Raw genomic sequence first — 56,489 nt, 5'->3', positions numbered from 1 at the left:
AAACGCAGGATCATACGCCGACCTCTCCGAGGTTTGGCCGGGTAGGTTCGTCCCAGTCGCGCCATTGTAGGCATGCCCGATTTCATGCACTAAACCAACGACTGGAGGTATAAACAGCAGGCCTCTCTCATCGCCTAAAACAGTCGGATCGTAATACACCACCCCCGCGTCGGCACGTGAGCCGGGCCGGTTGTGGGCGATCACGCCGTATCTTGGGTCCTCAGCACTTATGTTGCGCTCACCGGCGCGCTGAACTCGGCCCAGTTCGCGGCTGCGAAACAAGTAGTGGCTTCCATCGCTCGACGCCTGGATCTCAACCTTGCCCCCGGCTTTCAGCGCTTCCTTGTCCATGTCCCTGAGTATCTTTTGCCCATTGGGCGAGCTGCGCAGGAATTCGAAGTCGTCATCAACGTGCTGTTGGAATTCAGCGCGACCACTGACTTTGAAACCATCATTACCCGCGAAGCTTGATTTTACCTCGACAAATTTCGAACCCTGAGACCGGTCGTAGGCGTCTCCAGCTTTCGCATAAATAAGATCGCCAGGTCGGTTATTCCAGATCCGATCCCGGCCTTTACCCGTGTAAAAAGTCGTACGATCTGACCCCATTAGCTCATCGTTACCCTTGCCGCCGTGAAGCACAGTATGCCCGCTGCCGGCGTACAGGTGGTCGTCGCCGTTGCCGCCATCAACATAGCTTTGCTTGCCAGCCGGCCCTATACCGGCATAGAGGCGATCCTTGCCGTTGCCACCGTAAATGACCGTATTGCCGGTGCCGCCGACGATCAGGTCGTCACCGTCATTGCCTTCGGCGTAGCCTGTTCCCGAACCCAGCCAAAGCTTGTCGTCACCTGCACCGCCCAACGCCCTGGTCCTGCCTGCCCCGGCGATAAAGGTGTCATTCCCATCACCGCCTTCAAACGTGACGGGGTTATCGACTGTTGGGCTGATGGTCAGATCGTCACGACCGCCATTGGTTTTGATATGCAATTCAATGGGCTCACCGTTTTTACCCTTGGCGTCGAAACGGTACGACTTACCATTGATCTGCACCTGCAGCCCGCCGGCGGGGTTATTGCCGATATGGAGCGTGTCGGCGGCATTACCGGTTTCGAGTGTCAGGGTGACGCGCTCGATTTTAGGGGGTTGGGTATAGATGTCCCATTTAGCCTGTTGGGTGATTTTTACGTAGCCATCATCGATTAATGTCTCGGATTTGGTCCGAGTTCGGCCAGTACCAGGGGCGTAAAAATCCGGAGTGTTATAAATCGACTCTCCTGGCGCAGGGCCTGTTGTGTGGTGTGTGTTAGCGCGATTGCCAGGCTGCGGGGCGTAAGCGAGCGAGGTAGAAGTCATAGTGCCAATGCCTGTGAGTCATGGACTCGTTGTGTGGAATCAACCCGCAACACAGCTCCATCTCTTACAGCCGAAGGTAAGCACCCCGACATCCCTGTTTGCTAATTCCGCCATTGACCTTTGCGATAAGCCCCAGGCTGCTGGCCGGTGGTCTTGTAGAACGCCCGAGTAAACGCTGCCACCGACTGATAACCCACTGCCAGTGACACATCGGCCACGGTCATGTCTTCTTTGAACAGGCGGCAGGCATGGCGCATGCGCATCATCAACAGCACCTGCCCCGGCGATTGCCCGCACAGCTCGCTGAAACGCTTGAAAAATGCCGAGCGCGACAAACCGGTGCAGGCTGCCATGCTTTCCAGGGTCCATGGGTCTGCCGGTCGGGCGATCAATTGCTCGAGCAACTCGGCGAACGCCGGTTGTCGGCCCAGTGCCGCCAGACCGCCCAGTTCGCTGTTATCGATGACTTGCTGACGCAGCACATATAGAAACAATAAATGGCACAAACGCTCGAGCAATGCCGAGGAGGGCGCCGGGACGCGCTCGCACTCTTGCAGGATCAATTCGAACAGATTACGCGCAGCAGTAAGCGATGGGTCGCCAGCGCGCAGGATGATCCAGGCGGGCAAACCGTCGACGATCATCGCCGACAAACCGGAATGGAAGTGAAAAAAACCGCAGACCAGGCCGACGCCATCGTCGGCGTTGCTGTCCAGCGCCAGCATCGGTCGGCGCGGGCATTCCTGTGCTGCCGCGGCCGTGGCCTCGCCAGACAGCCGATACTCGAGGTCACGCAGCAGAAACACCGCATCACCATTATTCAGGTGATGGGGAAGGGGTTCGCCGTCAATATGCAACCAGCATTGGCCCTGCACAATCAGGTGGAAACTCGCGCTGGCCAGCCCATGGGTGCTGGCATGCCACGCGCCGCAATAGCGGCCGACATGGAACAGGCTGGTGTTGAGTTCGAGGCTGTCTAATAACCAATCAACGAGCGCACTGGACGAATTCATCTAACGGAAAGACTCTAGAGCAAGTAATCGCTACTTTAGCCTATTGAGGCGTTTTTTTATAACCAACAGACTTAGGCGATGAACCCATCAGGAGACCACTCCATGTCCCGTGTACCGTTGCTCACCCCCGAAACCGCTCCGGAAGCGGCCAAGCCCTTCCTGGAAAATGCCCTCAAAGGCTCGGGTTTCATTCCCAACCTGCTCGCCGTGTTGGCCAATGCACCGGCGGCGCTGGAAACCTACATCACCGTGTCCGGACTCAACGCCAAGTCTGAGCTTAGCCTGGCCGACCGCGAAGTGGTGCAGCTGATTGCCGCCACCACCCACGGCTGCGATTTCTGCGTGGCCGGCCATACTGCCGTGGCACGCAATAAAGCCAAGCTGCCCGAAGACGTGATTGACGCCCTGCGCCAGCGCGGTGAATTGCCCAACGCCCGTTATGAGACACTCGCCGCCTTCACCCGCGAAGTGATCGCCACCCGTGGCGATGTCAGCGACGCGGGTTTTGAAGCGTTCCGCGCCGCCGGTTATACCGAGGGCCAGGCGCTGGAAGTTATTTTGGGCGTCAGCCTGGCAACCCTGTGCAACTTCGCTAACGTGTTTGCCCGTACCCCGCTGAACCCGGAGCTGGCGCAATACCGTTGGGAAAAACCGGCAAGCTGAATCGGCGATGGTCCACCTGCTGTAAAAAGGAGAAACGAATGCTTGACCCAATCTTGAGCCGTTGGCTCGATGTTCAAGCGCAGGCCCTGGATGTGGGCAGTTGCGATCCACAGGAAGTGCTGCCAAGGCTGGCAGAGTCGAATGTATTAAGCATTGGCGTGCCCAAGGCGCTGGGCGGCTTGGGCGGTGATGTGACGGGCGCGGTGGAAGCCATTGCCAACGTGGCCAGCCATTCCCTGGCGGCGGCGTTTGTGTGCTGGGGCCAGCGCTCTTTTATCGAATATTTGTTGCAGAGCCCGAATGAGCGGCTGCGCGAGCAACTGTTGCCGGACCTGCTCAGCGGCAAGCTGGCCGGGGCCACCGGGCTGTCGAACGCGATGAAATTTTTGTCCGGCATCGAGACCTTGCAAATCAGCGCGGAGCCGACCGAAGACGGTTGGACCCTTAATGGCCGCCTGCACTGGGTGACCAACCTGCGCAAGAACGGTTTTGTTGCGGCGGCGGCGATTGAGCATGCCGGCGGCGGCGCGCCGTTTATCCTGGCCATCCCGGATTCGGTCGCAGGGCTGCAGCGTTCGCGTGACCTGGAACTGATGGGCCTGCAATCGAGCAATACCGCGGCCCTGGGCCTGGAAGGCGTGGAGCTGAGCCGCGACTGGTTGCTGCATGAAGATGCACGCAAGTTTCTGCCGGCTGTGCGCCCGGCGTTCCTGGGGTTGCAGTGCGGCATGTCCATTGGCCTGGCGCGGCGCTCACTGGCGGAAGTGGCCAACCATTTGGGCTCCTCACGCACGGTGTTGCGTGACGAGTTGGAAGCCTTGCGAGCGACCCTCGATCACCTGGTCACAGAACTCAAAGGCGGCCTGTTGGCCGGTCGTTTTGCCGTCGAGCCGGTGCCCTTGTTCAAACTGCGCATCGCCCTGGCCGAAACCGCCGCCAGCGCGGTGCAGCTGGAACTCCAGGCCAGCGGCGGCAAGGCCTACCTTACCGCCCATGGCAGCGGCTTTGCACGGCGCTGGCGCGAGTCGGCCTTTGTGCCGATCGTGACGCCAAGCCTGGTGCAACTGCGCACCGAGCTGCACCGTCAGGCCAACCTATGAGTCAGGCGGTACTGAGCGCCGAGGGTATTTGCCTGGGCTATGCCAGTGGGCCGGTGTTGCAAGGGTTTGATTTGCAGCTGCAGCCGGGCGAAGTGGTGTCGATCCTCGGCCCCAGCGGCGTGGGTAAATCCAGCCTGTTGCGCGTGCTGGCCGGTTTGCAGGCGCCGCAGGGCGGTAGCGTGCAGGTGCTGGGCGAGCCGCTGGCCGGGCCGCATCCACGGGTGGCAGTGGCGTTTCAAGACCCTAGCCTGTTGCCCTGGCTGAACCTGGAAAAGAACGTCGCCTTTGGCCTGGATTTCGCCCGTCAGCCGCACTTGAGCCTTGAGCAGCGCCGCCAGCGCGTCGACCACGCCATTGCGGCGGTCGGCCTGGAACATGCGCGTCAGCAGTTTCCAGCGCAGTTGTCCGGCGGCATGGCCCAGCGCACCGCGTTGGCCCGTTGCCTGGCCCGCCAGCCGCAGGTGTTGCTGCTGGATGAGCCGTTCGGCGCGCTGGATGAAGTCACCCGCGCCGACATGCAGCACCTGCTGCTCAAGGTCAACCGCGAGCAGGGTTCGGCCGCGGTATTGATTACCCACGACATCGACGAAGCGCTGCTGTTGTCCGACCGTATCCTGCTACTGGGCAACCGCCCGGCGCGGACCTTGGGCGAATGGCGCATCGATTTGCCGCAACCGCGCGAAGAGCAGGTTGAAGCCATCGGCGCGTTGCGTATCGAGATCCTGAAAACCTTACGGCAGGCGAGCCGCCCTCAACCCAACCCCATTGACCAACAGGAGTTTTCACATGTGTCTGGATGACCTTACGCACTCGCGCCGTGACTTTCTCAAACTCTCGGCGGTGCTCAGTGCCGCCGGTGCCTTGCCGCTGCTCAGCAGCCTGCAAGCCCGCGCCGCCAGCGAGCCGGACGCGCCTGTACGCATCGGCTATTTGCCGATCACCGACGCCACGCCCTTGCTGGTGGCGCATAACAACGGTTTGTTCGAGGCCGAAGGCATCAAGGCCGAGCGCCCGGTGCTGTTGCGCAGTTGGGCGCAGGTGATCGAGGCGTTTATTTCCGGGCAGGTCAACGTGATTCACTTGCTGTCGCCGATGACGGTATGGGCGCGCTACGGCAGCAAGGTGCCGGCCAAAGTCGTGGCCTGGAACCATGTCGGCGGTTCGGGCCTGACGGTTTCGCCGGGCATTACCGAGGTGAAGCAATTGGGCGGCAAGTCGGTGGCGATTCCGTTCTGGTACTCGATCCACAACGTAGTGGTGCAGCAACTGTTCCGCGACAACGGCCTCACGCCAGTAGCGCGTGCCGCCGGCGCTGCGATTGCGGCCAATGAAGTCAACCTGATCGTGTTGCCGCCTTCGGATATGCCGCCTGCATTGGCGAGCAAGCGCATCGACGGCTATATCGTCGCCGAGCCGTTCAACGCCCTCGCGGAAAACCTCAAGGTCGGTCGCGTGCAGCGCTTTACTGGCGATGTGTGGCGCAACCACGCCTGCTGCGTGGTGTTCATGCACGAGCATGACCTGACCAACCGCCCGGAGTGGTCGCAGAAGGTGGTCAATGCCATCGTCAAGGCGCAGGTGTGGACTCGCGAGAACCGCGAAGAGGCGGTGAAGCTGCTGTCCAAGGACGGCCCGAACCGCTATACACCGCACGCCGAACCGGTGTTGAGCAAGGTGCTGGCCCCGGCCGCCGCCGACCGTGCCGCGTACCTGGCTGACGGCGCGATCCAGCATGCCAACTGGGACGAGCATCGCATCGACTTCCAGCCGTACCCATTTCCCAGCTACACCGAGGAATTGGTACGGCGCTTGAAGGACACTTTGATCGAAGGCGACAAGAAATTCCTCGCTGACCTGGACCCAACGTTCGTGGCCAAGGACCTGGTGGACGACCGCTTCGTGCGCAATGCCATCGAATCCGTGGGCGGTATGAAAACCTTCGGCTTGCCCGACGGTTACGAACGGCACGAGGAGATCGGCGTTTGAACAACGGCAGAATCCCTGGCTGGTGGCTGGGGCTGAGTGGTTTGGCCGGCTTGCTGTTGCTGTGGTGGCTGGGCGTGAAAGTGTTTGGCGATACCGATGGCTTGTCGGCGCGCTTTTCGCTGGCGGCAACGGCAAGCAGCTTGTGGGAATTGCTCGGGCGCAGCGAGCTGTACCTGCACATCGCGGTGAGCCTGAAGCGCATATTCGTTGGGCTGTTTCTGGCCTTGTTGGTCGGTGTGCCGTTGGGGCTGCTGGTGGGCAGTTCGCGCAACCTGGAGGCTGCCACCACACCGGCGTTCCAGTTTCTGCGGATGATCTCGCCACTGTCCTGGATGCCCATTGTGGTGATGTTGATGGGCGTGGGCGACCAACCGATCTACTTCCTGCTGGCGTTTGCCGCGGTGTGGCCGATCATGCTCAATACCGCCGCTGGCGTACGCCAGTTGGACCCGCGCTGGTTGCAACTGAGTAAAAGCCTCAGCGCCACGCGCTGGGAAACCCTGCGACGGGTGATCATTCCCGGCGTAGTCGGGCATGTGTTGACCGGCGTGCGCCTGGCCATTGGCATTTTGTGGATCGTGCTGGTGCCGTGCGAAATGCTTGGGGTGAGCGCGGGGCTGGGGTATTACATCCTCGACACGCGTGACCGCCTGGCGTATTCGGAGTTGATGGCGATGGTGGTGGTGATCGGCTTGCTGGGGTTTGCGCTGGATGCCTTTGCGCGCTGGCTATATCAACGGTGGGTGCACGCAGGCTGACTGCAGGCGTCTCGCTTTGCTCACTGCAAAGCGAGACGCGCGTGATGTCAGCGACGCTCGTAGCCACGGCCGCCATCGTAGCGATGGTCGTGGTCGTGCCAGCCGCCACCGCCGCCACGTGGGAAAAAGAAGCAGCCGCTCATGGTCAACATGATCAGCAATGGAATCAACAGTGTGATTCGACGGAGCATTTTCAAATCCTCTAAAGTACCGACAGGTTCAATCAGGCGCGGAACAAGCCAAAATTTCTCAGCGCCTGTAACATATGACCCTGCCGAACCGGTGCCATCCCCGTAACCGGGTATGTGCTTGGCATGCTCGGCGATACAAAGTGGATACATTCTTAAGCTTCAGGAACCCGTCATGACCCAAAAGCAACGTTTGAAATATTCGATTCTGATCGCCCTGACAGTACTGGCGTCGATGTTTGGCCTGTCTTATCTGCAAAACACCGGCGTGATCAGCGAAAAAACGTTCCAGTACCTGGCGATTGCGATTGCCGTCGTGGTAGTGGTGATCAACGGCATCATGCGTCGCAAGGTCAAGCCTCACTTCTGATGCCTGCTGGAGCGCCGGGCGAAAGCGTCAGGCGCGACCGTCGAGCACTTTGGCAGCCTCTGCATGGAGGCTGTAGCTCTTATCGGCATTGAGGGTGATCACGCCCTCGCTGCACAGGCGCTTCAGCACCTCGCGCACACTGAGAAACGACAACGGAATGCCCAGCTCCAGCAAATGACTGTGCACGCCGCGCACGCCCAATGTGCGCTGGTTGTCGGCAGCAGTGAGGAGGGCGTCAATGACCTTCAGCCGGATCAGGCTGGTGCGCAAACCGAAGCACTTGAGCAAATGGCGGATACGCTGATTGCCGTGCTCCGGCGCTTTGCCGAACGCTTGTGCGCCGCCGCCGTAATTGGCGTCGGCAGCCGGTGAATGTCCATCCATGGGCGGTTGCGGGTTGTACATGCAAAAAACTCCTTATCAGAGCCTGATCAGGAAAATGATGGCGCTCTTATTTGAATAAGACGAACGAGCGAGCGAAATCATGAAGTCCTGGATGTAGAAATTTTGTCGGTATCCGCTTTGTCACACGTCGACCGCCCTTAAAAAACACCCGCTGCGGCTAAATTATTCCCGGTTACCTGCGTTCTTACGGTGGGGTCGTTGCCCCCTGTAAGGGTGTCCAAATTGACTGTGGAGCTTGCGTGATTATTTCCAACCGGTTGTCCAAGGCGTGCGTGGCAGGGCTGTTGCTGGGGCTGAGCCTGAATGCTTCAGCGCGTGAACAGGTGACACAGGCTTCAGCCGAGATTCGCCGCACCACCTTCGGCGTGCCGCACATCCGCGCCAACGATGAGCGTGGCTTGGGTTACGGTATTGGTTACGCGTATGCGCAAGACAACCTGTGCCTGCTGGCCAATGAAGTGGTCACGGTGAACGGCGAGCGTGCGCGGTTTTTCGGCCCGGACCAGGCGACCCTCGAAGAGCGCAACAACCTGGCCAGTGATGTGTTTTTCAACTGGCTGAATACGCCCCAGGCGGTTGCCGCATTCTGGAAGGCGCAAACCCCACAGATGCAGCAGCGCATCGAAGGCTATGTCGCCGGCTACAACCGTTATCTGAAAGAGCAGGGCGCACCGACCCAGTGCCACGCCACGTGGGTGCGCCCGTTGGTCGTGGACGACCTGGTCAAGCTGACCCGCAGGCTGCTGGTGGAAGGCGGTGTCGGCCAATTCGCCGAAGCCCTGGTCGGCGCCACGCCGCCTAACGCCACTGCCGCTGTGCCGTCGAGCATGAAGGCCTTTGAACTGGCAGCAGCCAATCAACAACGCTTCAGCCTCGACCGTGGCAGCAACGCCGTGGCCGTGGGCCGTGATCGTTCATTTAATGGCCGTGGCATGCTGCTGGCCAACCCGCATTTTCCGTGGGTCGGTGGCATGCGTTTTTATGAGATGCACCTGACCATCCCGGGCCAACTGGACGTGATGGGCGCAGCACTGCCGGGTTTGCCGGTGATCAATATCGGCTTTAACCAGCACGTGGCCTGGACCCACACGGTGGACACATCCAAGCATTTCACTCTGTATCGGCTGACCCTCGATCCCAAGGATTCCACGCGTTATCTGCTGGATGGGAAATCCATCGCTATGGAGCATCGTGCGGTGAAGGTCCAAGTCAAACAACCCGATGGCAGCCTCAAAGAGGTCACTCATACGGTCTACAGTTCGCAATTCGGCCCCGTGGTGCAATGGCCCGGCAAGCTCGACTGGGACAGCCACTACGCCTTCAGCCTGCGCGACGCCAACCTGGGTAACGACCGCGTGCTGCAACAGTGGTACGCGATGAACCGCGCCACCAGCCTTAAAGAACTGCAAACCTCGGTGCACACCCTGCAAGGCATACCGTGGGTCAATACCGTGGCCGCCGACGACCAGGGCCAGAGCCTCTACATGAACCTGTCGGTGGTGCCCAACGTCAGCGCAGCCAAACTGGCGCAATGCAGCGACCCTCGCGCGGGCCTGCAAATGATCATGCTCGACGGCGCCCACAGCGCCTGCGCCTGGGACGTTGACCCGCGTGCAGCGCAACCTGGCATCTTCGCTGCCGACCAGTTGCCGCAACTGCAACGCACCGACTACGTGCAACACTCCAACGACTCGGCGTGGCTGGCCAACCCCAAGGCGCCACTCACCGGCTTCTCCCCGGTGATCAGCCAGGACCACATCGGCCTCGGCCCACGCGCACGCTTCGCCGTGCAGCGCCTGCAATCCCTGGAGAAGCAACCGATCAGCGTGGCCGACCTGCAAAACATGGTCATGGACAACGAGGTGTACCTCGCCAGCCAGGTCATGCCAGACCTGCTCGAATATTGCGCCAAACATCTGGGCACTGACGCCGCCGCACTGCAACCGCTGTGTTCCAGCCTGAAAGCCTGGGACCAGCATGCCAACCTCGACAGCGGCATCGGCCTGGTGCACTTCATTAACCTGGTCGAACACCTGCAACAAATCCCCGACGCCTGGCGCGTCGCCTTCGACCCGGCGCAGCCGTTGACCACACCGCGTGGCCTGGCCATCGACCGCATCGAGGTGGCCAAAGCCCTGCGCGAAGCCATGCTGGCCTCCAGTGAAGAGGTCAGTAAACTCAAGGCCACGCGCTGGGGCGACATCCAGGTCAGCGGCCAAACCCCCATGCACGGCGGCCCGCAACAGCTGGGCATCTACAACGCCATGCAAACCGTGCCCCGCGCCGACGGCAAACGCGAAGTCGTCAGCGGCACCAGCTACCTGCAAATCGTCACCTTCGACGACAAAGGCCCCCAGGCACTGGGCGTGCTGGCCTTCTCCGAATCCAGCAACCCCGCATCCAAACACGCCAAGGACCAGACCCAAGCCTTCTCCGAGAAAAAGCTGCGCGCGCTGCCCTTCACCGAAGCCCAGATCAAGGCCGACCCGCACTATCAGCAGCAGCGCATCCAGGAGTAGGGCAGGCCCGCAACCCCTTGATGGCAATACGAAATATTTTTGAAATCAAGGGGTTGCAGGCAAAAGCAAATGCGTACATAATGGCGCCCATCGAACGCAACGAAGCATTTAAAACTTCAATGCATTCAATGAGTTAGAGTAGAGGCAGGGTTTTACAGCCCACTCAAGTTTTTATGCGGTGAATGTCAGCAGTCAGGACGTTGATCGTTTGAGGCCGAGTAGCAAAATGGTTATGCAGCGGATTGCAAATCCGCCTACGCCGGTTCGATTCCGACCTCGGCCTCCACTCTTAAAGCCCCGTAGATCAATGGTCTACGGGGTTTTTTAATGCCTGCGATTTAGGAACCATTCCGCAATTTTTGGCATGCGTTCCGCAACTAGAACCTGATTCCTGCATAAAAACAGGAGCGCTCAACGAAACGGGATGTCCGTAACTGAGCGCGATGATAGCTCTGAATTCATTACTTGATTTGATCCCGTGATGGCTCGCATGATGGCAGCTGGAAAGGCCGCGAGGCATACGGTCGAAGGAGCTGCAACCACAAGGGGGTGAGGGCCTAATGAAACTAGTTGACGATGCGATAGAAATCCTAAGTGATGCAAAGCAGCCGTTGGCGAATGCTTTTTTAAGGCTCAATTTATTGCCCATAAGCTTCAGAATAAAGATTTTGCAAAGTGGGTTAAGAATGAAATACAGGGGTATGCAAACGAAGATAATATTCCTAATTGTCGCGCCTCATATTTAACTCCATTTGGTAACGTTGAGAACGGAGTTAAACGTTATACAAACTATAGATTGCCAATTGGCGGTATGTCTGAAGAGATGATCGAACAGTTTTTGGTTTATCGGTACACTCAAAGCATTGCGGTAATTGAAGATTTTTCCAAAAAGGCCGATGATCTCAACGTAAACATAGATCACCGTGTTTTCCCTTATCTGCGGCAAGGAATTGAAAAGTCATTCGGGATCTCAAGCGCTTGGGGAAAGCCTCCGGCAGGCTGTTTTGAGCAAATTCTAAATGAGGCAAGATCTAGATTGCTGGATTTTTTATTAAATCTTGAAAATGTATTGCCTGAGACTAACGCGGGCGCTGACCCCAAGGTCATGCCAAAGATTGAAGGGCTAAGTGAAATGTTCAAAGGCGCTGTTTTTGGTGATGGTGCGAATATAGGTTTGGCTATAGGTGAGGGGAATCAAGCATCACATAATAAGTCAACGGTTGGCGTAAAGGATTTGCCAGCTTTGATTCGTGAGCTAAGAAGAAACAAGGTTGCAGAAGTGGATGTGGCAGAGTTGCAGGTTGCCATTAACGACGATGACCTCAATGCGGAATCAGATAGCAAGAATTTTGGTCCTGGCGTACGCGCTTGGCTGGCGGGCATGATTTCTAAAGCGGGTACTCCGGCGTGGTAGATACCGGCTCAGGTCGGAGCCGGCGTGCTGACGTCTGCATTGACTAAGTTTTTTGGGATGTGAGTTGTCGAGCGGATTAAATCACTTCGTTGTTTTAACTATTTCCCCGACGCGTCGATAGACCTTTTTGGTCATCTCTTCCGTGGTGTGGCCAAGCAGGCGGCTGGCATGTGTCAGCTCAATCTCGCTGGCTGCTTTCGGGCGGATGTCCTTGAACTGGAACTGGCACATCAGCACTGCCAGGGCAGCATCGCCGTCGGCGCCTGCTTTGACGGCAGCTTTCTCGCGGGCTTCGTCCCAGCGATTGCGCAGCATCTGCTGGCTCATCCGAAGGCCGGATGTGTTGGTGATCAGCATAGATGTTTTTATGCCGCTGAGGGCTCGGCGTTCCTGCAGATCATTGATAAAGGCGCTCAGTCCGGACTGAACACCTTCGTCCGCCAGGCGTAGGCGAAGTTTCTTCGCGGTCTTGCCCTGTTTGACCAGCAAGAAAATGATGAGCTTCGCGAGGAAGCGAAGGTCACTTTGACGCGGCCGCGATTGAAGCTGAGTGCTACCGTTCGGGCGATTCAGGTGACCGACCAGACGATGACCATCGTAGCTGGAACACTTCTTCAAATTGCAAGGCAAGGTCTAGTTACGCGATATGGTCAAAAGATCGAAGACTGCCCTATCGAGGGGCGGATAACCTCTGGGGCGCATATTCGCGAAATCATATGGTTTGGTCGTAATCAAGCCATGCATTTTGACGATAGTAAGCCGGGGAGTTGCACGTCTCTCTTCAAGACTTCAGATCAGCACCATCCAGGGAAATTCACACCTGAACCTGTCTCGCGCTCGATGGCAATAATTGATCTGCTGGGGTGGATGAGCTTCGAACAGTGTGAGGCCGATATGGAAAATCTTGGTGTTTTTACACCACTAGAAAACGTTTAGGAAAAGAACCGATGCGATATGTGCTCAGCGTTGCCCGCCACTACCAGACCGGCAAGCTCACCACCGAGCACGCGGTTTATGCCCTGCGTAAGCGGCCAGTTGCCGTCGCAAGCAAGGGCGAAACGTGGGTCATTGACCCTGACTTCGAAGTCTGAGGAAAACGCTAATGGGTACCCCTACCGGCAACGTCATCAACAAACTGCGACCTTCGCAACCTGGCGGCGATCAACTTGGCCCTTGCGAGGTGTGCACAAAACCGATGGGCGAAGTATCCGTTGCCCAGCAACACCGCGAGTACAAGCGCGCTGATAACTCGCTGTACACAAGCCCAATCGGTGGCGGGGTTTACGGTCACGCGAGCAGCTTGCAGACCCTCGGCCCATTCGCGAACTGATACACATGCATGGCGCAGTAATTGCGTACCCCCCAAACCCCAACCCCAAAAAAAGGAGCACCCCCATGCAACTACGCGCCTTGCGATATTTCCACGAGGTCGCCCGCTGCGCCTCCCTGCGTAAGGCAGCCGAACGTCTATACGTCACCCCAACCGCCGTCAGCCGCCAGATCGAACACCTGGAACACTTCTTCGGCGCCGCCCTGATTGAACGCGGCCCCCGCGGCATCCGCCTCACCGCCGAGGGTGAATGCCTGGCCGAACAAGTCACCTCAACCCTGCGCGGCCTCGACCAGGTACGCGAAGTCATCGCCAGCCGCCAAAGCCAGGTAGCCGGTAACATCAGCATCCATGTGTCAGAAAGTATCGTTTCCACCGTACTCGCCCCAGTACTCGCCACCTTCTACCGCGCCCATCCCAAGGTCACCTTCAACATCGTAATCGCCAGTGCATCGGCCACCCTCGACGCCCTGTGCAGCGGCGAGGCAGACCTGGGCCTGGCGTTCTACCTGCAAGAACGCGCCGACGTCGAAGTCACTGCCCATTGCCAGCTGTGGCACCGGGTGCTGGTCAGCGCCGAACACCCCTTCGCCCAACGCGAAAGCATCGAATTGAGCGAACTGCAAGGCCAGCCCCTGGCGATTCCCGACTCGGCCTACGGCGTGCGCCAGGCCCTGGAAGTGGCCGCGAAAAAACGCGGAGTCACCCTCGAACCCGTGTTCACCACCAGCTCCCTGGAAGTGCAGAAGAGCCTGGCCCGGCAACGAGCAGCGGTGCTGATTCTGCCCCAGGTCGAGGCAGACGTACGCGACTTGGGCGACGGCCTGGTCGCCGTGCCGATAGCCGATGAAGACCTCGGCCGCATCCGCATCGACCTCTGCGTGTACCGCAACCGCCCCCGCTCGGTGGCGGTGCTCAAGTGCCAGGAAATGCTGGCGGGGGCGATGCAGCGTTGTTCGCTGAACTGAGCCTGAGCCTCAGAAGATGTTGATCGGCACGTTGGCGACCAGGCGGAACTCGTCGTAGCTGCCGTCAATCTGCCCCCCGCTGGCGCGATGGTTGTAGACGATGGTGCGCAGTACGGTGTTCTTGAGTGTTCCGGACTGAATCACATAGGCCAGCATCAAGCCGTTTTCGTTGTGCTTGGCGCCATCCAGGCTGCGCACGTTGTAGCCGGTGTTGTGGCCGTTGCGGTCGCCATCGTAATGGGTGCCGTCGATGTCCCAACCCTTGGCGTGCCACAGGCTGGCGGTGAGGCCGGGCGCGCCGTAGGCGGCGAAGTCCAGGTCGTAGCGCAGTTGCCAGGACTTTTCGTTGGGGCCGCTGTAGTCCGAGTACAGCGAGTTGGCCATGTAGTTGCCGGTGGACTCCCACACGTAGTCGAAGTATTCATTGCCGAACACCTGCTGCCAGGCCAGCGTCAGGCTGTGGGCCATGTGCGTGGCGGTGAAGGCCAGGCTGGCGGCGTTGTTGTCGATGTAGCCGAGGTTTTTGTCCCCCGAGTCACTGGTGTGATAGTAGTTGAAGGCGGTCTTCAGGACGATGTCGCTTTTGTCGCCGATGCGGTGGGTCAGGCCGACGTAGGTCTGGTCCCACATGTCTTCGAAACGCGAGGCGTAGACGCTGGCTTCCAGCCCGTAACCCGGTTTGACCGTGGCCCCCAGGTAGCTGATGCGCGCACCGCTGTAGGCGCGGTTGCCGAAGGTGGTGGTGAGCTTTTCGGCGCCGGTGCCGGTGCGCGGAATCGCCCGCTCGAAGCTGCCGCCCTGTACCGACAGCCAGTCGAATTCGTTGCTGAACAGGCCCACGCCCTGGAAGCTGGAGGGCAGGGCACGGTTGTCCTTGTAGCGCAGGATCGGGTTGTCGGTCATCAGCCGGCCCGCCTTGATCTCGGTGCTGGACAGGCGCAAACGCACGTCGCCCACACCCAGGCGGCTCCAGGTGGGAATCGCATCGCCATTGCCGTCTACCAGCACTCGGTCGCCACCATTGGCCACCTTGCCGTGGCCACGCTCCAGGTTGACCGCACTGAAGATTCCCGCATCCACGCCCACGCCAATCAGGCCCTGGGTGTAGCCGGAGCTGTACTTGAACATGCTGGTCTGCACCCAGGTTTCGCGCACGCGGGTGGGCTCGACGCCGCCGGCTTTCTTGATGCTCAGGTGGGTGGTGCGCTTGGTGTGCTGGTTGGAATAGTAGTGGCGCAGGTTCAGGTCCAGGGTGCTGCCTTCGAGGAAACCCGGTGCGCTGGCTTGAGCGTTCTCTTGGGCGAAAGCCTGGGTGCTGGAAGCCAGGGTGACGGCCAGCAAAAGACGTGGATACATGGTAAATCCCCATACAAATCAGACGTAAGGCGACCGTCCCGGCAGGCCCTCAGGCGCTGCCGGTCGGTGGCGAAAAGACGCGGGACAGTGGGAAAAGGTATTCAGCGAACCGAAGCTTCTGTGAGCCGGGTTTCGCGGGCCGGGCTGCCGGGCAGCGACGGGCGGGTTTCCTTGGCGAACCAGGCGGCGGTGAGGCACACCAGGTTGGCGATCAGCAGGTACCAGACCGGTGACATTGGATCGCCGGTGGTGCCGATCAGCCAGGTAATGATTATCTGCGCGGTGCCGCCAAACGCCGCCACACCGAAGGCGTAGACGATGGAGAAACCGGTGGAACGCACGGATTTCGGGAAGCTTTCCACCAATAGCACGATCAACGCCGCGCCGCTCATGCCGTGCAGGCCCGAGAGTACCGCGAGGGTCAGCAGGAAGGTCGCCGGGCTGGGGTGTTCGGTCATCAGTTGCAGGGCCGGGAATAGGATCAGCAGCAACACCACCCGCGGTGTCATCAGGATCACCCGGCGCCCGAAGCGGTCGCAGAGCATGCCGCCGGCCACCGCGCACACGGCCATGGCGGCGCCGGCCACCAGGGTCGAGAGCATGGAGATGCTGGTGGGCAGCTTCAGCTCGGTGAGGGCGAAGGTGGTCATGTAGTTGAGGAAGTACTGGGTGATGGTGCTGCCGGAAAGGATCAGCAACCCCAGTACCAATGCCCGTCGGTGCTTGCCGCAGACTTCCCGTACCAGGTCGCCGGTGCTGGTCTGCTCGCCGTGGCCGTGGAAGGTTTCGGCGAGGTTGCGGCGGATGTAGATGCCGATCGGCAATACCAACAGGCCGAACACAAAGGGTACGCGCCAGCCCCAGCTGTTGAGGTCTTCCGGGGACATGACTTTGGTCAGGGTGAACCCTACCAGCCCGGCCACCATGGCCGCGACGCCCTGGGCAACCACTTGCCAGCAGGCGTACGTCCCGCGTTTGTGAGGCGGCGCCGCTTCGAGGATATAGGTGGTGGCGGGGCCGGCTTCACCGCCCCAGGCCAGACCCTGGATCATGCGGGTGAGCACCAGCAGGATCGGCGCCGCGATGCCGATGGTCTCGTAGCCGGGCAATATCGCGATGCTGCCGGTGCCCACGGCCATCATCACCAGGGTCAACAGCATCGCTGGTTTGCGCCCGACGCGGTCGGCGTAGGCGCCGATCAGCACCGCGCCCAGCGGCCGGACGATAAAGCCGATACCGAACGCGGTGACCGACAGCATCAAGCTGACGAAGGCGCTGTCGGACGGGAAAAACGTGTGGCCGATCATCACCGCAAAGGTTGCGTACACACCAAAGTCGAAAAACTCCACGGCGTTACCCAGGACCACGGCAAAAATGCTCTTTTTGCCGGCGTCCGGGGACGGTGTTTCGGGTGCGTGATCAGGATCGGATCGTGTCAATTGCTCAGTGTGCATACCAGCCCCTCGATTTTAGTTATAGGTCGTCCAAGCTCCCGGCCGTGTAGGCCCGGAGCTGGCGTGTGGGTGGGCAGTTCTTACAGCGTCAAAGTCAGGAAGGATTCGGCCAGTGGTGGATTGCGCCACGCCAGCTCTCGTAGGTTTTAGCAATTTGCAGCAGCCATTGGTCGGCAAAGCGTGGGGCGATCATCTGCAAGCCGATGGGCATGCCATCAGCGGCGAAACCGCAGTTGATCGACAGCGCCGGTTGTTCGCCCATGTTCCAGGGCACCGTGAACACGATGTGTTCGAACGGCCGTTGCGGGTCGTTGCTGGGTGAAGGCCACTCAGCGGGGAAGGCGTTGACTTGGTTGGTGGGGGAGAGCACCAGGTCGAGTTCGGTGAACACCTGCGCGGCGCGGCGGCGCATTTCGAAGGTCTGGTTGAAGCCTTTAACGGCCTGTACGCCACTGATCTCGGCGCCTGGCGCGGCCCAGTCGCGGATATACGGCAAGACCTTGTCGAACTGCTCGCTGCTCAACGCGGACAAGTCGCCCCACTGCCGGGCGCGCCAGAAATGATCGAGGCCGTCGAGTTGTGCCCGGTCCATGATCGGCGGGATCAGCGTGACCTTGGCGCCATGGGCTTCGAACAGCCGTGCGGCGTGTTCCACCGCTTCACACACGAAGCCTTCAGGCTGCATACCCACGCCAGGCTCGAGCATCAGGCCGACCCGCAGGCCCTTGACCGACAACGGTTGGTTGCTCCACTGGGTGGCGAGTGGCGGCAGGCTGGTGGCGTCGCGGGCATCGGGGCGGGCCAGGTGTTGCATCAGCAGCACGCAGTCGTCGACGGTGCGGGTCATAGGCCCGGCGGCGCGGCCGGTGTAGTACGGGTCGATGGGGATGCGTCCCAGGGTCGGCTTGAACCCCACCAGGCCGCACCAGGCGGCGGGCAGGCGCACCGAACCACCGATGTCGGTGCCAACGTGCAGCGGGCCATAACCGGCGGCGGCCGCAGCGGCGGCACCGGAGCTGGAGCCGCCGGTGTTGTTGGCAGTATTCCACGGGTTGCGGGTGATGCCGTGGAAGCTCGACAGGCCGGAGGACAGCATGCCGAAATCCGGGTTGGTGGTCTTGGCCAGGATAATCGCGCCTGCTTCACGCATACGGGCTGCGGGCGGTGCGTCCCTGAGGGCCGGGGTTAGGCGGGTGGCCGCGCTGCCGAGGGGAATGGGCACGCCTTCGGTGGCAATCAATTCCTTGAGGGTCACCGGTACGCCATCAAGGGCGCCGTTGGGTTGGCCCTTGTTCCAGCGCTCGGTGGAGGCCTGGGCCTGCTGGCGCACCTGTTGCGGGTCGAAGGCATAGAGCGCGTTGATCTGCGGCTCCCAGCGGTCGATGTGGGCCAGGAGCTGGTCGTAGTAGTCGATGGGCGCGAGTTGCCGGCTGGCAAATTGCGCCAACAGTTCGGCGGCCGTAAGGGTATGCAGGTCAGTCATCGAACGCTTCCTTGTGATGGGCCGGCTGGCTCATGGCGGGTTGCAGTAGGAACGACTATATAAACCCCGATGTGGCGCGGCCATCACAATCGGTGCAGTTCAGTGTTGCGTTTTTGTGTGCACTGAAACGGGCGGGTGGCTGATACCACCGCTTCCTGGAGCAACATGATGGAAATGGCGTCTGACGCATCCGGGTATTCAGTATTGAGGACGATTTCCAGGGTGTCCTTGTCTCGATACCCGCTACAGGTCGGAATCACGACATGACCATCTCAGTCAAAATTCAGCGTTGTATATTCGCGGCAGTACGACCACGCCGGGAAAGAGGCTTTGGAAAAGGCGGTTTTGAGAGAACTGAATCAGCGTAGGAAAATGCGATGAACCGGATTTTTACAATAGCGTTGGCATTATCAGCTATTGCACACAGCGCGCTTGCGGCCGAAGTGGCACAGCCCGAACCCAAGCTGGTGACGAACCTTCACGATAATCAGGGCATTCATGAAGACCTGATTGCATCGCAGGAGCTGATCGCTTTGGGGTGCATGGGCAAATTGAACATTACCGCCACGGCATCTGGATATTATGACGCTGCCTCTCTGGCGAAAATCCAGCAATGCGCAGACAACGAGGGTACTGACCTTGCCGCAAAGCTACTGGCTCAATACAAGCGGGGTGAGATTGAGAAGGCAAGAATGCCAACCTACACGTTGCATTACTCGGCAATTTTTGCGAAAGAAAACAATATTGAAGCTGGGAAGACGGCAACGGCTGATTTGATCAAGGCTGCTAGAGAGCAGGGGAAAAAGCATTATCCATACACGGGGAAGTAAGAAGGAAAATCCATTCCGCAACCGAAATAAAGCCTCCCGATTCAAGAGGGCTCCAGCGATGTGTACATCTTGGCGATGCGGAATAGATTTTTGGGTAACTTATTGATAAATAATTGGAAATTTGTGGATTGCAAATCCGCCTGCGCCGGTTCGATTCCGACCTCGGCCTCCACTCTTAAAGCCCCGTAGATTAACGTCTACGGGGTTTTTTAATGCCTGCAATTTGAGAGCCGTTCCGCAACCCCGCGCATGGCTCGCGCATTGAGCCTCGGGCCAACTACATGAGCGATGCGTTGCAGGACTCCATTTCGGATGTTGGGGCGATTTTATCCAGGGCTTTTGCTGATGCACTTTGATAATTTTGCATGTCGATCGAATGCGCTTTTTAATTACAAATCAGTATAAGAAACTGCTAGTTTTCACAGGTTCACAAAAATCAATGACGATGGATGATTTCATCTCCATTAAATATTAATGTAAAGGAGATTGTTATGTCTATTGATCATATGGTTTATGCTTACACGCTATCGGAAGATAAAGACAACATTTTAGATAAGCAGCAGTCGCTTGAAGTTTTAGACTCTTTTAAGCCTACTGATGAAGAGTAATTCAAACTCTTAAAAGAACTGTTGAAGGGCAAGACCGACGAGGAAATTCGGCAGTTTTTAGCGCAGGCGAATAGTTGATTGCTGTTGTGCCACGGTCAAAACCTCGCTTCGGCGAGGTTTTTTTGACTAGAGGGGGTCAGGCCACAATTTCTGAATTTTAAAAAATGTTGGTCTTCCCCATGTTCAATTGCTAGGTGGTCAACGGTCAGCGGATGTTGGACTCAATTTATCCAGCGCATCATCCACGAGCAGTTGCGCGTTCTCAATCAGCTGCGCCAACCCAAATATTTGAAGCCGTCGAGATCCAGTTGATCCGAACGCTTGTTCATTCGCCATAACCGATGCCGAAGCCAAAATTTCACTTGCATTCACTAGCGCATCTTCCGTGCTTAATTCTGTCCTCACTTTAAACGCGTTAGTCGAATGGTCGTTGCCAGGTGTAGGTGTTTTCAAGAGTGATGCTCCAAAGGGCAATACTCAGATAATTCAGGTTGCGACGCCCGGTCACAGTAATTACTGCGACGGCAAATCCTAACCAAGTCACTTCCTATGGCTCAACCTCGTTAGTTTGTGGGAAACGTCCGAGACCAAGCAGAGCAGCGTTAGCGATGTTCAGAAAGTAAAATTATAAGGCGAGCTGGCGAGCTGCCATGTACCCTCATGCCTTTCCTGGGGGATAACAATGAAAATCTGGCTAATGGTTTTAGTCACTGCGATGCTCACGGCCTGCGCCGACAGCGGTCCTATAAAAGTGGGGCCTGACACCTACACCATCTCAACGCGAGTTCCCCTTGGTGGGCCGGCCTCGGCGAAAGGCCATGCGCTGAAAGAAGCGAATCAGTTTTGTGAGTCTCAAGGCCGGGAAATTCTTCTAGACCACATGCAGTCAAGCGAATGCGCCTTGCACGGCGGCTGCGGGGAGGCGGAGATATTCTTCTTTTGCCTGGCCAAAGGCGACCCGCAATTAAAACGCCAAAAGTACAGCCCCGATCCAACTCAAAAAATCGAAATCGACCAGCGCTGATGCTCTGCTGCCGAGAGAAGGGACGGACCTATGTTCAGTGACATGAATCCATCCCTTTCTTTTGTTAAGCCGCCACCGCCATAGCAACCGGAGAGTACAGTGCTTGGCGTTCCTGAAGGCTCAGCAACTGCCAATTTTTCCCGACGCGTTTATACAGATCGGCGTTGTGTGGGATCTTCACCGTATTGAGCAGCCGCTGTTGGTAGCAGCCATACAGGTGTTTCAGAAAACCAGGTGGCATCACGATGTTTGTACTTGGCACATGGAACGAAATTGCCATGGGCCATTCTTTTTGACGAACGGACCCCAGCAGAGCAGGGCTGACGTCTTCAGGTTTGCCAATGGATACCCAGGTGGCGGGGTGTTTGCCATCCATCCAATGGGCGAACCATTCTGGCAGGCGCCCGCGCTTTGCCGGGTAGGGCATCAATACGCCAGCCTGCATTTTCTTGATCAGGTTTTCCCGAGTCAGTCGGTGGGTGATGCGCACGGTGGGAAGGCGGTTTATTGCCTCCAGAAACGCTTTGTTATCAGCGAGTGCTGACTGACTGCTCTCGAGCACATTAATCCCAGCGAACTTCCAGTTCAGAAATCTCCCGTTCCAGCGGCTCCATGGATTCAAACCATGCATCGAAACCGTTGAGCTGTTCGTCGGCCAGGTAGAGGTAATAGCCTCCGGTTTCACCTGCGGTGTCATCCTGGATCGTTATCGTCCAGCCCGTGTGTTCCCCGGATAATATCGTTCCGCTGCGAGTCGTGGGCATGGGTGGCTTAGTCGCCCTCGCAAGCGCCACGGCCGCTGTAATGGCCGCCCGCGCCTGGGGGCTGTTTTTCCAGCAGGTCGACCCGACTGCTGCCGATGCTTGCGCCAGAATGTCACCCACGTCCGACTTTCCAAGCACTTCCAATGAGTCAATGCCCAACTGCTCCAGCCGTGTAATCACGGTGGGACCTACGCCCTTGAGAGCGAGCAAGGCGGTTCTTTCTTCCAATGAAAACGGCATGTATATATTCCTTTTTTTATTACTCGCTAGGCCTCAGCGCGGACAATACGCTGTGCCTTCACCTCTTCGGCGTACACGCCAAGCTTTTCCTGTTGCGCAGCCAGCAATGCGCACATTTTCATCAGGGCCACTGCTTCTTCGGGTGTTCTACCGTTCGCGGCCATCGCCGTCAGCTCCACCACCGACCAGCCGATAACTGCGCGTGCATCGTCAAGGTCGTAAAACAGTTCTTGTTGTGCGGTTCTGGGCCCGTCGAGCCCCTCTATCAGTTCGGCCATTTAGCGCTGCGCCTGCTGTTTCAATTGAAGTCCCATGACGACCATCCCGATGTCGGCAAGGTCCGTGCTGAAGGGGATTTCGCCCATGCGCCGAAACCCGAATGCCTCATAAAAGCCCTGTGCACTGACGTTGGTTTTGAGCACGTCCAGCCACAGTAAATGCTCACCACGTTGCGCCACTTCATCGCGAACACACTGCAACAGTTGTTTGCCGTAACCCCTGCCGGCGGCGGATTTGAGCAGGTAGATTTTCTGCAGCTCCGCGCCCACTTCAGCGGTTAACGGCGCAGGCACTGCCCAATTCACTTTGGCAAACCCGACGGCGTTGCCTTGTTCATCGCAAGCAATGAACCACGCATGCCTGCCTGGCAACTCGAGTGACTGGCGCAGTGCACTGGGTGAAAAATCCTGCTCAAGAAAACCGTGCATACCGGCAGGCGACCATAACGTCGAAAAATGCTCGCGATAGGTCTGGCAACCAACCTCGCGCAGCGTATCGATATCGGCCGTTGTCGCTTTACGAAGGGTGATCATGTTGTTCCTTGGTTTATGTGCGTAGAACCCTTTACAGCGTCCAGCCTAACCCAAGCGCCTTGTGCAGCGAGGCAAAATCCTTCAGCAGTTCAGCGTCGCCGGATATCCGGCTCTCTTGCGCCTGGTAGCGCGTGCGCTCGGCATCCAGCCAATCGAGGGTGCTGGCCGTGCCCGCGCGATAACGCTGGCGGGTCAGGTCGGCGGCGCGTACTGCCGAAGATTCCACGTTACGCAGCAGCACCACATTCTGGCGCTGATGCCCATAGCGTGCCAAGGCCACATCCGCATCGCGCAATGCACTCAATACCACGCTCTTGTAATGCGCCAGCGCTTCATCGCGCCCGGCCTCGGCGCCTTTGACGCTGGCGGCGACGCGGCCGAAGTCGAGGGCGTTCCAGGTGATGCGCGGCAGGACCAGCCAGGTGCCGCTGTCTTTACGCGCAAGGTGGCCGGGGTCGCTGGCGGAGAAGGACAGGTCGCCGGTGAGGCTGAGCTTGGGGAACCAGTCGGCGGTTTTTTCGCCGATCTGTGCGTTGCTGGAGGCCAGTTTACGCTCGGCCATGCGGATATCCGGGCGCGCCCTCAGCAGCGCCGCCGGGTCGGCCAACGGCACGGTGCCGGGTAAGGCGGGCAGGGCGCGGGCAGTGGCGAGTTGGCCATCCAGTTCGCCGGGTTCCAGGCCGCAAAGCAGGCCGAGTTGGTCGAGGGATTCGACGATGGCGGCTTGCAGTGGCAGGCGCTGGGCCTGGGTGTTTTCGGCTTGGGTGATGACTTGTTCAAGTTGCAGTTGCGAGGCCACGCCGCGCTCGCGGCGCTGCTGGGTGAGGTCCAGGGCCTGGTTTTCGATGTCGACGCTGGAGTCCACCAGTGCCAGGCGTGTTTGCTGGTCGCGCAGGTCGGTATAGGCCTGGACGATTTCGGCGGCCAGTTGCACCTGGGCATCGGCCAATTGCGCCTGGGACGCGTCGGCTTCGGCCTGCGCAGCCTCGACGGCGCGACGGGTGCCGCCGAACAGGTCGGCTTCCCAGCTGGCATCGAAGCCGGCGAGGTAGAGGTTCAGCGGGCCGCGGCCGCCGCCACTGTTGCCACCCAGCGCGGAGGTGTCGGGCGAGCGCAGTTTGAGCATCGCAGCATCACCGCTGACCTTGGGCATCGCGTTGGCCTGTGCGCCGCTAAGGCTGGCGCGCGATTGCTTCAACCGGGCCTGGGCGGTGGCGATGTCGGGGCTGTTGCGCAGGGCTTTGTCCACCAGTTCGTTGAGCTGCGCGTCGCCCAGCGTGCGCCACCACTGCGCGACAGCGGGTGCGCCAGCGGAGGTGTGATCGGCATGCGGCAGGCGCCCGGCCGCCAGGGTTTTTGGCGCAACGTTGGGGGCACCCTGGTAGTCGGGGCCGACCGTGCAGGCGGACAGCAGCGCAACGCTGAGCAGAAGAGGAAGCTTGCGAGGGATCATCGGGTTACCGTGCGCTTTTTCAGAATAAAGATCAGGGGCAGGCACGCCAGCATCGCCAGTCCCAGTAGATAAAACGAGTCGTTGTAGGCCATGACCGAGGCTTGCCGCGCGATGTCATTGGCCAGTTGCGCGAAGGCTTGCAGCTGTGAGGTGGAGGCATCACCGGTTTGTGCCAGGTAGCTGGCTGTGCTGCTGGCCATATGGTCCTGGGCCAGTTGGCTGTTGGATTGGATGCCTTCGCGCAACATGTCGTCGTGAAAGTGGCTGCGCCGGTCCATCAACACGCCGAGCAGGGCCAGGCCGATGGTGCCGCCCAGGTTGCGCGACATGTTGTACAGCCCGGCGGCGTCCCCGGCTTCGTGGGTCTGCACCGAGCGCATCGACAATTGGCTCAGAGGCATCATCACCAGGATCTGCCCGAACCCGCGCAGCAACTGCGACCAGATAAAGTCATGGCCAACGCTGTCAGTGGTGAGCGTGGTGTCGACGTAGCAGCTGGCCCAGTACAGCAACAGCCCGGCGCCGACCATCCAGCGCAGGTCGTAGCGGCCCAGCATTCTCGGCAGAATCGGCATCAACACAAACGCCGGAATCCCCGATAACAGCATGATCGCGCCCGACTGCTGCGCGTTGTAGCCCGACAAAATGCCCAGGAATTGCGGCACCAGGTACGCCGTGCCATAGATCCCGGCGCCGACCGCTGTGCCGATCAACAGCACGCTGCCAAAGCTTTTGTTGAGCACCAGTTGCAGGCGCAGGATCGGGGTTGTTGAGCGCAGTTGCCCCAGGGCAATCAGGAGGAACCCGGTGACGGTGGCGATGCTCAGCCAGACGATCAGCAGCGAATCAAACCAGTGTTCGCGCTGGCCTTCTTCGAGCACCACGGTCAGTGAACTCAGGCCCATGGCCAAGCCGAGAATGCCCAGCCAGTCAGCGTTGATAAAGCGTTGCAGGTTCATGCGCTCGGTCGGCAGGCCGGTGATCAGCAAGGTGATCAGCGCGATGCTGATGGGCAGGTTGAGAAAGAAACACCAGCGCCAGTTGATGTTTTCCGTGAGCCAGCCGCCGATCACCGGGCCCAGCAACGGGCCGAGAATCACGGTCATGCCGAACATCGTGGTGCCGATCGCCAACTGGTGCGGCGGCAGGCGCGTGCGCACGATGGTCTGCGCGGTGGGGATCATCGCGCCGCCGGCAAAGCCCTGGCCGATGCGCCCGGCGATCATCGCACCGAGGCTGGAGGACAAGCCGCAGAACATCGAAAACGCGGTGAACATCAGCGCGGTACCGATCAGAAAACGGCGCAGGCCGAATACCCGCGTCAGCCATGCGGCGAGCGGGATCATGACGATTTCCGACATCAGGTAGCCGGTGGCGATCCACGTGCCTTCGGTGCCGGTCGCGCCGATCTGGCCCTGGATCTGCGGCAGCGCCGAGTTGGTGATCGACACGTCCAGCGTCGCCAGCAATGCGCCCAATGCCCCGGCTGCGACGGCGATCCAGTCGGTCAACGAGGCGTTACGCGGTTTTTCGGCGACGGCCTCGGCCATCAGCGCCTCAGCCATGATTGGCATCCGCAGCGTGGGTGCGCGTGTCGACGTCGACGGTGGCCGACAGGCCAGGCATCAACGAGGCGCGAATATCATCGGGTACATCAAGCGCGATCCTCACCGGCACACGCTGGACGATTTTGGTGAAGTTGCCGGTGGCATTCGAGGGCGGCAGCAAGGCGAACTGCGCACCAGTGCCGGGCGACAGGCTGTCGATATGGCCCTGCAGATTACGGCCGGGCAGTGCATCCACGTGTACCGTTACGGCCTGGCCGGGGCGCATCTCGCCGATCTGGGTTTCCTTGTAATTGGCGGTCAGGTAGATCGCGCTGATTGGCACCACCGTCAGTAAGCGCGTGCCGGGCTGCACGTACTGGCCGACGCGCACACCACGGTCGGCGACCCGACCATCGAGCGGGCTGCGGATCACCGCATCATCCACATCCAACTGGCTCTGGGCTTCGCTGGCCTTGGCCACGCCGAGTTGCGCCTGGGCTTGTTTGAGTTGGGCTTGCAGGGTGCCGTAGCGGGTTTCGCTGGAGCGCAGCGCAGCCTGTTTGGCGGCCACGGTGCTGCGCGCCTGCGCCAGTTGGTTGTTGAGTTGCGCCAGGCGTTCCTCTGGCTCGGCGCCGGAGCGGGCCAGCGGCGCATAGCGAGCCACTTCGGTTTGCGCGTGTTGTGCGTCGGCCTGTGCTCCTTGCAGTTGGGCGCGAGCTTCGGCGATGGTCGAATCCTGCTGCACCAGGTCGGCTTGGGCTTTTGCGTAGTCGGCATTGCGCGCAGCAATCGTCGCCGAGGCTTCGTCGCTCACCGCCTGGTATTTGCGTGCGTCCAGGCGCACCAGCACGTCGCCGCGCTTGACGTTCTGGTTGTCGCTGACCAGCACCTCGGCCACATAGCCGTTGATCTTGGGCGCCACGCTGATGCTGTCGGCCTGCAGGTAGGCATCGTCGGTGGTCTCGACAAAGCGCCCGTTCAGCCACCACCACGCGGCCCAGCCAAGGCCGCCCAGCAGCGCGAGGCTGGCGATACCCAGCAGAATGCGGCGCGCTTTGCTGCGCTGGCCATTAACGGTGTCTTCAGGAATGACCTGAGGGGAGGGTGTTGCAGCGGACATCGGGTCATTCCTGTTTGTGAGGGCCGGTTTTATATCGGTTGGAATAAATTCTATTTTTCGCGAATTTTTGTCAACTGGTATATTTTGGTCCGGTATTCGAGAGGAGCTGCACATGGCACGACATAAACCTGCTGCCGAAGGTGGTTACCAGCGCGGTGAAGAAACCCGCGCACGTATCGTCGAAGCGGCGGTCGAGGTGTTTGGCGAACGCGGCTATGACCGCGCGTCCACCCGTGACATCGCCACGGCTGCCGGGGTTAATGCGCCCGCGATCCAGTACTACTTCGATGGCAAGGAAGGCGTGTACCTGGAGTGTGTCGAGCATTTGGTCACGCTGCTGTGGCGCAAGATGTCGCCGTGCGTGGAAGCGGCCGAGGCCGCGTTGGCGGATGCCAAGGCGAGCGATAAAACCTTGATCGACGTCTCGCTGGGCATTCTGGGTACGGTGGTCTCCACCATCCAGGACAGCCCCCAGACCACGATCTGGCGCGCATTTATGGATCGTCATCAGGCCGGCCTGTGCCCGCAAAGCGCAACCACCGCCTTTGAAGACCGCTTCAAGGCACGCATTGGCCGCGTCATACGCCAACTGATCGCGCGCCTTTCCGGCTTTGCCGTGGAAGACGAGCGCACGGTGATTCACTCCATGGCGCTGTTCACCCAGGGCTTGGCGTTTCGGGTGCAGAAGCCCAAGTTGCTGGAAGCGCTGAAGTGGGCCGAGGTGAATCAGAAGGAGATGGAGGCGGTGCGCGATGTGGTGCTGATGCAGGCACGGTTTACGCTGGAAGGGTTGGCCAGGCAGCGGGATGTGCGCCCGGCTTGAACCCGTGTTTAACCCAGAACTTTTAACCTGAACAAGGACGTACTATGTCGGTTTACGCCATCACTGCTGATTATGTACCGCAAATGTTTGCGTATCTGCGTAAGGGCTAGAGCCAGCATTGCTGCTTCTCTGTGGGAGCTGGCTTGTCGAATCGTCGTACCGCTGCGATGTAGACTCCTCGGTAGATCAGCTACACCCGGTTGATACCATCGCAGGCAAGCCAGCTCCCACCTTTGACCGAGTATGGCTCTGCTGTTGCTCCGGCTCTAACATCCTTCATCAACGGTTCCCGGCGGAACCTTAGTAGGCCTGTAAGCCGTTGTGATGTGTTCAGCGCAGACTCAAGCAAGGCGCGCAACTCTACCGATCAGCTCGATAACGCCAAAGTGTATGCCTCGATCCGCCCCTAGCTGTACGGGGCGGCAAGGGCTGTAACCCACTACTGTCGCAGGCATACCACTACCGCCTGGATGCCGCGCCATGTTCATGTCCACCAGCCTCTTGTCCGCCTTTGTCCTGTTTGCCTTCGTGTCCTCGATCACGCCCGGCCCGAACAACACCATGTTGCTCGCCTCGGGGGTGAATTTTGGCTTTCGCCGCTCGATGCCCCACGCGCTGGGGATCAGCATCGGCTTCATGCTGTTGGTGATGTCGGTAGGCCTGGGCCTGGGCGAAGTGTTCAAGGTATTCCCGTGGGCCTACACGGTGTTGCGCTATGTGGGAGCAGCCTATTTGCTCTACCTGGCGTGGAAGATTGCCACCGCTGGCGGCATGTCCGAGAACCCTGACGAGCGTGGCAAACCCATGACCTTTCTTGGCGCGGCCGCGTTTCAGTGGGTCAACCCCAAGGCATGGATCATGGCGCTGGGAGCAATCACCACCTATACGCCGGCCGAAGGTTATGTGACCAATGTACTGGTGATTGCGCTGGTATTTGCGGTGGTCAACCTGCCCAGTGTGTGCGTGTGGGTGGGCTGCGGCAGTGGATTGCGCAACGTGCTGCGCGAGCCGCGTTGGTTGCGGGTATTCAACGGGTCGATGGCGGCGCTGTTGGTGCTGTCGTTGTACCCGATGCTTTTTGCGTGAAGCAGTGCCTCACACCGGCGAGATGGTTGCCAGCAAGCCGATACCGATGGTCAGCACCAGAAAACCGAACAGGAAAATTGCCATCTTGGTCATAAGGCCTCCGAAGGGAAGGGAGTCGACAGGAGTGTCGGAATGGCGCCCATTGTCCGCTTCACTGGCGTTTCGATACAGACGCAGATAGCAAAGAAAAAACCGTATCAGATGGTCCCGCAACTGCCAGGCTGCGGGCCCGGGAGGCGGTTGCTTTTGTAAAGATCAGGCTTAAAGGTCGTGTTGACTATCAACAGGCAAGCGTCCTCCATCGTGGCAGCGGCCATGCAGCATAGTCATTATTCTTCGTGGGAATGCGGCACGACAGCCGGCGCATTTGCCCCTAAGATAGCGCCCATTGCATAAACAAAAAGAGTGGGCCAACCCTCGATGGAAAGACGCCAGTTCAGCGGTGGCATGAAAGGCAAGAACTTGCGCTACCTGAATGAAAACTTCCAGCAGCCGTCGCCGGTCACCCGCGTTGGTTTTTTGCTGCTCGAACACTTTTCCCTGCCGGCATTCACCCAGACCCTCGACACCCTGATCACCGCCAACCTGTTGCGCCCCGAGCTGTTTGCCACGCGTACCTTCGGGTGTGACGAGGGCGAAGTTATAAGCGACCTGGGCCTGGTGATCCGCCCGGATGCCCGCCTGCAAGCGTCGGCATTGCCCGACCTGGATTTGCTGGTGATCTGCGGCGGTTTTCGCACCGAACTCAAAGCCGGCGAGGATTTCATCCAGCTGTTGCGCAGCGCCGCCGAACAGGGTGTGAGCCTCGCCGGCCTATGGAACGGCGCCTGGTTCCTTGGTCGCGCCGGGCTGTTGCAGGGTTACCGCTGCGCGATCCACCCGGAACATCGCCCGGCGCTGTCGGAAGTGTCCAAAGCTGCGCAGGTCACCAGCGAACCCTACGTGATTGACCGCGATCGCCTCACCGCCTCCAGCCCATCGGGCGCGTTCCATATGGCCCTGGACTGGATCAAAAGCCTGCATGGCAAGGCCTTGGTCGAAGGTATCGAAGACATCCTGGCGTTTGAAGAGTCACGCTACCGGCGTATCAAACCCACGGAGAACATCAGCGTCAGCGCTCCACTGCGTGAAGTGGTGAAACTGATGGACGCCAACCTCGAAGAACCCTTGGAACTGGACCAATTGGCAGTCTACGCCGGCCGCTCGCGGCGCCAGCTCGAACGCCTGTTCAAGGAGCAACTGGGCACTACGCCGCAACGCTATTACATGGAGTTACGCGTCACCGAGGCGCGGCGTTTGTTGCAGCACACCGAACTGTCACAGGTGGATGTGCTGGTGGCGTGCGGGTTTGTGTCGCCGAGCCATTTCAGTAAGTGCTACAGCGCGTATTTCGGCTATCGGCCATCCAAAGAAAAGCGCTTGGTCAAGTAGCGTTGAGGGCGAGCACTGCCACTGTGATTGTCACTGTGGCGAGCAGGCTTGCCCTGCGTTGGGTGGCGAAGCCGCCCCTCATTCAGACGACTCGGTGAGTCAGGTGTCACGGTATGGGGCTGCTGCGCAGCCCAACGCAGGGCAAGCCTGCTCGCCACAAAAACGCCAAAGACCTAAAAGCGCGCCAATCGGTAAGGGGCCAGGTCCGGCAGCACTATGCGCTTATCAAGCGTAACCAGTTGCACGACCATCTCCGCCGTCACCGCCGCCTGCGTCAACCCCAAATGCTGATGCCCAAACGCGAGCAGTACCTTGCCTTCCGCGACCCGATCAATGATCGGCAGCGAGTCCGGCAGCGACGGGCGAAAGCCCATCCATGGGGTTGCGTCCCGGGTACTCAAGTCCTGGCGAAACAAGCCCTGGCTCAAACGATGCAGTTGCCAGGCGCGTTGCATATTGGCGGGGCGCTCCAGGCCTGCGAATTCGACCGTGCCGGCCAGGCGCAAGCCATCGTTCATGGGGGTCATGATAAATTTGCGCTCGAACGAGGTCACGGCAAAGGGCAAGCGATTGTGTTCGTGGGGCAGCATCAGGTGATAGCCGCGCTCGGTGTCCAGCGGGACATGCTTGCCGGTGAGTGCAGCGGTGAGTTTGGCCGAATGGGCGCCGCAGGCGATCAGCACCTGGCGGGCAGTCAGGCTGCCTTGATCGGTCAGCAGCGATACGCCGTCCGATTCCAGGCGCCCATCGAGCACGCGTTGCTGCACAAACTGCACACCGCAAGCCTTGGCCGCGCTCACCAGTGCGCACACCACGCTGTACGGATCAATAAAATGCCCGGTGCCCGGGAAGAACAGGCCGCCCTGGATCGCATCGTTCAGTTGCGGCGCGGCCTTGCGTATTGCCTCGCCCGACCAGAAATCCACCGGCACATTCTGCTGCTGCATGCGTTGGCGCAACGCGTCGATGGCTTCCCCGGACGCGGCACGCTCAAATACCAGCAACGAACCCTCGGCGCGCAACAGCTGCGGCTGCTCAATGGCCTGCAGCAGACGCTGCCAAGCGCCCAGGCTGGCCTCATTGAGCGCACGAATGCCCGCCACCGTGCGCCGGTAGTTCGCCGGGCGCAGGTTGAGCAACAGGCGCACGAACCAGGGCAGGGCGCGTGGCAGGTACTTCCAGTCCAGGCGCAACGGACCCATAGGGTCCATCAGCATGGCGGGCAGGCGCTTGAGGATCGACACGTCGGCAATCGGGAACACTTGCTCGGTGGCCAAATGCCCGGCGTTGCCATAGGACGCGCCCATGCCCGGCGCCTGTGGGTCGATGACCACCACGCGTTGGCCTTGACGGGCCAATTGCAGGGCGCAGGCGACGCCAATGATGCCGGCGCCGATCACAGCGATATCAGCACGGTTGCTGTCGCTCATCGTTCAGGCCTCTCTCTGGCCGTCGAGCAAGCGTCGCAACAGCAGCGGGTTGGCGTGTTGCAGCGCAGCGGGCAGCAAGCTGTCCGGGAAGTCCTGGTAACACACCGGGCGCAGAAAACGCAGGATCGCTGCGGTGCCGACCGAGGTGCTGCGCGAGTCGCTGGTGGCCGGGAACGGGCCGCCGTGGACCATGGCGTCGCACACTTCCACACCGGTCGGCCAGCCGTTGACCAGCAGGCGCCCGGCCTTGCGCTCCAATACCGGCAGCAGGGCTTGGGCGCGTGCCAGGTCCGCGTCGTCCAGGTGCAGTGTGGCGGTCAACTGGCCTTCCAACTGCTCGGAAACCTGGCGCACTTCTTCGTCGTTGGCACACACCACGACCAAGGACGCTGCGCCAAAGACTTCCGCCTGCAGATGCTCATTGCGCAAAAACGCGCTGGCCTGGGTCACAAACAGCTGTGCCTGGCCTTGATTCGGGCCTTGCGCCGCCATGCCTTTGGCGGCGATTTGTGCGTGTTCGGTCAAGCTGCCGACGCCCGCTTCATAGGCCTGGAAAATACCTGGCGTCAGCATGGTCTGGGCGGCGCACGCCGGGAGCAACTCACTCGCCGTGGCGACAAAGCGCTCGAGTGCCGGGCCTGCGACCGCAATCACCAAGCCAGGGTTGGTGCAAAACTGCCCGGCGCCTTGGGTCAACGAGGCGACAAAACCTTGGGCCAACGCCTCTGCACGCGTGTGCAACGCCGCAGGAAACAGATACACCGGGTTGATCGAACTCATTTCCGCATACACCGGAATCGGCTCCGGCCGCGCTTGCGCCGCCTGGGTCAGGGCGATACCGCCGCTGCGTGAGCCGGTAAACCCCACGGCCTTGATACGCGGGTCGGTGACCAATGCGATGCCGACTTCGCGACCCGATCCATACAGCAGCGAAAACACCCCGTCGGGCAAACCGCAGTCTTTAACGGCCTTGGCCAGCGCACGGCCGACCAGTTCGCTGGTGCCGGGATGCGCGCCATGGGCCTTGACGATCACCGGGCAACCGGCGGCGAGTGCAGAGGCGGTGTCGCCGCCCGCCACTGAGAACGCCAAGGGGAAATTGCTCGCACCAAACACTGCCACCGGCCCCAGCGCAATATGCCGCTGGCGCAGGTCTGCACGTGGCAATGGCTGACGCGCCGGTTGCGCGGTGTCGACGCGCACGTCCAGCCATTCACCGGCGCGCACCGTGCGGGCGAATGTGCGCAATTGCCCGCAGGTGCGCCCGCGTTCGCCCTGGATACGCGGGCGTGGCAGGCCGGTTTCGGCCATGGCGCGTTCGATCAACTCATCGCCGAGGGCTTCAATGTTGTCCGCGATGGTTTCAAGAAAGGCCGCGCGTGCTGCCAGCGAGGTGTCGCGATAGCTGTCAAACGCCGCCCAAGCCAAGGCACAGGCCTGTTCGACATGCTCGCCAGCGCCGCCTGGGTAGGCGGGCGCCAGGGGCTGGTCGGTGGCGGGATTAATGGCCTGGATCGCTTCGCGATGGCCGCAGACTGCGTGCTGACCGATCAGCATCTTGCCCGTCAGAGTCATGGGGTGTCCTTGAAAAATGAGGGTTGGCCGCTGTGAGAACCACAGCGGCGCGCGAGGGTGTCAGGCGACGTTCTGTTCAGCCGACCAATTGGCGTACCACTGGCGGAACAACGCGTACTGGTGCTCGGCATAACGCTGTTGGGCGGTGCTGAGTGCGTCGGTTTCGTTGAAGTGCAGGGCGTAGCCCTGGTCGCCGTTGAGCACCATCAAGTGCTTGTAATACAGCACCAGATCGCAACCCTCGTCGAAGGACGACAGCACGCCCAGCGCGGCTTCCAGCTCACGGGCCAGGCGCCGGGCCTTGGCGTCGCCTTTGGCGGCTTTTTTGCTCAGGGCGACCAGTTGCAGCACTTCGCGCGGCAGTGCGTTGCCAATACCGGTGATGGCGCCGGTGGCGTTGCAGTTGACGAAGCCGTGTACCACTTGGGTGTCGACGCCGACCATCAGGGTCACGGCATCGTCCTGGGAGGTGATGTTTTCTGCCGCGTAGCGCAGGTCGGCGCCGCCGCCGAATTCCTTGAAGCCGATCAGGTTGGGGTGTTCACGGCGCAGTTCAAAGAACAGCTCGGCGCGGGTGGCGAAGCCGTAATACGGGCTGTTGTAGATCACTGCCGGCAGGTTCGGCGCGGCCTTGAGGATCGCCGAGAAGTGCGCCTTTTGCGCGGTGGCCGAAGCGCCACGGGACAGCACGCGCGGGATTACCATCAAGCCATGGGCGCCGACCTTGGCCGCGTGGGCGGCGTGGGCCACCGCTTCACGGCTGTTGACCGCGCCGGTGCCGACGATGGTCGGCACGCCAGCGGCGACCAGGCGGGCCACGCCTTCCTGGCGTTCGGCTTCGGTCAGCAGCGGCCAGTCGCCCATGGAACCGCAATACACCACGGCGCTCATGCCGATATCGATCAGTTCACGGCCCTTGGCGACCAGGGCGTCGAAGTCCGGTTTGCGTTCAGGCGTGCACGGTGTCATCAGTGCGGGGATGCAACCGGTGAAGATGTTGTCGCTCATTGTTCTAACTCCAGCGTTCAGTTAAATAAGGCCCGGGCTCAGATGCCCCAGGCAAAAGGGTCCTGCTCGTCGATCAGCAAGGTGCTGTCAGCGGTCATGTAGGCGCGGCCGGTGATGAAGGGGCGAATGCGCTCGCCATCCCATTCATAACGGCCTTCGAATTGGCTACCGGTGATGCTGGCCTGCACCCAGGTGGCGCCGGGGGCGAGTTTGTCGTCAGCCGCCAGGCACGCGAGTTTGGCGCTGGTGCCGGTGCCGCACGGCGAGCGGTCGTAGGCTTTGCCGGGGCACATGACGAAGTTGCGGCTGTCGGCGTGGGCGTCGTCGGCGAACAGTTCGATATGGTCGATCAGTGCGCCGTCGGCACCGTGGATGCCTTGGGTTTCGAGGGCCTTGAGCATCGCCCAGGTGTAGTCGGTGAGGGTGTCGACGTTGTCCATCGCCAGCCTGTGGCCGTGCTGCGACACCAGGAAAAACCAGTTGCCGCCCCAGGCAACATCGCCATGCACCACGCCATAGCCCGGCACGTCCACCGGCACCTGCCGCTGATGACGGTAGGCGGGTACGTTGCGCAAGGTCACCGCGCCGTCGTCGTGCAAGGTGGCGGCTACCGGGCCGACCGGCGTGTCGATGGTGTGCACGCCGGGCGTTATGCGGCCCAAGTGGTGCAAGGAGGCGACCAGGCCGATGGTGCCGTGGCCACACATGCCCAGATAACCGGCATTGTTGAAAAAGATCACCCCGCAGGTGGCGCCTGGCGTGACCGGCGCGCAGTACAGCGCGCCGACCAGCACGTCATTGCCACGTGGCTCCAGCAGGCAGGCGCGGCGCCATTGATCGTGTTCGCTGCGCAAGGTGTGCAACTGGTCGGCAATGGTTGCGCCGGCGAGGGCAGGGAAGCCGTCCATTATCAGGCGCGTCGGTTCGCCGCCGGTGTGGGAGTCGATAACGTGCAGGCGCTTCATAACAGGCTCCATCAGTGAGTGGCTGGCGACAGTGGCGCGCTGTAATGCGCGTCGCTGACCGCTTCGCTTTCGTCGTCTTCGTGTTCCAGGCGCACCAGGTGCGCGGGCACGCCGGTGGCAGCGCCCCAGTAGTAGATGCCCAGGGCGCAGAGGGCTACGACCAGCGTGTCAAACGGGTGGCTGATCGCGCCGATACCGCCGAAACTGCCGAGCTTGGACAGCAGGATAGTCACCGCGTAGAAGCCGATCAGCCAGGCCGACGAGCGCACTTGTTGCTTGAGATTCAGGTGCGCGGTCGGCACCCAGCGTGCGCACAGCAGGTACACCACAAACATCAGGATTTGCAGGCCAAGCAGCCACGACACGGTGCTCCAGCCGGACCAGTAAACGATCAGCGCGGCGATGATGAACGACAGCGGGCCGAGCACCGCCATGCCCTTGACCCGGAACGGCCGGGCCATGCCGGGCGCATTGCGGCGCAGCGCGGCGACGGTCACCGGGGCCACGGCGTAGCTTAAGATCAGCGCCGCCGACACCACATTGATCAGCGCTTCCCAGGACGGAAACGGCAGGGTCCAGAACACCGACAAACCAAAGGTCAACCACAGCGCCGGGCGCGGGATGCCGGACTTCTCATCAATGCGCGTAAAGATCTTGAAAAACGTGCCGGTCTGCGCCCAGCCGTACACCACACGCGGCGTGGCATTCATGTAGATATTGCCGCAGCCGCTGGGTGAGATCACCGCATCGGCCACCACCAGGTAGGCCAGCCAACCCACGCCCAACGCCAGGGCAATATCACGATAAGGCAGCGCCAGTTGCTTGCTGATACCCGCCCAGCCATCGGCCAGCATCTCGGTCGGCACGCCACCGAGGAAGGCGGTTTGCAGCAGCACATAGATGGCAGTCGACAGCAGCACCGAGAGGATCAAGGCAATCGGAATCGTGCGTTGCGGGTTCTTTACTTCACTGGCCACCGAGATGATCGGCGTGAGGCCCAGGTAGGCAAAAATCACTCCGCCGGCCGACACCGCCATCTCGATGCCCGACAGGCCAAACGGGGCAAAACCCTGGGTCTGGAAATTCGCCGGTTTGAAGAAGGTAAACAGCACACCAATCACCAGCAGCGGCACGATGAACTTGAATACGCTGACCAGGTTATTGGCGATGGCGAAGGTTTTCACACTGCGGTAATTGAGCACAAAGAACAGGCACAGCAGGGCGAACTGCACCAGCCAGCCCAGGGTGGTGGGGTCGCTGGAACCGACCTTGGTCAGTTCGGGAAACCAGGCAGCGGCGTATTGGCGCGAGGCGACCACTTCGATCGCCACCAGGCTTGAGAACGCGATCAGCGTGATAAAGCCCATCAGGTAGCCCAGCAGCGGGCCATGGGAATACACCGGGTAACGCACTACGCCACCGGCGCGGGGCAGGGCGGCGCCGAGTTCGCAGTACACAATGCCCAGCAGCAGCACGGCGAAACCGCCGATCAGCCAGGAAATAATCCCCGCCGGGCCGGCGATGGCGGACACGTGGCTGGCCGCAAACAACCAGCCCGAACCGAAGATGGCGCCTAACCCGATAAAGGTCAGGTCCATCAGTGAAAGTTGTTTCTTGAACTTGCCTTGAGCAGACATGGCGGCGCCTTCTTGTGAGTTATTGGATAGGCATGCAGTGGCGTTATCCTGAACCGATCAAGGGGCGCTGCGATTGATGTTTTGCGTTGATGTGGATGACGAATTCGGCACAGTTTGAATGCGTAGATCCAGGCTTTTTTGTGGGAGCTGGCTTGCCTGCGATTGCATGACCTCGGTTTGCCTGAATGACCGAGGCGTCTGCATCGCAGGCAAGCCAGCTCCCACATTTTTGACCGAGTGTGGCCTCCAAGGCTGCCACAACCTTGTGTGGATACTCAGGCTGGCATAGGGCAATCTGCTTAAAAAAAATGGAGTGCAGGCCATGCTGCCCAGTGCATTTGCGAGCTTTCTACAGGCCAACCGCCCCAACAGCATCGAGCAACTATTGGCCGGGGTCGCGCAGTTGTTGCCCTTGCTCGATGTGATCCCCAATGCCGCGATTTTCATCAAGGATATCGACGCCCGCTACGTCCTCGCCAACCACACCCTGGTGCAACGCTGCGGCCTCAAACAGTTGCAGCCGCTGCTGGGTAAGACCAGCGCCGAAGTGTTCCCCGCACAATTGGGGCCGGGCTATACCGAGCAGGACCGGCGCGTGCTGGAGCAGGGTTTTGTGCTCGAAGACCAGCTTGAGCTGCACCTGTATGGCAGCCGCGAACCGGGCTGGTGCCTGACGCACAAATGGCCGCTGTACAACGACAAGGGCGCGATCATCGGCCTGGCGGGTATTTCGGTGGACCTGCAATCGGCCAGCGAAAAGCATCCGGCCTACCAGCGCCTGGCCGCCGTGGATGAACACATTCGCCAACATTTCAATCGCCGTGTCACTCTCGGCGAGCTGACCCGCATTGCCGGGATTTCCGTGGCGCAACTGGAGCGCTACTGCAAACGTGTATTCCACCTCACACCCCGGCAGATGATCCAGAAGGTGCGCCTGGAGCATGCGCACCGGCTGTTGCACACCGACCTGCCGATCACCGAGGTGGCGTTGCAATGCGGCTACACCGACCACAGCGCATTTACCCGCCAGTTCAAGGCATTGACCGGGTTTACGCCCAGGCAGTACCGGCAATTGGAGTAAATGCAACGAATCAAGGCCTCCGCCGCTCCTATGCTTACCAATAACCTTTTCACGGCAAGAGGAAACAGGCTTATGACGGCGGCGGATAACGATCATGTGAACTGGCTGGTGCAACAATCCATGCTCAATGCGGCGCGTCAGCGGGCAAGGCTGTACAGCGGGCAAGGGCGTTTGTGGCAGCAGCCGTATGCGCAGACCCGGCCGCGTGATGCCTCAGCGTTGTCGTCGGTATGGTTCACCGCTTATCCGGCCTCGATTGTGACCCGTGAGAACGGCACGGTGCTCGAAGCCCTGGGCGATGAAAGCCTGTGGCAGGCGTTGTCGAAGATCGGCATCCAGGGCATTCACAACGGCCCGTTGAAAAAGTCCGGCGGGCTCGACGGTACACGGCATACGCCGACTATCGATGGCAATTTCGACCGCATCAGCTTCGAGATTGACCCACAGCTGGGCACCGAAGCGCAGTTGCAGGCCCTGACGCGCATGGCCGCCGCGCACAATGCGGTGATCATCGACGATGTGATCCCCTCCCACACGGGCAAGGGCGCGGACTTCCGCCTGGCAGAGATGGCGTACGAGGATTATCCGGGGCTCTACCACATGGTCGAGATCCGCGAGGAAGACTGGCCCTTGCTGCCCGACGTTGCCGAGGGGCGGGATGCGCAGAACCTCAGCCCTGCGCAGGTGGATGCGCTGCGCGACAAGCATTACATCGTTGGCCAGTTGCAGCGGGTGATCTTCTTCGAACCTGGCGTCAAGGAAACTGACTGGAGCGCAACCCCGGTGGTGGTTGGCGTGGATGACAAGCCGCGCCGCTGGGTGTACCTGCATTACTTCAAGGAAGGCCAGCCGTCATTGAACTGGCTGGACCCCTCGTTTGCCGCGCAGCAAATGATCATCGGCGACGCCCTGCATGCCATTGATGTGATGGGCGCCAAGATCCTGCGCCTGGACGCCAACGGCTTCCTCGGCGTGGAACGCAAGCTGGACGGCACTGCCTGGTCGGAAAGCCACCCGTTGTCGATCACCGGCAACCAGTTGCTGGGCGGGGCGATTCGCAAGGCGGGCGGGTTCAGCTTTCAGGAGTTGAACCTCACTGTCGACGATATTGCCGCCATGTCCCACGGCGGCGCCGACCTGTCCTATGACTTCATCACGCGCCCGGCGTATCAGCATGCGTTACTGCTGGGCGACACCGAATTTCTGCGCCTGATGCTGCGTGAGATGCACAGCCAGGGCATTGACCCAGGCTCTTTGATTCATGCGCTGCAAAACCACGATGAGCTGACCCTGGAGCTGGTGCATTTCTGGACCCTGCACGCCCACGACAGCTACCTCTACCAGGGCCAGACCTTCCCCGGCAACAGCCTGCGTGAGCATATCCGCGAGCAAATGTACGAGCGCCTCGCCGGCGAGCATGCGCCGTATAACCTCAAGTTCGTCACCAATGGGGTTTCCTGCACCACCGCCAGCATTATCACGGCAGCCTTGGGCATCCGTGACCTGGAGGCGATCACGCCGGCCGATATCGAGCAGATCCGCCGTATCCATATACTGCTGGTGATGTACAACGCCATGCAGCCTGGGGTGTTTGCCCTGTCTGGCTGGGACCTGGTCGGCGCGTTGCCGTTGGCCGCCGATGCGGTTGCCCACTTGATGGGCGATGGCGACACGCGCTGGATTCATCGCGGTGCCTATGACCTGGTGGAGTTGAACCCGGACGCCGAACTGTCCGCCGGCCAGATGCCAAGGGCGAAAACCCTCTACGGCAGCCTCAACAGCCAGTTGCAGGACCCGGATTCGTTCGCGTCACAGCTGCAGAAAATTCTCGCGGTGCGCAACGCCTATGGAATCGCCGCCAGCCGCCAGATCCTGGTGCCGGATGTGGAGCACCCGGGTCTGCTGATCATGGTTCACGAGTTGCCGGCCGGGAAGGGCACGCAAATCACTGCGCTCAACTTCGGCAGTACGGCGCTGACCGAAACCCTGCACCTGCCCGACATTGCGCCGGGGCCGGTGGTGGACATCATCAATGAGCGGGTCGAGGGCGATCTCACCGCTGAAGGTGAGTTCACCATCACGTTGGACGCATATGAGGGGCTGGCGCTGCGGGTGGTCAGCCTGTCGCCGATGCTTTAGGGGCCGAAGGCGCTGATCGACTCGTCGATCAGCGCTGATTAGGCGTTTGCCGGGAGAATGAATAACATGCAACTTACGCATTATTAAATAAATGAATATGCGCTTGATGAATTTTGTTGTTCGGGCTAGCGTAGTGCCAATGGCCACTTTCGAGCACCGGCCACTGACCTGCCGAGGAATTTCCCATGCCTTTAGTTCGAATCGACCTGGCCGCCGACACCTCCACTGAAACCGCCGCTGCGATTGGCGATGTGGTCTACGCCGCCATGACCAGCGCGGCCAATGTGCCTGAGCACGACAAATTCCAGATCATCAATCGTCACGCCAAGGATGAGTTGGTGTATCCGGCGGCGGGTTATCTGGGGATTACCTACACGCCGAACATCGTGTTTATCCAGGTGACCTGGAGCGCCGGGCGTAGCATCGCAGTGAAAAAGGCTTTTTATAAATGTATCGCTGAGGGCATCCACGCCAAAACCGGGCTGCGCAAAGAAGATGTGTGGATCAACCTGGTGGATGTGAAACGCGAAGATTGGTCGTTTGGCAACGGAGAGATGCAGTACGTGCCCGACGAGTGAGGCCGGCCCGCAAGCAGGCGGCGACTCAGTGATGAGTCGCCGTTGTATTTATTGGGCGTTCAACGCCTTTAGAAACTGGGTGTGTTTCAGCGTTTGCGAGAACATCGGCAAGGTGAAGTTCTCGGCGGCGTGTTGTTGCTCATCACTGAAGGTGGCGGTGCAGTCGGTCAACGTCACCACGTCGTAGCCTTTCTCATAGCCTGAACGAACCGTGCCTTCGACACAGCAATTGGTCAGAAAGCCTGCGACGACCAGGTTCTGGATGCCGTTGTTGCGCAGCACCAGGTCCAGGCCGGTGGTGGCAAACGCATCCAGGCCGCGTTTGCCTTCTATGAGGATGTCTGCCGGCTCACGGCTCAGTGCCTCGCTGATGTCCGCGCCCCAGCTGCCGGCCCGGAAGGCGCTGCCGTCTGCCACACCCTTGAGAATGCCGTAGGAGCGGTGCGTCAGCTCGGGGTAGCCGTCGGCAAATTGAATCGGCATATGGATGATCTTCACACCAAGTTTTCGGGCTTGCTCAACGGTGGTTGCAGTGTTCGCCAGCATGTCGGTGCTGTGCATGACGCCTTTGACCGCGTCGTGAAACACCCCACCCGCAGTGGTGAAGTCATTTTGGAATTCAATCAGGACCAATGCGGTTTTCGTCGGGTTCATAGTGATGCTCCGTCAGGTGGTTTTTTCACTACAGCAGTTATAGGCGCCAAATCCAAGGGCCGCACTTTTCGTGTGGGAGCGGGCTTGCCCGCGAATGCGGTGGGTCAGTCAAAATCCAGGTGTCTGACACAGCGTATCCCACATAAAAGCCGCCAGTCATAAGATAGTAACGCTGCCTAGGCACAGTGGCGCACCGGTACTCGGACGTACCTTTGTGCGGATTGAATCATGCTGCGAAACATCGGCTTTTGGCTGGGCCTTTTCATGTTGACGCCTGGGTTGGCCCTGGCTGCCCCCGCCACTTTTGTGACGCGGGACATTACATTTGCCAACGCTGATGTTGCACTGGCCGGCACGGTTTACCTGCCCGAGCATCCAGTAGCCGGCGTGGTGCTGGTACACGGTTCCGGCCAGGTGCCGCGTATGAGTAGTTTTGCCACAACCCTGGCCCAACGTGGCATCGCGGTGTTGACCTACGACAAACGCGGCGTCGGGCAATCTGGCGGTGTGTACGCTGGCCCGGAAGTCGGCGGCAATAACCTCGACGCTTCCAATCTGGCGGCGCTGGCGGGTGATGCGAATGCGGCGCTCGTGGTGTTATCCGCCACGCTTGCAGCCAACCCAGTGCCCATTGGGCTGGTGGGTTTCAGCCAGGCGGGCTGGATCATTCCCCTCGCCGCCGAGCGTAATCGGAGCATCAACTTCATGGTGCTATTCAGCGGCCCACTGCTGACGACACTTGAGCAGCTACGGTTCCAGTTTCTGACCCAGGGCAAGGCAGATTTCTGGCATACCCACAGCGAGGCCGATGCCCGCCAACATATCGCGCAAGACCCGGACCGCTATGATTTTGCCGCTACCGACCCGCGCGACGCACTCGCCAGCATCTCGGTGCCGGGGCTCTGGTTGCTGGGCGGCCAGGACCTGCAAACCCCGGCGTTCATGGCCATCGAACGGCTGGGTACGCTTAAAGCCCAGGGCAAACCCTTTGAGTACCGGCTGTATCCCGAGTTGGGGCACAACGTCTCGCCCGGCGGTGCAGGCCAGTCGGTCGATGATGCGGTTAAGTGGATCAAGGGCGTGAAGCTAACCCGTTGACAGCATTCATTTGGCATCGTGAAAAATGATCCCCAGCGTGTGGCGCTCTCCGCGATGCAGGCGGCTCACCCCATGACGCACGCTGACTGTGCAAAAACCACGCGCGGAACGTGCCGGGCGGCTGTTGACGGCAAAGATCAGTGCCTGGCCTTGTTCAAGGGGCACTACCTCAGCCCGTGCGGGTTTGCTGGAGCCGGTGTGAGTGAGCACGAACTCACCCCCTTCGAAGTCCAGGCCTGGCTGATCCAGCAGAAACACCGCCTGAAACGGAAACACCTGCTCGCCATACAAGTCCTGATGCAGGCAGGTGTAGTCATTTTGCCGATAGCGCAGCATCAGCGGCGTGGGCCTGCATTGGCCGGCCTGGTGACATAGCGCTTTGAATTCCACATGGGTGTCGGGGAATCGTTGATTCATCTTCAGCGCCGCGTGCCAGCGGTTGGCGACTGGTGCGAGGCGCGCGTAAAGATGCGAGCGCAGGCTGTCGACGAGTGCCGGCAGCGGGTAGCGAAAGTACTGGTATTCACCACGCCCGAAGGCATAGCGCTGCATGACGATGCGGCTGCGAAAGTGACTTTCATCAGCATAGAGTGCTGCCAGTTGCTGACAGGTTTGCCGCGTCAGCAGCCTTGGCAGCAGGGCGAAGCCGTCGTTCATCAAGGCCGCTTCGATCATTGGCCAATCGAGGTTTTCCAGGTGAGTGTTCATAAAGGCTGCTGAAGTTTCCATTGGCGATACTCGGCCGGCATGCACACGGCGCAGGGGCGATAGCCCGCTGCGATGGCGCTGGATTGATTGAGGAAAAACACCCGGTGCTGCACATAGCAGCCACGGGCGATGGCGTGCAGTGCCGCACGGCAATCCAGTGTGCCGTAGCGTTTACCGCGTCGATGACCAGCCAATGTGCCCGGTTCGGCGCTTGAGTAGGCTTGGCCATCGCTGCCCAATAGCCGCCACATGCGCTCGTCAGTCATGCGCCGCCCCAGGGCATAAGTGAAAACTGAGCAAAAAACCGCGCCGTTCGCCGCTTCGGACGCTGCTGATCGCGTGTTTCATATTCACCCGGTAGTAACCCTTGCTGCCCTTGAACGGGCGGTGTGCCGTAGTGATCACGGCCAGATCGCCGCGCTGCAACGGCACCACCATCGGCCGCGATTGCATTCTGGGGCGTTGCTCGGTAAGGACACATTCGCCGCCGGTGAAATCCTCGCCGGGCGCAGACAGCACGCCGGCCAACTGAAATGGAAATACGTGCTCGCCCTCGGCGTCCTGCCCCAGCGCCTGGTGTTCGTCTTTGCGCAGGCATGTCAGTTGGGGCAGTGCTTGCTGCTGGCCGACGGCGCGGCACTGCGCATGAAAGTCGGTGAGTTGGGGAGGGTAGCGGTAGGGCAGTTGCAGGATGTCGTTCCACCGGTTGGAAAGCTGTGCCAATGGCGGATAAAGGTCGTTTAGAAGGTTGGCGAACAAGCCTGGGACCTCAAGCCCGAACATGCCGGGCAGCACGACGAAACCTTCGCGGTCGAGTTCCAGGCCGATGGTTTGCCAATCCAGGCGTTCCAGGGTGGCGGCGAGAGGAGTCATGAAAGCCTCGGTCACTGTGCATTTGCGCCAGTGTAGGCAGGCGCCAAATCACTGAAACTCCGGTTCTTGCGACGCAATTCTCCCTGGCTGACCGAACATTGATCTCGGTCAGGTGCCCCGCCTGACAGGCCTTTTAACCTTGCGCTTCCATCAAAGGCCAGGGACGGCTCAATGCGAGCCTGTGGCCGTGCACCTCAAGGAAGAGTCTGCCATGCGATCACTGAAGATCATCTTGTTGTCCTCTGCATTCAACGGTTTGACCCAACGGGCCTGGCTGGATTTGCGCCAGTCTGGGTTTGACCCCAGCGTGGTGCTGTTCACCGATGAAGCCACGGTGTGCCGGCAAATCGAGGCGGTGGACGCCGACCTGGTGATCTGTCCGTTTCTCAAGGACCGCGTGCCGCAGCAGTTGTGGAGCAACCTCGACCGCCCGGTGGTGATCATTCATCCGGGTATTGTCGGTGACCGTGGCGCCAGCGCGCTGGACTGGGCCATCACCCAGCAGGCCCGTCGCTGGGGCGTCACCGCATTGCAGGCGGTGGAGGAGATGGACGCAGGGCCGGTCTGGTCGACCTGTGAGTTCGACATGCCCGCCGAGGTGCGAAAGTCCGAGTTGTACAACGGCCTGGTGAGTGATGCTGCGATCACCTGTATTCGCGACGTGGTGGAAAAATTCACCCGTGGTGTGCTCCCTGTGCCGCTGGATTACACGCAGCCCAACGTTATCGGGCGCTTGCAGCCGAACATGAAGCAGGTAGACCGTGCTTTCAGCTGGCACGACTGCGCGCGCTTCATCAAACGCAGCATCGACGCCGCCGACGGCCAGCCGGGTGTGTTGGCCAGTATCCACGGCGAGCAGTATTACTTGTACGACGCGCACCTGGATGCACGCCGGGGCCTGCCGGGTGAAATGCTTGCGGTACAGGATGATGCGGTATTGGTCGCGGCCGGCGATCAGAGCGTGTGGGTCGGCTCACTTAAACGCAAGGCCCAGCCAGGCGAGGAAACCTTCAAGTTGCCGGCCCGTCACGTGTTGGCCGGGCGCCTGGCGCGTGTGCCCGTGCTGGACAGCTCAATTGCCCACCAAGCCTTCAATGAACAGGCCTATCAACCGATTCGCTACCGTGAACGCGGCGATGTCGGCGAATTGACCTTCGAGTTCTACAACGGCGCCATGAGCACTGAACAATGCCAGCGGCTGGTCGTTGCACTGCGCTGGGCCAAGGCACGGAACACCCAGGTGCTGCTGATCAAGGGCGGGCGCGGCAGCTTTTCCAATGGCGTACACCTCAACGTCATCCAGGCCGCACCCGTGCCGGGGCTGGAGGCTTGGGCGAATATCCAGGCGATCGATGATGTGTGCCAGGAGCTGCTGACGGCCCGCCAACTGGTGGTCAGCGGCCTGACCGGCAGCGCTGGCGCCGGCGGTGTAATGCTGGCCCTGGCGGCCGATATCGTCTTCGCCCGTGCCGGCGTAGTGCTCAACCCGCATTACAAGAGCATGGGCCTGTATGGCTCCGAATACTGGACCTACAGCCTGCCGCGTGCGGTGGGCAGTGAAATTGCCCATAAGCTCACTGAAGAGTGCCTGCCGATCAGCGCCATTCAGGCACAGCAGTGGGGCATGGTGCAGGACATTGGGCCACGTTGCCCGAGTGCGTTCAGTGAATGGTTACTGCAAGCGGCCCAAGGCGCGCTGAGCGATGAGAAATACGCCGCGCAACGCATGCGAAAAGCCACTATCGACCTTGAGCCAATGGATCGCTGCCGCCAAAACGAGTTGGCCCAGATGGAACTGGACATGGTGCACAACCGCCAGCAGTTTGCTGAGAAGTGCCGCAACTTTGTGTTCAAGCGTAAAGCCTGCCAGACGCCGCAACGGTTGATTGCGCCGTGGGCGTTGGCGCGTAAGGGCGAACTGGTCGACTGAGCGGTACTGCGGTTTTAGTCCCAGTCCTATTTGTTTCTGTTTTGGCGCTGATAAGCTTTTTTCCTGAAACAATCTCGGGAAATTTTTGTCATGATCCAAAATGCCGTCGTGCCCAACGAGTTCAGCGCGCTACGTGTCGTCACGTTGGCATCCGATGCTGCCTGTGCGCATCGGCTCGCCTTCGCCTTGAGCAGCATGGGGGTAACTCCGATTGCCAATATTGGCACCTTGAGCGCCGTTGAGGCTTGGCTGCGCGAGTCCCCGATCGACGTCATTGTCTGCGAAATTCGCCCAGAGTGCGGTGATGGGCTGATGTTGCCGAGCCTGCTCAGGGGGCTGCACGAAGCAGGCACACTGGCCCGGTTGCCCTGCATCTTCTGGACCGGAGAGACGGCCTTGGACGCGCCCGCGGGCGAGGTCGACGTGACCCGTAAAACGCCTGCAAGCCCGCTCTGGATCAAGTACATGGGCGGGGTTGCGGTCAGTGCGCTGGAGTCCCATGCGCGGTTGGCGCGAACGGCGGGGATCTCCGTGCAAATCCTGCGCGAAGGCGCAACCCTGGCGCTGGGCGACGCCTTGCGCGCGGTCGTGCTGACGCGCGCGCAGCCGGATGCAAGGCTGAATATGAACACTTTTGATGACTTGGCCGAAGATGAGGTGATCAACGCGCTGACCACAGGCGAGGGCTTGCGTTTTGTGTTCCAACCGCAATTTGAGCTGCTGAGCCGGCGTATCGTGGGGGCCGAAGCGCTGGTGCGTTGGAAGCATCCACGATTTGGGGAAATCCCCCCTTCGGTATTGATGCCCTTGGTCAACCGCCTGGGCCTGGACCTGCTGCTGTTCAGCCTGGTGGAGATGTGGACGATCAAGGCCATGCTCGCGCTCAAACGCGAACATATCGGGATTCCCATTGCTGTAAACGCGTCGGCTAAAACCATTTGCACCCCCGATTTCTCCGAGCGCCTGGCCGCGCGGATGCGCCAGGCCGGCCTGCCGAACCGGCTGCTGAAAATCGAGCTTACTGAAGATGTACCCGAACCGGATGAGCTCTACCTATCCGCTTCGTTGACGGCGATTCGGGCCAAGGGGTTCCAGGTATCGATGGACGACTTCGGCACGGGCGCGGCTACGTTGAACCTGTTGGCGAACCTTTCGTTTGATGAGATGAAAATTGACGGATCGTTTGTGCGTGGGGTTGAACAGCACTCGTCTTCACGCAAAGTCATTGCCGGTATCGTCAATTGGGCGCGACTGCTCAGTTTGAATTTGGTGGCTGAGGGCATCGAAGACGAGTCGACGATTGCGTTGCTCTATCGTTTGGGTTGCCGAGTGGGGCAGGGTTACGCGTTGGCTCGCCCAATGGAAATGGACGATTTCTTGAACTTTGTTATTCAGCGGGAAAATAGTGCTGGTGCTGGGCGCTTTTAGGAGTGATCTGATACCCGAATGAGTGCCCGTGCATTAACTTTCGCATCCACTCACTGTTTGAAAACTAGCGGTCACTGAGTGGGTTTGGCTGTTGTTATGTGTGTTATGTGCGATTGTTCAATATCACGGATGCCGTTGATTTTATAGGTTCGTCTGCGATGACGAGAACTTACTAAAGATGAGAATGTTGCAGGCCTCATCCTTTTGCTCGTTATAAAGAGTGCCTTCCACGTTATGAAATGCTTAAGAATCGCTTTGCTCGATGATCATGCAATCGTGCGGCACGGGTTAATCAATCGATTGCAGCAGGAACCTGATTTTGAAGTGGTGGGTGTCTACGCCCGCAGCCGTGAAGCGATGGCTGGGCTCGCGTTGCTGCCCGCCGATGTGCTGTTGCTGGATTTCGTGCTCGGGCCCAGTGAACTGGACGGCATCTTGTTGATTCGTGCGTTGCGAGTGAAGTACCCGCAATGCCGCATTCTGATGTTCTCCACGCATCACGATGCCGCCACCGTGATCCTGGCCCTGCGTGTCGGCGCGCGCGGGTTTCTTGGCAAGGGTGAAGATATCAACCAGTTGATCAGTGCGGTTCGGTTGGTGGCATCCGGGGAGGTCTACCTGAGCCCGGACATGGCCTACCGGGTAGCCGAAGCGACGGCGGTGAACCATATCGGTGACGAGCAGAACCGCGATGAAGCCTTGCGTTTTGTCAGCCTTTCCGCGCGTGAACAGGACGTGATTCGGTGTTACTTGACGGGTATGACCATTACCGATATCGCCGAAAAATTCAATCGCAGCATCAAGACCATCAGCTCACAAAAAGCCTCGGCGTTTCGCAAGTTGGGCGTGGTATCGAACAATGAGTTGTTCAGGATCAAACACATTATTGATGGTATTTGATCCTGGTTCCCGACACCCGGGAACGAGCGGGGTGTGATTTACCGATCCTTGCTTATACTCAAAGACGGGTTGAACGTTGTAGCGGTGGGGTATCCCAGTATTCCGACAGCGTTGTGCCGAGTGGGTCGATCACGATGAAACCAATACGTATTGCTTTGCTGGATGATCACGCAGTTGTTCGACACGGGCTAGCCGCCACGTTGGCGGCCGAGGCGAACTTTGAAGTGGTTGGCATTTATGCGCGCAGCCGCGACCTGATCGCCGGCCTCGCCTCGGCGCCAGCAGACCTGCTGCTGCTGGACTTCTCCCTGAACCCTGACGAGCTGGACGGGGTCTCACTGATCCGCGCCTTGCGGGTCAAATTTCCCAGCTGTCATATCCTTGTTTTGTCCACGCACCACGACCCGGCGACGGTCAGCCTGGCCATGCGTGTCGGTGCCCGTGGCTTTGTCGGCAAGGGTGAAGAAATGGCGCAGTTGGTCAAGGCCATCCGCAAGGTGGCGGCGGGTGCGGTGTACCTGAGTACCGACATGACCTACCGCCTGGCGGAGACGGTGACCAGCGATACTGGCCAAGGCCGTGGCGATGCGCCTGACGCGTTGGTCCAGGCGGAGTTGACCAGCCGTGAGCAGGAAGTCATTCGCTGTTACCTGGCGGGCATGACGGTGAGTGAGATTGCCGAGAAATTCAACCGCAGCATCAAAACCATCAGCACCCAGAAAACCGCGGCGTTTCGCAAGCTTGGGGTCACCTCGAACAATGAGTTGTTCAAGCTGAATAAACTCATCGGCACGCCATGACAATCGGGTTGTGGAGGGCAGTGCTATTGGCGCTGATTGTGCTGGGCTCGCCGCTCGTCTGTGCGGCTGTCGTCGCGCTGAGCGACGAGCAACTGCAGTGGATAGCACTGCACCCGGTGTTGCGCGTCGGGGTGGTGGAGGGCTTGATTCCGTTCGAGTACATGAACGGTGGAGAACTGCGCGGGCGGTCCATGCAGTATTTGCAGTTCGTGACGGCCGCTACGGGCCTTCGTTTCAGCTACGTGCCCGGAAATACAATGGCCGTACGCGAAAACATGCTGCTGGCAGGGCAGGTGGACCTGCTGTCCTCATACTTGCGCTTTCGCTCTGAGCCTGCAACCAAGGGCATTGTTGCGCTGGTTTACCACACCACCTCGCCCATCATCGTCACGCGTGTCGACAGCCCGGGTGTCTTCGACCTTGAACAACTGCAGGGCAAAAACGTGATGATTCCCGATGTGGAATATTACGAGACGATATTCCGGGACAAGGCGACCAAGTCCCATCTGATCAGAAGCACCTCGGCCCTGCAGATGCTGACCATGGTGAAGGAGGGCAAGGCCGATGCGGTAGTGGCCTCGGAAACCTTTTTAATGCCTTATCTGTATCGACAATTCCAGGGCGTGCTGGAAGTTTCCGGCGTGGTCGGCAGCCAGATGCTGGATGTGAGCATGGCCGTGCGCGCTGATGACCTCATGTTGCGCTCCATACTTGAAAAGGTACTGGGCTCCATAACGGCGGAGCAGCGCAATGATATCTATGAGAATTGGTATCACGACCTGGAAGTGGACGTGCCGTCCCTGTCAAACATCGTCAATCATTATGCGCATGTGTTCATCCTCGGCGCGTTGGCATTCGCCAGCCTTTGCGCGCTGGTCTATCGCGGTCATCGGTTGCGCCGGCGGGCGTTGCGCAATGAACAAGAAAAATCCATGTTCCTGGCGGTCATGAACCATCAAATACGTTCGCCCATGAACGCAGTGCTGGCGGCGATGGAGTTACTGGGGCACACACGGCTCAATCAGCAACAACGCCACTTTGCCCAGCTGGCAAATAGTGGTGCCGACGCGATGCTGCATTTGCTGGACGATGTCCTTGAAACCTCCGGGTCGCAGGTCAAGCCGAAACACCTGAAGGTCGAGTCGACCGATGTGACAGCGTTGGTGCAGGCAGTCGTCGGGCTGCATCGCCTGCGGGCCAGGGAAAAACGCCTGGAGCTCAATGCGCATATTCAGGAGGCGTTGCCCCTGTTGATGCTCGACAGTGCGCGCCTGACGCAAATCCTGCATAACCTGCTCTCGAATGCGATCAAGTTTACCGATGCGGGCAGTATTGATATCGACGTGCGCCAGGTTGGCCTGGACGCGAGCAACGGCCGCTTGCAGATCGAGGTCCGCGACACCGGCATCGGCATTTCGGCGGCGGTGCAGGCTTCGTTGTTTCGACCCTACGCGCAGCATAGCCAGTCATACAAACGCGCGGGCGGCTCAGGCTTGGGGCTGGTGATCTGCCAGCAGTTGGTCAACTTGATGCAGGGGACGTTGACGCTCAAGAGCGCGCCGGGCGCGGGCACCACGGTGACGATCTGCTTGCCCGTGATAAACGCCCCGCAACCCCTTGCATCGCAACCGGCAGAGGCGCCATTAACGGCAAACGCTGGCAAAGCATTGCAGATACTTGTGGTGGAGGACACCCGGGCGAACCAGCAGGTGTTGGGCGCGCAAATCAACAGCTTCGGCAGCCTGCCGGTGATAGCCGGCGATGCCGCCCAAGCCCGCGCCTTGTTTGTGCATACCCGTTACGACCTGGTCCTGATGGACTGTGATCTGCCGGACCAGGATGGCTACAGCCTGACCCGCGAACTGCGCGGATTCGAACAGCAGGTGGGCCGACTGCGTTGCCCGATCATTGCCATCTCTGCCTTGACCGGTGAGCAACATCTTCAGCGCTGCCTGGCGGCGGGAATGGACGCGGTGTTGAGCAAGCCTATTCGCCTGGGGCCATTGCGCGAGGTGATTGAGCGTTGGTGCGACGTCACACTGGCAGACCCTCGGTTAAACCTGATGGCCCCTGTGCTGGACCAGGCCGGGATCAATCGCGAAGTGGCCGCTGACCTGGGCAGCCTGACCAAGGCGCTTGCGCTGTGTGATCGCTCCTCCGCTCTGCACGTGACCCACCGTTTGCACGGCGCAGCGCTGATCATGGAATGGTCGGCGATGGGTCAGGCTGCCGAAAACCTGCAGAACCTGCTGCGCGCGCAGTCGGGATGGGATGACCCGGCGTATGCGCAGGCTTTGCGGTTGCTGCTCCAGCAATGGCGTGACCTGGGCGGCGATCGGCAGGTTGATGCACTGCCTGCCACTCGTTCGCACCGGATGCTGCCTTGATGTGGCGCTTGTTGGCGGTGTTGGCGCTGATGGGCCAGATTGGCCTGTGTGTTGCGCAGGCCAACGCGCCGGCGTTGGCGTTGACACCACAGGAACTCGATTGGATTGCAGCCCACCCGGTATTGCGTGTGGGGGTGTTCGATAACCTGTTGCCCTTTGAGTACATCAGCGGTGGCGAACTGCGAGGGCTGTCGGCCAAGTACCTGGACTTGATCGCACGGCGTACGGGGCTGCGTTTCAAGTCTGTGCCGACCACCTCACGCAGTGCGCGCAAAGACATGCTGCTCAGTGGCGAGGTGGATATCTTGTCCACCCGGCGCCGGTCGGACGACCCTGCTGAAGATCGCGGCGTTCTCTATACCGCGCCTTACAACAACAGCTCGACCATCCTTATCAGCCGTTTTGACGATCAGCCGTTTGCCGAACTGGGCCAGCTCGCCGGCAAACGCCTGGTGATGCTGGGGCGTGAAGGCTATTCGGCGTTTTTGCGTGAGCGGGCGCCGGGCATCACGATCATTTCGGCCCAGAACGCGATCGACATGATGGCAATGGTCAAGGACGGCGATGCGGACGCCGCCATTGCTTCGGAGTGGTTGCTGATCCCGTATCTGTCTCGCCAGTACCAGGGCGTGCTGCAGGTTTCCGGTGTGGTGCCCGAGCAGCGTACTGGGGTAAGCATGGCGGTGCGCGACAACGACGTGATTTTGCTATCGATTCTGCAGAAGGTACTGGGGTCCATTTCGGGCGATGAGCGCCAGGCGATCTACGATGCCTGGTTCGCGGACATGAACCTCGATATCCCGCCCATCAAGGCCATCCTTGATCACTACAAAAGTGAGTTGTGGTTGCTGCTCAGCAGCGTGCTGATACTCATCACGCTGGTGTGGCAAAGCCGCGTGCAACGCCGGCGCGCCATCCATAACGAACGGGAGAAGGCGATGTTCCTGGCGGTTATGAGCCACGAAGTCCGTTCGCCCATGAACGCGATACTGGCCGCTGTTGAGTTGCTGGAGCACACCGCACTTGACGAACAGCAACATCACTTTGCGGCCCTTGCGAACAACGGCGCCAATACCCTGTTGCGGTTGGTGGACGATGTGCTGGATATCTCCAGGATGGAGGCCGGGCAATTGACGCTGAATGTGGAAGCCGTGGACCTGGGTGTGCTGGTCCAGCGCGTGGTGGACAGCCAGCGCGCGTCTGCCGAGGCAAAAGGCCTTGAACTGACGGTAACGGGTGAGCACCTGCACGCCCCGTTATTGCTGGATGAACTGCGCGTGGCGCAGGTCTTGCGCAACCTGATCGTCAATGCCATCAAGTTCTCCGACAGGGGCCATGTAGAGATTCGGCTTCAGGTGCTTGAGGGCGATCACCACCTGATGATTGAGGTCATCGACAATGGGATCGGGTTGTCCGACCAGGCACACGCCTCATTGCTGAGTTCATCCGCGCGTGCCAGGCCCAGGGGCAGTAACGGGCTGGGGTTGGTGATCTGCCAGCGGTTAGTGCAGTTGATGGGGGGCGAGTTGACGCTCAGCAGCCTCCAGGGCCAAGGCACCCGCGTGGGTGTGAGGTTGCCGGTTGAATGGGCTGCGCCGCTTGATTCACCTGCGCAGGTGATGCCTTCAGCCGACGAACCTGTGGGCTTGACGGTGTTGGTGGTGGGGGGCACCAATGTCGACCAGCAAGGGCTGGTGACGCAGCTGCGCGCGTTAGGTTGCCATCCCTTACCAATGGACGATGCCAACCAGGGTTTAAGGTTTTTCAATGCACACCAGGTTGATTTGATACTTATCGACTGTGACCTGCCAGCAGGCGCTGGCTATAAACTGGCCGGTGAATTCAGGCAGGTGCAGAGCCAGCGACAGCGTACACACTGTCCGATCATCGCGGTCTCACAGCTTACCGGCAATGACATGCTGGAATGCTGCTTTGAAGCGGGTATGGATGGCGCGCTGAGCAAACCCATTGGCGAGGGCCTTCTACGCGAAACCATTGAACTGTGGTGCGAGGTCAACCTGCTGCAACCCTCATCGGCGCCGAGTACTTCCGGGCCTGAAATACTGCGCAAACAGCTTGGCGGCTTGCTTGAGGCGGCAGCCCTGCGTGATCGCAGCCTGGCGTTGCTCGCCGCGCATAACCTGCAGGCTGCCGCGCTAGTGGCGGGGTGGATAGACATCGCGACCACGGCTGACCTGATCGATGCGGCCTTGCAGGATAAAACAGCCTGGCCAACTGTCGTTATTGCCGGTCATCTCAGCCGTATGGTTGAACAATGGGCAGCATTAAGCGCTTAAGTGTTGCCCTTGAATTATTGGGGTGACGGCGTTGTTTTTAGGAGCACTCCTATTGACCATAAAGTTGTCTGCAGAATAAAAACCCTCCTCGGTAGATTGAATTGTTTTGCGCGGGCATCGCCAAGTTAATTAATTAAAATCTGCAGGGCTTAGTTGCTTTTTCGGAGCAGTCCTATTTGGACAGTTCGGTGACTTCCTTACACTTAACTCCGCAACAACACAGCCGTTCTCCTGCAACAGGGAACTCACTCTCTACTCAGCATCTTGCGCTCTTGGAGTTACTCATGGATTACAAAGCCCGCGTCCTCGCTGTACTGGTCGCCGCCACCGCCACCTCCGCCGCCATGGCGTCGGACGGTACTATCAACTTCAACGGTGAACTGAAAGCCGAAACTTGCCAAGTCGCAGTCAATGGCGCGGCAGGCTCAGCAGGCAGCACCGTCACGCTGCCGACGATTTCGACCGCTTCGCTGGCTGCACAGGGCCAAGTGGCGGGCCAGACCGGGTTCAGCATTCAACTGAGCAAGTGCTCTGCGGCGCTTAAAACCGCTTCTGCGTTCTTTGAAGCAGGTGGCTCGGTGGACCCGGCCAGCGGCAACTTGAAGAACTTGAGCGGCACCGCCACCAAGGCGCAACTGCAATTGGTTGACGCCTCAAATGGTAAAGCCATCAAAGCCGGTGATACCGGGCAAGTGGCGTCTACCAGCCGTATCAGCATCGATACAACAACACTGAGTGCCGACCTGCCTTACGCCGTTCAGTACTACGCCCAGGCCGCAACTACGCCGGGCACCGTTATCAGTAACGTGACGTACTCCATTAATTATCAGTAAGTCGCTCGCCAATGAACACACGCCCTGTGTGGTCGATAAAAGGGCGTGTTTTCTGGCGGCGATGGGACACTGTCATGCCTTGCAAACTTCCACTCAAACAGTTGCTGCTGGCAAGCCTTCTGGCCCTGGCAAGCGCCCAAGCCATTGCGGGCGTGGTGATTACCGGCACGCGGGTGATCTACCCGGCTGGCCAGAAGGAAGTCACCGTCAAACTCAATAACAACGGCACGCAGCCTGCGCTGATGCAAGCCTGGATCGATACTGGCAGTGTCGAGTCCACGCCCACCAGTTCCAAGGCACCGTTTCTGCTTTCGCCGCCGGTGGCACGTATCGACCCGGCCAAAGGCCAAAGCCTGCGGGTATTGTTCACGGGGGCGGCGTTGGCCTCGGACAAGGAGTCGGTGTTCTGGCTGAACGTACTGGAAATTCCGCCCAAACCCGAGGCGGGTGAGGACCTTAACACCCTGCAAATGGCATTTCGCTCTCGAATCAAGCTGTTCTATCGCCCCACCGAGTTGCCCGGCACCGCCACTGAAGCGATTGAACAGGTGCAATGGCAAGTGGTTTCCAGCCGTGATGGCTTGGGCCTGGCCTTGCAGGCGTTCAACCCGTCGGCCTTTTACGTGTCGCTGGTTGAACTGGAACTGGTGTCGGGCTCAGTACGTGCTCGCAGTGAGGACGGCATGGTCGCTCCGGGTGAAACCCGACAGTTCCCGCTGCCGACTCTCAAGACTCGGCCTGCCGCCGATGCCCAAGTGGAGTTCAACGCCATCAACGATTACGGCGCGCTGATCCCGACTCGGAAAGCACTCAAGCCTTGATCAACTCCTGACGTCTTTACACGCGAGTTAATTATGCAAACCTCTTCCAGCTCCAGGCTTGCCCTGCGGGCGCAGCCTCGCTTTGCCTTGAATCCGCTTACAGCCTTGGTGCTCAAGGTGCTGGCCATCGCGCCTGGTGCATGGGGAATACAGGGCGCATTGGCGCAAGAGGTGCAATTCAACGACGCATTCCTGCCTGAGGACTCGCGTAACCTCGACCTTGGTAAATACCAGACCGGCAACCCGGTGACGCCGGGGCAATACCGCGCCGATGTGTTGCTCAACGGCCAGTTGAACAGCCGCCAGGACATTCGCATTGAGGCCCAGCCCGACGGCAGCAAACCGGTGGTGTGCATGGACCATGGCTTGCTTGAACGTCAGGGCGTGGACATGTCCAAGCTGTCCGAACCGCTGGACACCACAGGCTGCGTGTCTTTGGGCAGTTTGATCCAAGGTGCCAGTGCGAGTTTTTCACCGGAGAACCAGGCGCTCGACCTCAGCATTCCTCAGGCCGCCTTGAAGCGTAATTCCCGGGGTTACGTCAGCCCTGAGCTATGGGACCGCGGTGTGACCGCCGGCATGCTCAGTTATACCTTCAACGCCAACCGTAATCGCACCCGCACGGGCGACTATGACTCGGCGTTCATGGGCCTTAATGCCGGTCTCAACCTGGGCGACTGGCGCCTGCGCCACAACGCGTCGATGAGCTGGCAGTCGCGCCAGGGCAACAAGTACCAGGCTCTGGACACCTACGCCCAACGTGATGTGACGGCGCTGAAAAGCCAGTTGACGGTGGGGGAGTCCAACACCAGTGGCGAGATCTTCGACACCTTGTCCTTTCGCGGCGTGCAGTTGGCCAGCGATGACCGCATGCTGCCTGATTCCATGCGCGGTTATGCCCCGGTCATCCGTGGCATTGCCCGCACCAACGCCCGCGTGACCATTCGCCAGGCCGGCAACGTCCTGCTGGAAACTACCGTAGCGCCGGGTGCTTTCGTGATCGATGACCTGTACTCCACCGGCTACGGCGGTGACCTTAACGTGAGCGTTGCCGAGGCAGACGGCACCGAGCAGAACTTTATCGTGCCCTATGCCTCGGTCAGCCAGTTGTTGCGCCCCGGTACCTCGCGGTTCAGCTTCACCGCCGGTGAAACCCGCAACAACTTTGTCGACCAACAGGCACGCGTGCTGCAAGGCACGCTGCAGTACGGCCTGAACAACACGTTCACAGGCTTCGGTGGCCTGC

General features: G+C 60.0%; 52 protein-coding genes, 1 tRNA gene and 2 pseudogenes (2 of these 55 cut by a window edge). 30 read left to right on the top strand and 25 right to left on the bottom strand.

Going from position 1 to position 56,489, the window contains the following annotated elements; genetic code table 11:
- Together ACQY47_RS00830 and ACQY47_RS00825 are read right to left on the bottom strand one after the other, a co-directional pair.
- On the bottom strand, positions 1-1,356 hold the 5' portion of the coding sequence (locus ACQY47_RS00830; RefSeq protein WP_428554716.1) for a M91 family zinc metallopeptidase. It extends 180 nt beyond the left edge of the window; 1,356 of the gene's 1,536 nt are visible here — the first part of the coding sequence; the start codon lies at positions 1,354-1,356; its stop codon lies beyond the left edge, outside the window.
- Positions 1,357-1,457: 101 nt separating this feature from the next.
- Entirely contained in the window at positions 1,458-2,369 is a 912-nt protein-coding gene (locus tag ACQY47_RS00825; RefSeq protein WP_099549675.1) for an AraC family transcriptional regulator, read from the bottom strand.
- 102 nt (positions 2,370-2,471) lie between these two features.
- On the opposite strand from ACQY47_RS00825, the gene ACQY47_RS00820 reads away from it, so the two are divergent.
- From ACQY47_RS00820 to ACQY47_RS00800, 5 genes are read left to right on the top strand one after another with little or no spacing between them, the layout of a single operon-like run.
- A complete protein-coding gene (locus ACQY47_RS00820) occupies positions 2,472-3,032 on the top strand; it encodes a carboxymuconolactone decarboxylase family protein (protein ID WP_099549676.1) in 561 nt (186 codons plus the stop codon).
- 38 nt (positions 3,033-3,070) lie between these two features.
- On the top strand, positions 3,071-4,132 hold the full coding sequence (locus ACQY47_RS00815; RefSeq protein ID WP_169986208.1) for an acyl-CoA dehydrogenase family protein: 1,062 nt from the start codon (positions 3,071-3,073) through the stop codon (positions 4,130-4,132).
- Complete coding sequence (locus ACQY47_RS00810) at positions 4,129-4,932, top strand: ABC transporter ATP-binding protein (RefSeq protein WP_428554711.1); 804 nt, start codon at positions 4,129-4,131, stop codon at positions 4,930-4,932. The genes ACQY47_RS00815 and ACQY47_RS00810 overlap by 4 nt, the downstream gene beginning before the upstream one ends.
- Positions 4,919-6,118 carry an ABC transporter substrate-binding protein gene (locus tag ACQY47_RS00805; RefSeq protein WP_170037586.1) on the top strand — a complete coding sequence of 400 codons (1,200 nt, stop codon included), beginning with the start codon at positions 4,919-4,921 and terminating at the stop codon, positions 6,116-6,118. Before ACQY47_RS00810 ends, ACQY47_RS00805 begins: the two co-directional genes overlap by 14 nt.
- Complete coding sequence (locus ACQY47_RS00800; RefSeq protein ID WP_170037583.1) at positions 6,115-6,876, top strand: ABC transporter permease; 762 nt, start codon at positions 6,115-6,117, stop codon at positions 6,874-6,876. Before ACQY47_RS00805 ends, ACQY47_RS00800 begins: the two co-directional genes overlap by 4 nt.
- Positions 6,877-6,923: 47 nt before the next feature.
- On the opposite strand, the gene ACQY47_RS00795 is transcribed toward ACQY47_RS00800, so the two are convergent.
- Positions 6,924-7,067: a hypothetical protein gene (locus ACQY47_RS00795; RefSeq protein WP_428554707.1), complete on the bottom strand. Its 144-nt coding sequence runs from the start codon at positions 7,065-7,067 to the stop codon at positions 6,924-6,926.
- Between the two features lie 172 nt (positions 7,068-7,239).
- Here ACQY47_RS00795 and ACQY47_RS00790 point away from each other — a divergent pair, with 172 nt between their 5' ends.
- On the top strand, positions 7,240-7,434 hold the full coding sequence (locus tag ACQY47_RS00790) for a hypothetical protein (protein WP_017138898.1): 195 nt from the start codon (positions 7,240-7,242) through the stop codon (positions 7,432-7,434).
- Positions 7,435-7,461: 27 nt separating this feature from the next.
- On the opposite strand, the gene ACQY47_RS00785 is transcribed toward ACQY47_RS00790, so the two are convergent.
- Complete coding sequence (locus ACQY47_RS00785) at positions 7,462-7,839, bottom strand: fe2+ zn2+ uptake regulation protein (RefSeq protein WP_017138897.1); 378 nt, start codon at positions 7,837-7,839, stop codon at positions 7,462-7,464.
- Between the two features lie 239 nt (positions 7,840-8,078).
- Here ACQY47_RS00785 and ACQY47_RS00780 point away from each other — a divergent pair, with 239 nt between their 5' ends.
- From ACQY47_RS00780 to ACQY47_RS00770, 3 genes and pseudogenes are all read left to right on the top strand, one after another.
- The gene (locus ACQY47_RS00780; protein ID WP_428554703.1) at positions 8,079-10,358 is read left to right on the top strand and encodes an acylase; all 2,280 of its coding nucleotides are present in this window, start codon (positions 8,079-8,081) and stop codon (positions 10,356-10,358) included.
- A 212-nt stretch (positions 10,359-10,570) separates the two neighbouring features.
- Positions 10,571-10,644 (top strand) — tRNA-Cys (locus ACQY47_RS00775).
- Positions 10,645-10,983: 339 nt separating this feature from the next.
- Positions 10,984-11,772: pseudogene (locus ACQY47_RS00770) on the top strand (hypothetical protein); the annotation flags it as partial.
- 81 nt (positions 11,773-11,853) lie between these two features.
- Here the strand turns inward: ACQY47_RS00770 and ACQY47_RS00765 are convergent.
- Positions 11,854-12,261, bottom strand: coding sequence for a tyrosine-type recombinase/integrase (locus ACQY47_RS00765; protein ID WP_428554700.1), 408 nt, complete (start codon positions 12,259-12,261; stop codon positions 11,854-11,856).
- A gap of 84 nt (positions 12,262-12,345) precedes the next feature.
- Here ACQY47_RS00765 and ACQY47_RS00760 point away from each other — a divergent pair, with 84 nt between their 5' ends.
- From ACQY47_RS00760 to ACQY47_RS00750, 3 genes are all read left to right on the top strand, one after another.
- The gene (locus ACQY47_RS00760; protein WP_428554697.1) at positions 12,346-12,708 is read left to right on the top strand and encodes a hypothetical protein; all 363 of its coding nucleotides are present in this window, start codon (positions 12,346-12,348) and stop codon (positions 12,706-12,708) included.
- Positions 12,709-12,719: 11 nt separating this feature from the next.
- A complete protein-coding gene (locus tag ACQY47_RS00755) occupies positions 12,720-12,863 on the top strand; it encodes a hypothetical protein (RefSeq protein ID WP_428554694.1) in 144 nt (47 codons plus the stop codon).
- A gap of 304 nt (positions 12,864-13,167) precedes the next feature.
- Entirely contained in the window at positions 13,168-14,070 is a 903-nt protein-coding gene (locus tag ACQY47_RS00750) for a LysR family transcriptional regulator (RefSeq protein ID WP_063028932.1), read from the top strand.
- A gap of 9 nt (positions 14,071-14,079) precedes the next feature.
- On the opposite strand, the gene ACQY47_RS00745 is transcribed toward ACQY47_RS00750, so the two are convergent.
- From ACQY47_RS00745 to ACQY47_RS00735, 3 genes are all read right to left on the bottom strand, one after another.
- Positions 14,080-15,426: an OprD family outer membrane porin gene (locus ACQY47_RS00745; protein WP_428554690.1), complete on the bottom strand. Its 1,347-nt coding sequence runs from the start codon at positions 15,424-15,426 to the stop codon at positions 14,080-14,082.
- A gap of 101 nt (positions 15,427-15,527) precedes the next feature.
- A complete protein-coding gene (locus ACQY47_RS00740; RefSeq protein ID WP_063028934.1) occupies positions 15,528-16,880 on the bottom strand; it encodes a citrate-proton symporter in 1,353 nt (450 codons plus the stop codon).
- A gap of 94 nt (positions 16,881-16,974) precedes the next feature.
- On the bottom strand, positions 16,975-18,363 hold the full coding sequence (locus tag ACQY47_RS00735; RefSeq protein ID WP_428554686.1) for an amidase: 1,389 nt from the start codon (positions 18,361-18,363) through the stop codon (positions 16,975-16,977).
- 377 nt (positions 18,364-18,740) lie between these two features.
- On the opposite strand from ACQY47_RS00735, the gene ACQY47_RS00730 reads away from it, so the two are divergent.
- The gene (locus ACQY47_RS00730) at positions 18,741-19,193 is read left to right on the top strand and encodes a hypothetical protein (protein ID WP_428554683.1); all 453 of its coding nucleotides are present in this window, start codon (positions 18,741-18,743) and stop codon (positions 19,191-19,193) included.
- 806 nt (positions 19,194-19,999) lie between these two features.
- Here ACQY47_RS00730 and ACQY47_RS00725 read toward each other — a convergent pair.
- A complete protein-coding gene (locus ACQY47_RS00725) occupies positions 20,000-20,254 on the bottom strand; it encodes a DUF6124 family protein (RefSeq protein ID WP_428554680.1) in 255 nt (84 codons plus the stop codon).
- A 229-nt stretch (positions 20,255-20,483) separates the two neighbouring features.
- On the opposite strand from ACQY47_RS00725, the gene ACQY47_RS00720 reads away from it, so the two are divergent.
- Positions 20,484-20,825 carry a hypothetical protein gene (locus ACQY47_RS00720; protein WP_428554677.1) on the top strand — a complete coding sequence of 114 codons (342 nt, stop codon included), beginning with the start codon at positions 20,484-20,486 and terminating at the stop codon, positions 20,823-20,825.
- 64 nt (positions 20,826-20,889) lie between these two features.
- Here ACQY47_RS00720 and ACQY47_RS00715 read toward each other — a convergent pair whose 3' ends face one another.
- The 7 genes and pseudogenes from ACQY47_RS00715 to ACQY47_RS00685 form a co-directional block, all read right to left on the bottom strand.
- Positions 20,890-21,387 (bottom strand): hypothetical protein, encoded by a 498-nt coding sequence (locus ACQY47_RS00715; RefSeq protein ID WP_428554674.1) that lies wholly within the window; start codon positions 21,385-21,387, stop codon positions 20,890-20,892.
- 217 nt (positions 21,388-21,604) lie between these two features.
- Positions 21,605-21,829, bottom strand: a pseudogene (locus ACQY47_RS00710) (helix-hairpin-helix domain-containing protein); the annotation flags it as partial.
- A 26-nt stretch (positions 21,830-21,855) separates the two neighbouring features.
- The gene (locus tag ACQY47_RS00705) at positions 21,856-22,107 is read right to left on the bottom strand and encodes a hypothetical protein (RefSeq protein WP_176992162.1); all 252 of its coding nucleotides are present in this window, start codon (positions 22,105-22,107) and stop codon (positions 21,856-21,858) included.
- Positions 22,108-22,641 (bottom strand): N-acetyltransferase family protein, encoded by a 534-nt coding sequence (locus ACQY47_RS00700; protein ID WP_428554671.1) that lies wholly within the window; start codon positions 22,639-22,641, stop codon positions 22,108-22,110. It abuts the gene before it with no gap.
- Between the two features lie 31 nt (positions 22,642-22,672).
- Positions 22,673-24,094 carry an efflux transporter outer membrane subunit gene (locus ACQY47_RS00695; RefSeq protein ID WP_428554668.1) on the bottom strand — a complete coding sequence of 474 codons (1,422 nt, stop codon included), beginning with the start codon at positions 24,092-24,094 and terminating at the stop codon, positions 22,673-22,675.
- A complete protein-coding gene (locus ACQY47_RS00690; RefSeq protein WP_428554665.1) occupies positions 24,091-25,659 on the bottom strand; it encodes a DHA2 family efflux MFS transporter permease subunit in 1,569 nt (522 codons plus the stop codon). Before ACQY47_RS00690 ends, ACQY47_RS00695 begins: the two co-directional genes overlap by 4 nt.
- On the bottom strand, positions 25,652-26,761 hold the full coding sequence (locus ACQY47_RS00685) for an HlyD family secretion protein (protein ID WP_428554662.1): 1,110 nt from the start codon (positions 26,759-26,761) through the stop codon (positions 25,652-25,654). The genes ACQY47_RS00690 and ACQY47_RS00685 overlap by 8 nt, the downstream gene beginning before the upstream one ends.
- Before the next feature lie 112 nt (positions 26,762-26,873).
- Between ACQY47_RS00685 and ACQY47_RS00680 the strand changes: the two genes are divergently transcribed.
- From ACQY47_RS00680 to ACQY47_RS00670, 3 genes are all read left to right on the top strand, one after another.
- Positions 26,874-27,584, top strand: a complete 711-nt coding sequence (locus ACQY47_RS00680; RefSeq protein WP_428554659.1) for a CerR family C-terminal domain-containing protein — start codon at positions 26,874-26,876, stop codon at positions 27,582-27,584.
- Between the two features lie 480 nt (positions 27,585-28,064).
- On the top strand, positions 28,065-28,670 hold the full coding sequence (locus ACQY47_RS00675; protein WP_017138877.1) for a LysE family translocator: 606 nt from the start codon (positions 28,065-28,067) through the stop codon (positions 28,668-28,670).
- A 447-nt stretch (positions 28,671-29,117) separates the two neighbouring features.
- On the top strand, positions 29,118-30,101 hold the full coding sequence (locus ACQY47_RS00670) for a GlxA family transcriptional regulator (protein ID WP_050547755.1): 984 nt from the start codon (positions 29,118-29,120) through the stop codon (positions 30,099-30,101).
- 173 nt (positions 30,102-30,274) lie between these two features.
- Here the strand turns inward: ACQY47_RS00670 and ACQY47_RS00665 are convergent, their stop codons facing one another.
- Genes ACQY47_RS00665 through ACQY47_RS00645 form a run of 5 tightly spaced genes read right to left on the bottom strand, consistent with a single transcriptional unit; the run spans position 30,275 to position 36,716 of the window.
- A complete protein-coding gene (locus ACQY47_RS00665; protein ID WP_428554656.1) occupies positions 30,275-31,531 on the bottom strand; it encodes an NAD(P)/FAD-dependent oxidoreductase in 1,257 nt (418 codons plus the stop codon).
- Between the two features lie 3 nt (positions 31,532-31,534).
- Positions 31,535-33,106, bottom strand: coding sequence for an aldehyde dehydrogenase (NADP(+)) (locus ACQY47_RS00660; RefSeq protein ID WP_428554653.1), 1,572 nt, complete (start codon positions 33,104-33,106; stop codon positions 31,535-31,537).
- Positions 33,107-33,166: 60 nt separating this feature from the next.
- Positions 33,167-34,114 carry a dihydrodipicolinate synthase family protein gene (locus tag ACQY47_RS00655; protein WP_428554650.1) on the bottom strand — a complete coding sequence of 316 codons (948 nt, stop codon included), beginning with the start codon at positions 34,112-34,114 and terminating at the stop codon, positions 33,167-33,169.
- A 38-nt stretch (positions 34,115-34,152) separates the two neighbouring features.
- Positions 34,153-35,079, bottom strand: a complete 927-nt coding sequence (locus ACQY47_RS00650) for a 4-hydroxyproline epimerase (protein WP_428554647.1) — start codon at positions 35,077-35,079, stop codon at positions 34,153-34,155.
- 11 nt (positions 35,080-35,090) lie between these two features.
- Positions 35,091-36,716, bottom strand: a complete 1,626-nt coding sequence (locus ACQY47_RS00645; protein ID WP_017138871.1) for an APC family permease — start codon at positions 36,714-36,716, stop codon at positions 35,091-35,093.
- Between the two features lie 322 nt (positions 36,717-37,038).
- On the opposite strand from ACQY47_RS00645, the gene ACQY47_RS00640 reads away from it, so the two are divergent.
- The 3 genes from ACQY47_RS00640 (at position 37,039) to ACQY47_RS00630 (ending at position 40,514) form a co-directional block, all read left to right on the top strand.
- Positions 37,039-37,797 carry an AraC family transcriptional regulator gene (locus ACQY47_RS00640; protein ID WP_099549696.1) on the top strand — a complete coding sequence of 253 codons (759 nt, stop codon included), beginning with the start codon at positions 37,039-37,041 and terminating at the stop codon, positions 37,795-37,797.
- A gap of 72 nt (positions 37,798-37,869) precedes the next feature.
- Positions 37,870-39,936: a maltose alpha-D-glucosyltransferase gene (gene treS / locus ACQY47_RS00635; protein ID WP_428554642.1), complete on the top strand. Its 2,067-nt coding sequence runs from the start codon at positions 37,870-37,872 to the stop codon at positions 39,934-39,936.
- 185 nt (positions 39,937-40,121) lie between these two features.
- Positions 40,122-40,514, top strand: coding sequence for a tautomerase family protein (locus ACQY47_RS00630; protein ID WP_428554639.1), 393 nt, complete (start codon positions 40,122-40,124; stop codon positions 40,512-40,514).
- A gap of 48 nt (positions 40,515-40,562) precedes the next feature.
- Here ACQY47_RS00630 and ACQY47_RS00625 read toward each other — a convergent pair whose 3' ends face one another.
- The gene (locus tag ACQY47_RS00625) at positions 40,563-41,168 is read right to left on the bottom strand and encodes a cysteine hydrolase family protein (protein ID WP_428554636.1); all 606 of its coding nucleotides are present in this window, start codon (positions 41,166-41,168) and stop codon (positions 40,563-40,565) included.
- A gap of 228 nt (positions 41,169-41,396) precedes the next feature.
- Here ACQY47_RS00625 and ACQY47_RS00620 point away from each other — a divergent pair, with 228 nt between their 5' ends.
- The gene (locus tag ACQY47_RS00620) at positions 41,397-42,266 is read left to right on the top strand and encodes an alpha/beta hydrolase family protein (RefSeq protein WP_428554633.1); all 870 of its coding nucleotides are present in this window, start codon (positions 41,397-41,399) and stop codon (positions 42,264-42,266) included.
- 6 nt (positions 42,267-42,272) lie between these two features.
- On the opposite strand, the gene ACQY47_RS00615 is transcribed toward ACQY47_RS00620, so the two are convergent.
- The 3 genes from ACQY47_RS00615 to ACQY47_RS00605 are packed head-to-tail and all read right to left on the bottom strand — an operon-like array spanning position 42,273 to position 43,847.
- Positions 42,273-42,974 (bottom strand): 2OG-Fe(II) oxygenase, encoded by a 702-nt coding sequence (locus ACQY47_RS00615; protein WP_428554630.1) that lies wholly within the window; start codon positions 42,972-42,974, stop codon positions 42,273-42,275.
- A complete protein-coding gene (locus ACQY47_RS00610; RefSeq protein ID WP_099549701.1) occupies positions 42,971-43,240 on the bottom strand; it encodes a metal-binding protein in 270 nt (89 codons plus the stop codon). The genes ACQY47_RS00615 and ACQY47_RS00610 overlap by 4 nt, the downstream gene beginning before the upstream one ends.
- A complete protein-coding gene (locus ACQY47_RS00605) occupies positions 43,233-43,847 on the bottom strand; it encodes a 2OG-Fe(II) oxygenase (RefSeq protein WP_026013829.1) in 615 nt (204 codons plus the stop codon). Before ACQY47_RS00605 ends, ACQY47_RS00610 begins: the two co-directional genes overlap by 8 nt.
- Before the next feature lie 211 nt (positions 43,848-44,058).
- Here ACQY47_RS00605 and ACQY47_RS00600 point away from each other — a divergent pair, with 211 nt between their 5' ends.
- From ACQY47_RS00600 to ACQY47_RS00560, 9 genes are all read left to right on the top strand, one after another.
- Complete coding sequence (locus tag ACQY47_RS00600; RefSeq protein ID WP_428554625.1) at positions 44,059-45,777, top strand: hydrogenase maturation protein; 1,719 nt, start codon at positions 44,059-44,061, stop codon at positions 45,775-45,777.
- 90 nt (positions 45,778-45,867) lie between these two features.
- Positions 45,868-47,205 carry an EAL domain-containing protein gene (locus ACQY47_RS00595; RefSeq protein ID WP_305453610.1) on the top strand — a complete coding sequence of 446 codons (1,338 nt, stop codon included), beginning with the start codon at positions 45,868-45,870 and terminating at the stop codon, positions 47,203-47,205.
- 234 nt (positions 47,206-47,439) lie between these two features.
- On the top strand, positions 47,440-48,105 hold the full coding sequence (locus ACQY47_RS00590) for a response regulator transcription factor (RefSeq protein WP_170037525.1): 666 nt from the start codon (positions 47,440-47,442) through the stop codon (positions 48,103-48,105).
- A gap of 134 nt (positions 48,106-48,239) precedes the next feature.
- Entirely contained in the window at positions 48,240-48,905 is a 666-nt protein-coding gene (locus ACQY47_RS00585; RefSeq protein WP_017138859.1) for a response regulator transcription factor, read from the top strand.
- A 26-nt stretch (positions 48,906-48,931) separates the two neighbouring features.
- Positions 48,932-51,292 (top strand): ATP-binding protein, encoded by a 2,361-nt coding sequence (locus ACQY47_RS00580; RefSeq protein WP_428554620.1) that lies wholly within the window; start codon positions 48,932-48,934, stop codon positions 51,290-51,292.
- The gene (locus tag ACQY47_RS00575) at positions 51,292-53,589 is read left to right on the top strand and encodes an ATP-binding protein (protein WP_428554617.1); all 2,298 of its coding nucleotides are present in this window, start codon (positions 51,292-51,294) and stop codon (positions 53,587-53,589) included. Before ACQY47_RS00580 ends, ACQY47_RS00575 begins: the two co-directional genes overlap by 1 nt.
- A 284-nt stretch (positions 53,590-53,873) precedes the next feature.
- Positions 53,874-54,422, top strand: coding sequence for a fimbrial protein (locus ACQY47_RS00570; RefSeq protein WP_017138856.1), 549 nt, complete (start codon positions 53,874-53,876; stop codon positions 54,420-54,422).
- Positions 54,423-54,496: 74 nt separating this feature from the next.
- Positions 54,497-55,243: a fimbrial biogenesis chaperone gene (locus tag ACQY47_RS00565; protein ID WP_017138855.1), complete on the top strand. Its 747-nt coding sequence runs from the start codon at positions 54,497-54,499 to the stop codon at positions 55,241-55,243.
- Between the two features lie 33 nt (positions 55,244-55,276).
- Positions 55,277-56,489, top strand: partial view of a fimbria/pilus outer membrane usher protein gene (locus tag ACQY47_RS00560; RefSeq protein ID WP_428554612.1) — the start only. The gene runs 1,373 nt beyond the window's last position; only the first 1,213 of its 2,586 coding nucleotides appear in the window; it begins with the start codon at positions 55,277-55,279; its stop codon lies off the right edge, out of view.

The organism is Pseudomonas edaphica (assembly GCF_965277385.1).
In the GTDB taxonomy this organism is placed as follows: Bacteria; Pseudomonadota; Gammaproteobacteria; order Pseudomonadales; family Pseudomonadaceae; genus Aquipseudomonas; species Aquipseudomonas edaphica.
The sequence above is the reverse complement of the archived record's forward strand: the minus strand, read 5'-3'. Positions and strand labels throughout refer to the sequence as shown.

What these genes read in the sequence shown, in the direction of transcription:
- ACQY47_RS00825 (WP_099549675.1), bottom strand. Translation starts at nt 2,369, where the DNA reads ATGAATTCGTCCAGTGCGCTCGTTGATTGGTTATTAGACAGCCTCGAA.
- ACQY47_RS00820 (WP_099549676.1), top strand. Translation starts at nt 2,472, where the DNA reads ATGTCCCGTGTACCGTTGCTCACCCCCGAAACCGCTCCGGAAGCGGCC.
- ACQY47_RS00815 (WP_169986208.1), top strand. Translation starts at nt 3,071, where the DNA reads ATGCTTGACCCAATCTTGAGCCGTTGGCTCGATGTTCAAGCGCAGGCC.
- ACQY47_RS00810 (WP_428554711.1), top strand. Translation starts at nt 4,129, where the DNA reads ATGAGTCAGGCGGTACTGAGCGCCGAGGGTATTTGCCTGGGCTATGCC.
- ACQY47_RS00805 (WP_170037586.1), top strand. Translation starts at nt 4,919, where the DNA reads ATGTGTCTGGATGACCTTACGCACTCGCGCCGTGACTTTCTCAAACTC.
- ACQY47_RS00795 (WP_428554707.1), bottom strand. Translation starts at nt 7,067, where the DNA reads ATGCTCCGTCGAATCACACTGTTGATTCCATTGCTGATCATGTTGACC.
- ACQY47_RS00790 (WP_017138898.1), top strand. Translation starts at nt 7,240, where the DNA reads ATGACCCAAAAGCAACGTTTGAAATATTCGATTCTGATCGCCCTGACA.
- ACQY47_RS00785 (WP_017138897.1), bottom strand. Translation starts at nt 7,839, where the DNA reads ATGTACAACCCGCAACCGCCCATGGATGGACATTCACCGGCTGCCGAC.
- ACQY47_RS00755 (WP_428554694.1), top strand. Translation starts at nt 12,720, where the DNA reads ATGCGATATGTGCTCAGCGTTGCCCGCCACTACCAGACCGGCAAGCTC.
- ACQY47_RS00750 (WP_063028932.1), top strand. Translation starts at nt 13,168, where the DNA reads ATGCAACTACGCGCCTTGCGATATTTCCACGAGGTCGCCCGCTGCGCC.
- ACQY47_RS00745 (WP_428554690.1), bottom strand. Translation starts at nt 15,426, where the DNA reads ATGTATCCACGTCTTTTGCTGGCCGTCACCCTGGCTTCCAGCACCCAG.
- ACQY47_RS00740 (WP_063028934.1), bottom strand. Translation starts at nt 16,880, where the DNA reads ATGCACACTGAGCAATTGACACGATCCGATCCTGATCACGCACCCGAA.
- ACQY47_RS00735 (WP_428554686.1), bottom strand. Translation starts at nt 18,363, where the DNA reads ATGACTGACCTGCATACCCTTACGGCCGCCGAACTGTTGGCGCAATTT.
- ACQY47_RS00730 (WP_428554683.1), top strand. Translation starts at nt 18,741, where the DNA reads ATGAACCGGATTTTTACAATAGCGTTGGCATTATCAGCTATTGCACAC.
- ACQY47_RS00720 (WP_428554677.1), top strand. Translation starts at nt 20,484, where the DNA reads ATGAAAATCTGGCTAATGGTTTTAGTCACTGCGATGCTCACGGCCTGC.
- ACQY47_RS00705 (WP_176992162.1), bottom strand. Translation starts at nt 22,107, where the DNA reads ATGGCCGAACTGATAGAGGGGCTCGACGGGCCCAGAACCGCACAACAA.
- ACQY47_RS00700 (WP_428554671.1), bottom strand. Translation starts at nt 22,641, where the DNA reads ATGATCACCCTTCGTAAAGCGACAACGGCCGATATCGATACGCTGCGC.
- ACQY47_RS00695 (WP_428554668.1), bottom strand. Translation starts at nt 24,094, where the DNA reads ATGATCCCTCGCAAGCTTCCTCTTCTGCTCAGCGTTGCGCTGCTGTCC.
- ACQY47_RS00690 (WP_428554665.1), bottom strand. Translation starts at nt 25,659, where the DNA reads ATGGCTGAGGCGCTGATGGCCGAGGCCGTCGCCGAAAAACCGCGTAAC.
- ACQY47_RS00685 (WP_428554662.1), bottom strand. Translation starts at nt 26,761, where the DNA reads ATGTCCGCTGCAACACCCTCCCCTCAGGTCATTCCTGAAGACACCGTT.
- ACQY47_RS00680 (WP_428554659.1), top strand. Translation starts at nt 26,874, where the DNA reads ATGGCACGACATAAACCTGCTGCCGAAGGTGGTTACCAGCGCGGTGAA.
- ACQY47_RS00675 (WP_017138877.1), top strand. Translation starts at nt 28,065, where the DNA reads ATGTTCATGTCCACCAGCCTCTTGTCCGCCTTTGTCCTGTTTGCCTTC.
- ACQY47_RS00670 (WP_050547755.1), top strand. Translation starts at nt 29,118, where the DNA reads ATGAAAGGCAAGAACTTGCGCTACCTGAATGAAAACTTCCAGCAGCCG.
- ACQY47_RS00665 (WP_428554656.1), bottom strand. Translation starts at nt 31,531, where the DNA reads ATGAGCGACAGCAACCGTGCTGATATCGCTGTGATCGGCGCCGGCATC.
- ACQY47_RS00660 (WP_428554653.1), bottom strand. Translation starts at nt 33,106, where the DNA reads ATGACTCTGACGGGCAAGATGCTGATCGGTCAGCACGCAGTCTGCGGC.
- ACQY47_RS00655 (WP_428554650.1), bottom strand. Translation starts at nt 34,114, where the DNA reads ATGAGCGACAACATCTTCACCGGTTGCATCCCCGCACTGATGACACCG.
- ACQY47_RS00650 (WP_428554647.1), bottom strand. Translation starts at nt 35,079, where the DNA reads ATGAAGCGCCTGCACGTTATCGACTCCCACACCGGCGGCGAACCGACG.
- ACQY47_RS00645 (WP_017138871.1), bottom strand. Translation starts at nt 36,716, where the DNA reads ATGTCTGCTCAAGGCAAGTTCAAGAAACAACTTTCACTGATGGACCTG.
- ACQY47_RS00640 (WP_099549696.1), top strand. Translation starts at nt 37,039, where the DNA reads ATGCTGCCCAGTGCATTTGCGAGCTTTCTACAGGCCAACCGCCCCAAC.
- treS (WP_428554642.1), top strand. Translation starts at nt 37,870, where the DNA reads ATGACGGCGGCGGATAACGATCATGTGAACTGGCTGGTGCAACAATCC.
- ACQY47_RS00630 (WP_428554639.1), top strand. Translation starts at nt 40,122, where the DNA reads ATGCCTTTAGTTCGAATCGACCTGGCCGCCGACACCTCCACTGAAACC.
- ACQY47_RS00625 (WP_428554636.1), bottom strand. Translation starts at nt 41,168, where the DNA reads ATGAACCCGACGAAAACCGCATTGGTCCTGATTGAATTCCAAAATGAC.
- ACQY47_RS00620 (WP_428554633.1), top strand. Translation starts at nt 41,397, where the DNA reads ATGCTGCGAAACATCGGCTTTTGGCTGGGCCTTTTCATGTTGACGCCT.
- ACQY47_RS00615 (WP_428554630.1), bottom strand. Translation starts at nt 42,974, where the DNA reads ATGAACACTCACCTGGAAAACCTCGATTGGCCAATGATCGAAGCGGCC.
- ACQY47_RS00610 (WP_099549701.1), bottom strand. Translation starts at nt 43,240, where the DNA reads ATGACTGACGAGCGCATGTGGCGGCTATTGGGCAGCGATGGCCAAGCC.
- ACQY47_RS00605 (WP_026013829.1), bottom strand. Translation starts at nt 43,847, where the DNA reads ATGACTCCTCTCGCCGCCACCCTGGAACGCCTGGATTGGCAAACCATC.
- ACQY47_RS00600 (WP_428554625.1), top strand. Translation starts at nt 44,059, where the DNA reads ATGCGATCACTGAAGATCATCTTGTTGTCCTCTGCATTCAACGGTTTG.
- ACQY47_RS00595 (WP_305453610.1), top strand. Translation starts at nt 45,868, where the DNA reads ATGATCCAAAATGCCGTCGTGCCCAACGAGTTCAGCGCGCTACGTGTC.
- ACQY47_RS00590 (WP_170037525.1), top strand. Translation starts at nt 47,440, where the DNA reads ATGAAATGCTTAAGAATCGCTTTGCTCGATGATCATGCAATCGTGCGG.
- ACQY47_RS00585 (WP_017138859.1), top strand. Translation starts at nt 48,240, where the DNA reads ATGAAACCAATACGTATTGCTTTGCTGGATGATCACGCAGTTGTTCGA.
- ACQY47_RS00575 (WP_428554617.1), top strand. Translation starts at nt 51,292, where the DNA reads ATGTGGCGCTTGTTGGCGGTGTTGGCGCTGATGGGCCAGATTGGCCTG.
- ACQY47_RS00570 (WP_017138856.1), top strand. Translation starts at nt 53,874, where the DNA reads ATGGATTACAAAGCCCGCGTCCTCGCTGTACTGGTCGCCGCCACCGCC.
- ACQY47_RS00565 (WP_017138855.1), top strand. Translation starts at nt 54,497, where the DNA reads ATGCCTTGCAAACTTCCACTCAAACAGTTGCTGCTGGCAAGCCTTCTG.